The 57671-nt window shown below is 44.0% G+C and carries 49 protein-coding genes and 2 pseudogenes (2 of these 51 cut by a window edge); 10 read left to right on the top strand and 41 right to left on the bottom strand.

Features of this window, described 5'->3' with window-relative positions:
- Nucleotides 1-606 carry the 5' portion of an LLM class flavin-dependent oxidoreductase gene (locus tag M1D71_RS14475; protein ID WP_458127041.1) on the bottom strand. Its footprint begins 396 nt before the window's first position, so the window shows 606 of its 1002 coding nt (coding positions 1-606); the start codon lies at nucleotides 604-606; its stop codon lies beyond the left edge, outside the window.
- A gap of 337 nt (nucleotides 607-943) precedes the next feature.
- Here M1D71_RS14475 and M1D71_RS14470 point away from each other — a divergent pair, with 337 nt between their 5' ends.
- Entirely contained in the window at nucleotides 944-1702 is a 759-nt protein-coding gene (locus tag M1D71_RS14470) for an MBL fold metallo-hydrolase (protein ID WP_458127040.1), read from the top strand.
- A gap of 344 nt (nucleotides 1703-2046) precedes the next feature.
- On the opposite strand, the gene M1D71_RS14465 is transcribed toward M1D71_RS14470, so the two are convergent.
- Complete coding sequence (locus M1D71_RS14465; RefSeq protein WP_458127039.1) at nucleotides 2047-2241, bottom strand: CPBP family intramembrane glutamic endopeptidase; 195 nt, start codon at nucleotides 2239-2241, stop codon at nucleotides 2047-2049.
- Between the two features lie 300 nt (nucleotides 2242-2541).
- On the opposite strand from M1D71_RS14465, the gene M1D71_RS14460 reads away from it, so the two are divergent.
- Nucleotides 2542-2649: a MerR family DNA-binding transcriptional regulator gene (locus M1D71_RS14460; protein WP_458127252.1), complete on the top strand. Its 108-nt coding sequence runs from the start codon at nucleotides 2542-2544 to the stop codon at nucleotides 2647-2649.
- A gap of 356 nt (nucleotides 2650-3005) precedes the next feature.
- On the opposite strand, the gene M1D71_RS14455 is transcribed toward M1D71_RS14460, so the two are convergent.
- From M1D71_RS14455 to M1D71_RS14445, 3 genes are all read right to left on the bottom strand, one after another.
- The gene (locus tag M1D71_RS14455) at nucleotides 3006-4745 is read right to left on the bottom strand and encodes an ABC-F family ATP-binding cassette domain-containing protein (RefSeq protein WP_458127038.1); all 1740 of its coding nucleotides are present in this window, start codon (nucleotides 4743-4745) and stop codon (nucleotides 3006-3008) included.
- A gap of 218 nt (nucleotides 4746-4963) precedes the next feature.
- Nucleotides 4964-5995, bottom strand: coding sequence for an alpha/beta fold hydrolase (locus tag M1D71_RS14450; protein WP_458127037.1), 1032 nt, complete (start codon nucleotides 5993-5995; stop codon nucleotides 4964-4966).
- A gap of 181 nt (nucleotides 5996-6176) precedes the next feature.
- A complete protein-coding gene (locus M1D71_RS14445) occupies nucleotides 6177-6821 on the bottom strand; it encodes a response regulator transcription factor (protein ID WP_145325454.1) in 645 nt (214 codons plus the stop codon).
- A gap of 813 nt (nucleotides 6822-7634) precedes the next feature.
- Between M1D71_RS14445 and M1D71_RS14440 the strand changes: the two genes are divergently transcribed.
- Nucleotides 7635-9398, top strand: a complete 1764-nt coding sequence (locus M1D71_RS14440; RefSeq protein WP_458127036.1) for a methyl-accepting chemotaxis protein — start codon at nucleotides 7635-7637, stop codon at nucleotides 9396-9398.
- On the opposite strand, the gene M1D71_RS14435 is transcribed toward M1D71_RS14440, so the two are convergent.
- The 3 genes from M1D71_RS14435 to M1D71_RS14425 form a co-directional block, all read right to left on the bottom strand.
- A complete protein-coding gene (locus M1D71_RS14435; protein ID WP_458127035.1) occupies nucleotides 9387-9560 on the bottom strand; it encodes a hypothetical protein in 174 nt (57 codons plus the stop codon). The two genes, M1D71_RS14440 and M1D71_RS14435, sit on opposite strands and share 12 nt — an antisense overlap.
- A 47-nt stretch (nucleotides 9561-9607) precedes the next feature.
- Nucleotides 9608-9766: a hypothetical protein gene (locus M1D71_RS14430; RefSeq protein WP_458127251.1), complete on the bottom strand. Its 159-nt coding sequence runs from the start codon at nucleotides 9764-9766 to the stop codon at nucleotides 9608-9610.
- A gap of 66 nt (nucleotides 9767-9832) precedes the next feature.
- A complete protein-coding gene (locus M1D71_RS14425; protein ID WP_458127034.1) occupies nucleotides 9833-10234 on the bottom strand; it encodes a hypothetical protein in 402 nt (133 codons plus the stop codon).
- Nucleotides 10235-10572: 338 nt separating this feature from the next.
- Here M1D71_RS14425 and M1D71_RS14420 point away from each other — a divergent pair, with 338 nt between their 5' ends.
- On the top strand, nucleotides 10573-12333 hold the full coding sequence (locus M1D71_RS14420) for a methyl-accepting chemotaxis protein (RefSeq protein ID WP_458127033.1): 1761 nt from the start codon (nucleotides 10573-10575) through the stop codon (nucleotides 12331-12333).
- 113 nt (nucleotides 12334-12446) lie between these two features.
- On the opposite strand, the gene M1D71_RS14415 is transcribed toward M1D71_RS14420, so the two are convergent.
- The 9 genes from M1D71_RS14415 to M1D71_RS14375 form a co-directional block, all read right to left on the bottom strand.
- Nucleotides 12447-13334: an aldo/keto reductase gene (locus M1D71_RS14415; protein WP_458127032.1), complete on the bottom strand. Its 888-nt coding sequence runs from the start codon at nucleotides 13332-13334 to the stop codon at nucleotides 12447-12449.
- 373 nt (nucleotides 13335-13707) lie between these two features.
- Entirely contained in the window at nucleotides 13708-15375 is a 1668-nt protein-coding gene (locus M1D71_RS14410; RefSeq protein ID WP_458127031.1) for a glycoside hydrolase family 13 protein, read from the bottom strand.
- A 98-nt stretch (nucleotides 15376-15473) separates the two neighbouring features.
- The gene (locus M1D71_RS14405) at nucleotides 15474-17102 is read right to left on the bottom strand and encodes a glycoside hydrolase family 13 protein (RefSeq protein WP_458127030.1); all 1629 of its coding nucleotides are present in this window, start codon (nucleotides 17100-17102) and stop codon (nucleotides 15474-15476) included.
- A gap of 63 nt (nucleotides 17103-17165) precedes the next feature.
- A complete protein-coding gene (locus M1D71_RS14400) occupies nucleotides 17166-18059 on the bottom strand; it encodes a carbohydrate ABC transporter permease (protein ID WP_458127029.1) in 894 nt (297 codons plus the stop codon).
- Between the two features lie 13 nt (nucleotides 18060-18072).
- The gene (locus tag M1D71_RS14395; protein WP_458127028.1) at nucleotides 18073-18987 is read right to left on the bottom strand and encodes an ABC transporter permease; all 915 of its coding nucleotides are present in this window, start codon (nucleotides 18985-18987) and stop codon (nucleotides 18073-18075) included.
- A 60-nt stretch (nucleotides 18988-19047) separates the two neighbouring features.
- Complete coding sequence (locus tag M1D71_RS14390; RefSeq protein ID WP_458127027.1) at nucleotides 19048-20784, bottom strand: sugar ABC transporter substrate-binding protein; 1737 nt, start codon at nucleotides 20782-20784, stop codon at nucleotides 19048-19050.
- A 260-nt stretch (nucleotides 20785-21044) separates the two neighbouring features.
- Complete coding sequence (locus M1D71_RS14385; RefSeq protein WP_458127026.1) at nucleotides 21045-22451, bottom strand: response regulator transcription factor; 1407 nt, start codon at nucleotides 22449-22451, stop codon at nucleotides 21045-21047.
- A complete protein-coding gene (locus M1D71_RS14380; RefSeq protein ID WP_458127025.1) occupies nucleotides 22448-24160 on the bottom strand; it encodes a histidine kinase in 1713 nt (570 codons plus the stop codon). The genes M1D71_RS14385 and M1D71_RS14380 overlap by 4 nt, the downstream gene beginning before the upstream one ends.
- Before the next feature lie 276 nt (nucleotides 24161-24436).
- Nucleotides 24437-30820 (bottom strand): rhamnogalacturonan lyase family protein, encoded by a 6384-nt coding sequence (locus tag M1D71_RS14375; RefSeq protein WP_458127024.1) that lies wholly within the window; start codon nucleotides 30818-30820, stop codon nucleotides 24437-24439.
- Nucleotides 30821-31024: 204 nt separating this feature from the next.
- On the opposite strand from M1D71_RS14375, the gene M1D71_RS14370 reads away from it, so the two are divergent.
- The gene (locus M1D71_RS14370) at nucleotides 31025-31897 is read left to right on the top strand and encodes an AraC family transcriptional regulator (protein ID WP_458127023.1); all 873 of its coding nucleotides are present in this window, start codon (nucleotides 31025-31027) and stop codon (nucleotides 31895-31897) included.
- Nucleotides 31898-32153: 256 nt separating this feature from the next.
- On the opposite strand, the gene M1D71_RS14365 is transcribed toward M1D71_RS14370, so the two are convergent.
- From M1D71_RS14365 to M1D71_RS14310, 12 genes are all read right to left on the bottom strand, one after another.
- Nucleotides 32154-33560 (bottom strand): extracellular solute-binding protein, encoded by a 1407-nt coding sequence (locus tag M1D71_RS14365; protein WP_458127022.1) that lies wholly within the window; start codon nucleotides 33558-33560, stop codon nucleotides 32154-32156.
- Nucleotides 33561-33668: 108 nt separating this feature from the next.
- Nucleotides 33669-34514 carry a carbohydrate ABC transporter permease gene (locus M1D71_RS14360; RefSeq protein WP_458127021.1) on the bottom strand — a complete coding sequence of 282 codons (846 nt, stop codon included), beginning with the start codon at nucleotides 34512-34514 and terminating at the stop codon, nucleotides 33669-33671.
- Between the two features lie 16 nt (nucleotides 34515-34530).
- Nucleotides 34531-35460, bottom strand: a complete 930-nt coding sequence (locus M1D71_RS14355) for a carbohydrate ABC transporter permease (RefSeq protein ID WP_458127020.1) — start codon at nucleotides 35458-35460, stop codon at nucleotides 34531-34533.
- On the bottom strand, nucleotides 35399-35644 hold the full coding sequence (locus M1D71_RS14350; RefSeq protein WP_458127019.1) for an MATE family efflux transporter: 246 nt from the start codon (nucleotides 35642-35644) through the stop codon (nucleotides 35399-35401). Before M1D71_RS14350 ends, M1D71_RS14355 begins: the two co-directional genes overlap by 62 nt.
- Nucleotides 35641-35808 (bottom strand): hypothetical protein, encoded by a 168-nt coding sequence (locus M1D71_RS14345; protein ID WP_458127018.1) that lies wholly within the window; start codon nucleotides 35806-35808, stop codon nucleotides 35641-35643. The genes M1D71_RS14350 and M1D71_RS14345 overlap by 4 nt, the downstream gene beginning before the upstream one ends.
- Entirely contained in the window at nucleotides 35771-36526 is a 756-nt protein-coding gene (locus tag M1D71_RS14340) for a glycerophosphodiester phosphodiesterase (protein ID WP_458127017.1), read from the bottom strand. The genes M1D71_RS14345 and M1D71_RS14340 overlap by 38 nt, the downstream gene beginning before the upstream one ends.
- A 20-nt stretch (nucleotides 36527-36546) precedes the next feature.
- The gene (locus tag M1D71_RS14335; protein ID WP_458127016.1) at nucleotides 36547-37560 is read right to left on the bottom strand and encodes a CehA/McbA family metallohydrolase; all 1014 of its coding nucleotides are present in this window, start codon (nucleotides 37558-37560) and stop codon (nucleotides 36547-36549) included.
- Nucleotides 37557-38027, bottom strand: a complete 471-nt coding sequence (locus tag M1D71_RS14330; protein WP_458127015.1) for a hypothetical protein — start codon at nucleotides 38025-38027, stop codon at nucleotides 37557-37559. The genes M1D71_RS14335 and M1D71_RS14330 overlap by 4 nt, the downstream gene beginning before the upstream one ends.
- Nucleotides 38028-38236: 209 nt before the next feature.
- Nucleotides 38237-39244 carry a LacI family DNA-binding transcriptional regulator gene (locus tag M1D71_RS14325; protein WP_458127014.1) on the bottom strand — a complete coding sequence of 336 codons (1008 nt, stop codon included), beginning with the start codon at nucleotides 39242-39244 and terminating at the stop codon, nucleotides 38237-38239.
- A 303-nt stretch (nucleotides 39245-39547) separates the two neighbouring features.
- Nucleotides 39548-40168, bottom strand: a complete 621-nt coding sequence (locus M1D71_RS14320; RefSeq protein ID WP_458127013.1) for a TetR/AcrR family transcriptional regulator — start codon at nucleotides 40166-40168, stop codon at nucleotides 39548-39550.
- 102 nt (nucleotides 40169-40270) lie between these two features.
- Entirely contained in the window at nucleotides 40271-40849 is a 579-nt protein-coding gene (locus M1D71_RS14315) for a permease (protein ID WP_458127012.1), read from the bottom strand.
- Nucleotides 40850-41316: 467 nt separating this feature from the next.
- Nucleotides 41317-42408 (bottom strand): stalk domain-containing protein, encoded by a 1092-nt coding sequence (locus M1D71_RS14310; RefSeq protein WP_458127011.1) that lies wholly within the window; start codon nucleotides 42406-42408, stop codon nucleotides 41317-41319.
- Between the two features lie 198 nt (nucleotides 42409-42606).
- Between M1D71_RS14310 and M1D71_RS14305 the strand changes: the two genes are divergently transcribed.
- Nucleotides 42607-43083: a hypothetical protein gene (locus M1D71_RS14305; RefSeq protein WP_458127010.1), complete on the top strand. Its 477-nt coding sequence runs from the start codon at nucleotides 42607-42609 to the stop codon at nucleotides 43081-43083.
- 30 nt (nucleotides 43084-43113) lie between these two features.
- Here M1D71_RS14305 and M1D71_RS14300 read toward each other — a convergent pair whose 3' ends face one another.
- On the bottom strand, nucleotides 43114-43974 hold the full coding sequence (locus M1D71_RS14300; protein ID WP_458127009.1) for an aldo/keto reductase: 861 nt from the start codon (nucleotides 43972-43974) through the stop codon (nucleotides 43114-43116).
- A 31-nt stretch (nucleotides 43975-44005) separates the two neighbouring features.
- Nucleotides 44006-44359, bottom strand: coding sequence for an ArsR/SmtB family transcription factor (locus M1D71_RS14295; protein ID WP_458127250.1), 354 nt, complete (start codon nucleotides 44357-44359; stop codon nucleotides 44006-44008).
- 310 nt (nucleotides 44360-44669) lie between these two features.
- Between M1D71_RS14295 and M1D71_RS14290 the strand changes: the two genes are divergently transcribed.
- On the top strand, nucleotides 44670-45554 hold the full coding sequence (locus M1D71_RS14290; protein WP_458127008.1) for an SDR family oxidoreductase: 885 nt from the start codon (nucleotides 44670-44672) through the stop codon (nucleotides 45552-45554).
- A 125-nt stretch (nucleotides 45555-45679) separates the two neighbouring features.
- On the opposite strand, the gene M1D71_RS14285 is transcribed toward M1D71_RS14290, so the two are convergent.
- From M1D71_RS14285 to M1D71_RS14255, 7 genes are all read right to left on the bottom strand, one after another.
- Nucleotides 45680-46855 (bottom strand): MFS transporter, encoded by a 1176-nt coding sequence (locus tag M1D71_RS14285; protein WP_458127007.1) that lies wholly within the window; start codon nucleotides 46853-46855, stop codon nucleotides 45680-45682.
- A 24-nt stretch (nucleotides 46856-46879) separates the two neighbouring features.
- Complete coding sequence (locus M1D71_RS14280) at nucleotides 46880-47287, bottom strand: MerR family transcriptional regulator (RefSeq protein WP_458127249.1); 408 nt, start codon at nucleotides 47285-47287, stop codon at nucleotides 46880-46882.
- 502 nt (nucleotides 47288-47789) lie between these two features.
- On the bottom strand, nucleotides 47790-48257 hold the full coding sequence (locus tag M1D71_RS14275; RefSeq protein WP_458127006.1) for a family 43 glycosylhydrolase: 468 nt from the start codon (nucleotides 48255-48257) through the stop codon (nucleotides 47790-47792).
- On the bottom strand, nucleotides 48170-49369 hold the full coding sequence (locus M1D71_RS14270; RefSeq protein WP_458127005.1) for a glycoside hydrolase family 43 protein: 1200 nt from the start codon (nucleotides 49367-49369) through the stop codon (nucleotides 48170-48172). The genes M1D71_RS14275 and M1D71_RS14270 overlap by 88 nt, the downstream gene beginning before the upstream one ends.
- A gap of 231 nt (nucleotides 49370-49600) precedes the next feature.
- The gene (locus M1D71_RS14265; protein ID WP_458127004.1) at nucleotides 49601-50437 is read right to left on the bottom strand and encodes an alpha/beta fold hydrolase; all 837 of its coding nucleotides are present in this window, start codon (nucleotides 50435-50437) and stop codon (nucleotides 49601-49603) included.
- A 261-nt stretch (nucleotides 50438-50698) separates the two neighbouring features.
- Nucleotides 50699-52936, bottom strand: coding sequence for a stalk domain-containing protein (locus M1D71_RS14260; protein ID WP_458127003.1), 2238 nt, complete (start codon nucleotides 52934-52936; stop codon nucleotides 50699-50701).
- A gap of 326 nt (nucleotides 52937-53262) precedes the next feature.
- Nucleotides 53263-53685 carry a hypothetical protein gene (locus M1D71_RS14255; RefSeq protein ID WP_458127002.1) on the bottom strand — a complete coding sequence of 141 codons (423 nt, stop codon included), beginning with the start codon at nucleotides 53683-53685 and terminating at the stop codon, nucleotides 53263-53265.
- Nucleotides 53686-54022: 337 nt separating this feature from the next.
- On the opposite strand from M1D71_RS14255, the gene M1D71_RS14250 reads away from it, so the two are divergent.
- The 3 genes from M1D71_RS14250 to M1D71_RS14240 all read left to right on the top strand — a co-directional run bounded on the left by M1D71_RS14250 (nucleotide 54023) and on the right by M1D71_RS14240 (nucleotide 55473).
- A complete protein-coding gene (locus M1D71_RS14250; protein ID WP_458127001.1) occupies nucleotides 54023-54406 on the top strand; it encodes a hypothetical protein in 384 nt (127 codons plus the stop codon).
- A gap of 102 nt (nucleotides 54407-54508) precedes the next feature.
- Nucleotides 54509-54820 (top strand): helix-turn-helix domain-containing protein, encoded by a 312-nt coding sequence (locus M1D71_RS14245; protein ID WP_458127000.1) that lies wholly within the window; start codon nucleotides 54509-54511, stop codon nucleotides 54818-54820.
- A complete protein-coding gene (locus tag M1D71_RS14240; RefSeq protein WP_458126999.1) occupies nucleotides 54817-55473 on the top strand; it encodes an IS3 family transposase in 657 nt (218 codons plus the stop codon). Before M1D71_RS14245 ends, M1D71_RS14240 begins: the two co-directional genes overlap by 4 nt.
- 90 nt (nucleotides 55474-55563) lie before the next feature.
- Here M1D71_RS14240 and M1D71_RS14235 read toward each other — a convergent pair.
- The 3 genes and pseudogenes from M1D71_RS14235 to M1D71_RS14225 form a co-directional block, all read right to left on the bottom strand.
- Nucleotides 55564-55907: pseudogene (locus M1D71_RS14235) on the bottom strand (Ger(x)C family spore germination protein).
- Nucleotides 55908-55985: 78 nt separating this feature from the next.
- Nucleotides 55986-56668, bottom strand: a pseudogene (locus M1D71_RS14230) (spore germination protein).
- Between the two features lie 478 nt (nucleotides 56669-57146).
- On the bottom strand, nucleotides 57147-57671 hold the final stretch of the coding sequence (locus M1D71_RS14225; protein ID WP_458126998.1) for a DUF4084 domain-containing protein. The gene runs 2109 nt beyond the window's last position; the window shows 525 of its 2634 coding nt (coding positions 2110-2634); the start codon falls outside the window, past its right edge; its stop codon occupies nucleotides 57147-57149.

Here is a 57671-nt window from a genome sequence, read left to right as displayed (position 1 = left end):
AATATCCAGAGCTTCCCTCATATCGTGAGGTGAGAATTGTGCACCAAATACATAAGGTAAACCAAGATTTGCTGCGATTTTAGCTGAACCTATTGAGGAACCTAATACAAAAATTGGCACATTCGTTCCAATACCTGGATAAGCACGAATCTCCCCTTGAACGCTCTCGTCTCCTACATATTGCAAGATTTCTTTTACTTCTCGTTCGAAGAAAAATACACCATTATGATTGGACCGTCGAATCACTTCAGCAGTTTTTTGATCCGTGCCAGGTGCACGCCCTAATGCTAAATCTACTCGACCCGGGTACAACGTTTCAAGTGTTCCGAACTGCTCAGCTACAACTAGAGGTGAGTGATTAGGTAACATAACACCACCTGAACCCACACGAATTTCCTCTGTGTTTGATAGTATATGCTGTACAATTGAGACGACAGCTGCACTTGCATATGCATCGTGATTATGGTGTTCTGCAAACCAAATACGTTTATAACCCATTCGATCTGCAGCCTTAGCTAAAGATACTGCGGAATCTATTCCTTCTTTCATTGTTTCGCCTTGTCTTAATGGAGCAACTGACAAGACAGATATATCAAATTTTTTCATGATTTCACCTCAAAAATACTATTTTTATGCAAAATTGAGAGAGAACATAATCTTTTATGTTGAATGTAGATCGCTCTCGATCGCATATCAAATAAATGTATACTTTCTCAATCCATTGTTACATAGAGAGAATAAAGTAATTTCGTGCTTTTGTTTTACAGTTGAAAGTTTTATATAAAATAGAATTTACATAGTCACCGAAATAGAATTTCTAACGATCAAACATACTTTCAAAAATAAACTAAAACATCAAAAACACTTGAATTAATTTATGTATTCGTCTGAATTAAGTGTGTAGACTATAAAAGAAATATCTAGAAAAGGGAGCTACAAAAAAATGAAGATACAACAAATTCGAAACGCAACAATTGTGGTTGAATATGCAGGATATAAATTTTTAGTTGATCCATTCTTAGCTGAAAAAGGAGCATATCCTCCATTTCCTAATTCTATAAGAGAAGACCGCAATCCATTGGTCGATCTTCCGGTACCTACTGAAAGCCTGTTAAATAATCTAGACGCGGTTATTCTTACTCACCTTCATTTGGACCACTATGATGATGTAGCCAAGAAAGTCATACCTAAAGAAATTAAAATGTTCGTTCAAAATCAAGAAGATGCTGATCTTGTGCAAAAAGATGGTTTCACTAATGTTGAGGTACTTCAGGAAGACACTGAATTCAATGGTATCCAGCTGATTAAGACTCCAGGCGAACACGGAAGAGGAGAAATCTTGAAAATGGCTGGATTAGTTTGCGGAGTTGTTTTTAAGCATTCCGGTGAGAAAACCTTGTACGTAGCCGGCGATACAGTATGGTATGAAGCTATTCATGAAGTACTAACTACGTACAAACCGGATGTCATTGTTGTTAATGGCGGGGACAATCAATTCATTCAAATGGGCTCACTTGTTATGGGGAAAGATGATATTTATGAAGTCTGCAAAGCGGCCCCTGACGCTAAAATTATTTCTGTGCACATGGAAGCTGTAAATCACTGGGGACTGTCCAGAGGCGAATTGAAAAATTTTGTGAATGAAAAAGGTATTTCAGATAACGTGTTTGTACCTGAAGACGGAGACTCGTACACGATTTAAAAGGTTACGTAAGCTATGAAAGCGTTGCGGAACATTTAAACTCATGAAATCCCCAATAAACCCCAGCTATCGAAGCTCGGAGTTTATTGGGGATTTACTACTTCTTTTTTCTGAAGAAATCGAACTTGATTGCATAATCAAAAAGAGACGTAATTACAATAGCTCCAAGTGGAATCAATAAATAAACCCATCGCGGATTATTTGGAGCTTCTCCAGGGGCGGAATCAGTTAAAAAAACATAAAGAACAATACAATAAATTATGGCCACTACAATACCTGTTATGTTTCTATTTTCCATAGCTGTTGCTCACCTCTTATCGTGTATGCAGATTATAATAATCATTCTAACTCATCGCTGTTAACAACACAGCAATTGTATTAAAGACACCGTGAACGATCATAGCTGGCACGACCGATCCCGTACGTTCATAGGTCCATGCAAGCACTATTCCACTAATAAAATTCATGGGCATGGCATTTATAGTGGGAAAATGTGCAAAAGTAAAGATTAGCGAACTAATCACAATCGCCCATCTCATATGAACACGAGACCGTAGCCAACGATATATAAATCCACGTGAGATAGACAGTCGCCACACTGAATCCGATGAGAATGAGTGTCCACAGCCCAATCCTCCACCAATCTTTCGCAGGAAATCTCCTTACTCCTACCTCTGTCCAGGACATTTTCTTCGGTCGTAAAGCAATAAAGTATAATCCTAACAAAAGTACAATGGCGATGCTCATACATGGACTGTACTGCATATTTGATAAAGAATATTACGAATACAAACTCAAGCGCAAGTAAAGCAATAAACTCACGCCATGTCCACTGATTCATCTTCTTCCACATTTCCGTACCAGTCATCCTTAATCCCTCGGTATCCAAACAGCGGAACATTTCTGTTCGAACCCTACGTTATTATGATCAGATCGGTCTTCTTTAGATGAAACTTTTAATGGAGACGAGAAATTGATGGAGAAGTTTTGGGAAGTGAGGAAACTCCCTACATTAGAGTCAGGATTGTACCCCATATCGGACGAAGTGCTGAAATTTGTAGAGATTAGCATAGCTCACGCTCTAGAAAAAGGAGAGGAACAGAAATAAGAAATGAGGAATTATTATTGAAATCATGCGTATAACCGGGAAGCATCTCCATTGAAACGGCCACAACGAAAACTAAAAAAAACTGACGCCGGTAGAATACCGACGCCAGTTTGCTGCCTAGGGCCTTTTTATTGAAACTTTTCCTCCGACATCATGTTTCGTCGTTGAACTCCGACTAATTCACTTTGCCCTATTTTAAAGCAACTTAATTAGCTCTTCTAGCTCATCAACCAATGATTTTGCAAGTTCAAAATTAGTATCTTTCAGAGCCAATTCTATTTTCATTTCAACTGCTTTTTTCTTTTGTTCAGTTTCCAAATAGTCTTTATCAAAATGAATCGCATAAATCATCTCACTAAATTCTTGCATACTCATTTTTCTAATCGTCTTATCGTCAATGATTAAGACATAATCCATACCATTTACAACAGAATAAAAATCATGAGAAATCATGAGAATTGCACCTTTATAGTCCTCAATGGCTTTCTCCAATGCAATTTGTGTATAGGTATCTAAATGGCTTGTCGGTTCATCCAGAAGCAATACGTTTGCTTTACTGGCAGAAACTTTAGCCAATTGAAGCATGTTCTTTTCTCCACCAGATAAAGATTCGATCTTTTGATCAAGGATCTCTCCTTCAAATCCATAATTTGAAAGATACGATCTAATCTCATCATAAGTTTGAAACCCGGCATCGATGAAATCATTTAGTATTGTATTGGAATCCTTTAGCATTTCGCCTTGAACCTGAGATAAATAAGCCACGTTGACATCCTCATTTATTTCAATTGAAGCATGGTTATTTTTAAAGATCTCTCGGAGCAAAGTTGTTTTCCCGGTACCGTTTGGACCGATCAGGGCTACTTTATCTGTAGATTTGATCTCAAAGTTCACATTTTCCAAAAGCAACTCGTCAAAGGAAACGCTATAATTATTGACGTTAACCACAACGGTGTCTTCCAATTCCTTATCAATACCAAAACTGATATTCGGCTGCTTGATATCTACAAATGGCTCTTTTATTCGACGTGCTTCTAATCTCTCTTGAAACTTGACTCTGGCTTTTAACGCTCTGCCTCTGGAGGCTTCCGAATTATACGTGGCGATCTCTCTAAGATTGTCGATGATGTGATCGTATCTCTCAATTTCTTCAGCTTCAGCAACCGCGATTTCTTGTAACTCAATTTTGGTCTGAAGTAGTGAGAAGTTATAATCAATATATCGTCCGTCAAACTCTTGGATCTCCGTATTTTCAAGGTGTATAATTTTGTTGAAACAATGATTCAATAAATATCGGTTGTGCGTAACCACCAGCAGCATGCCCTTGTGGGTATTTATAAGTTTTTTGAGCGCATTTAAGTTTTCAAAGTCTAAAAATACATCTGGTTCGTCCATGATCATGAAGTCTGGGCGATTGAGCATTTCCTTCATCACTTGAATAAGTTTGAACTCCCCACCACTCACTTCGGATATACTGAGATTTTTGAGCTTCATGAGGTTGGCTAGATTTAGCTGCTTATTAATGGTCTTTTCGTAATTATCCCCATCCATCGAATCGAATGCGTCTAAAGCAAATTGAACCTTTTCCAGCAACGAATCCATATCGGATGTCGTTTCCATTTCAGCATAAATCGCTGTGATTTCATCTTGTATCTTGATAAATTCTTCTCCGATATATTCAAAGACGGTCATTTCTTTCGTTTTGTCGACTTGCGAGAATTGACTGACATATCCGATTCTGCAATCCGGGTCCATCTCTAACTTGCCCTCAAACAGATATCTTTCCGGATCCATCAGTATATCGATTAACGTACTTTTCCCACTGCCACTCGTTCCGATAAAAGCGCAATGTTGGCCTTCTTCAAATGTAAATGAAATGTTGTTATATAGTTCCTTTTGTGGAAATGAGAAGGATAAGTTATCAACTTTTATCATAGTGTTACCTTTCTTTATAACTAAAATGGTGACTATTATTAAATGTCTTGTTGGACACAGACTTTTAGAGTAACACTGTTTACCCCCAAGTACAATCCATTTTTAGCCCTTACCCTTACTTTGAAATTTGAATACGTTGCTTTCCTAGTGATTAGAGGGATGGATTTTATGAATAAGTAATATTCCATCCCGCTTCACTTTTTAATTTCTAACAAATGTTACTGAGTAAAGGTATCTATCATCCAATTGAAGAATCTTTCCTTTTCTTCATAGTGTGGGTAGTGAGCCGATTCTTTATAAGAAATAAATTCTTTCTTGTTAGCTTTAATTCCGTCAAAAAACTGCTTGGCAGCATGGGACGAAGTCATAAAGTCATAATCTCCCATAACAAAATAAAATGGCAGATCCAGCTTCTTAATTAAGGAAGGCAATGGACGACTCATCACTTCACCAATTAGAATTCCTTGTGAATAAGTCATTCCTTTATAATAACGTATGACATCGAGCATGTTGTATTCACTACTGAACGTCATTCCAAGGAAACTGTCATCAGGGTTATCCATCAATCTCGCAGCACCATTGTATCGTGTAACAATGTCTCTCGGTGTGAATGTCTGCCCTTGATTAATGGCTTCAGAAACCTGATTCAAACTTGCTATGTCATCATTATTACCTGCAAGCTGAGCTTGTTTCATTACATAATTCCAACCGTCCATCTCACTCTGCTTAGTATCTCCTACCTGACCAATTCCGATGTAGGCTTCATATTTCTCCGGTGCTTTATGAGCAGCCAAAGAACCAATGTAAGTACCGAAGGAATGGCCGATCAGGATCACCTTTTCCTTGCCAAGGCGTTCAGAGATATAATCCGTGATAGCCAGTATATCATCAACCAGCAAGTCCGATGATAAATTGGAGTAATCCTCAAAAAAATCATAAGACTTTCCGCTTGCTCTTTGATCATAGTTCACAATGGTAAATCTGGATTCCAGTGCATCCTGATATTGCTTGGCGTGCGGAATTTCAGATGCGCTCGGCCCACCGTGTACATACAGAATGACCGGATTCTCTACATTCTGACCGCGGATCATGATTTCATGACCTGTTCCATTGATCTCTACTTGTTCCAGTACACTAATACTATTTTCCCCTTTTATTTTCGGAGTCCATGTTGGAAAGTAAAGAACCACCATTGAAAGTATTAAAACAGCAATGCCGATCCCCAAAAATAATTTCTTCATTTTTTTCATCCGAATTACCCCTCTCTGCGCTTCAATCTTTCGAATTGATTGTTCCGCTTGTTATAAATTTAGACTTTAAAAGTCATATTGACATAGTGCGATTTAGTCATGAATTGAACCTATGACATAAAAAAACGGCAACTCCAATGAGTTGCCGTTTTTTTATGAACATCAGAAACGTTCTACCTGTTTATTCTTCCATCATTCCTGAATCTCTGGCTTTGCGAGTTGCCTCCCTTCTTCCTTTCACATCCAATTTGGAATAGATGGAAGAAATATAGTTTTTAACGGTCCCTTCACTAAGAAACAAAGCTTCAGCAATATCTTGATTGCGCAAGCCAGATGCCAACTTGTGAAGCACTTCAATTTCACGTGCGCTCAATCCGTACTCATTGCTCTTTGGAGCAGCAGACGGGGGTATATTTTTTATCATTTTGGCCGCCATTTCCTGAGAAATTAATGTACCTCCTGTATGAACCACACGTATTCCTGCAGCCAGCTCCTTGGGACGGATCGCTTTGAGTAGATACCCCTCTGCTCCATGGCTTAATGCCGTCAAAACATAATCCACTTCCTTATATGAGGTCAGCATGATGATCTTAATCGCCGGAAGCTGTTGCTTAATTCGTGACGTTGCAGCAACGCCATCCATGACGGGCATATTAATATCCATTAGCACGATATCCGGCTGAAATTGTTTACTGCCTTCAATGGCTTCTTCCCCATTTTTGGCTAATCCGACAATTTCAAAATCTTCTTCAAGAGACAGGACAATATGCAGACTCTCCAGAATAAGCTCTTGATCGTCGACAATTAATATTCTAATCTTCTGCATGTAACTTCACTCCATTTAACGGAATTTCGCATCTCACCTCGGTGAACGACGTGGCTCCAGATGAGGATGAGAGGGTAAGATTACCCCAATTTCCTGAATCACGCGAAGAATAGCTTGTCGCGCTTTAAGAAGCATTGCATGTTCTGTCATAGGCAGATTCAATGTAACATTCGTTCCATTGTGCTCGGCAAAGCTATCAGCAAGTACTATAATCTGCTTAAAGAGGCTATCTAGCTCCTAGATAACGAGAATCATTGAAAGATGACTGCTCTGACTCCACAAAAATATTTTTCCACTCCCTAATCACCAAGTGTTATCACTACCTAAAAATAAATCTTAGATTATTTCGTAAGAAAAATACAGTTCTTTTATGAGTGGTCAAAAAAATGAGCGGTGCCGAACCTTTCGCTTAGGCTTTTCCATGATCCATTATCATTATTTAAATTCCTCCAATCATAGAGCAATATGTTTTGAACGAATGCATTCCACCGCTGTATTTTCCCTCATTTTAATTTTTGTTTTTGATGGCATACTATAGGGCGACGATTTTAATCCACAACTCTTGCCACAATTGACCTATTCCGCAATCGTTAGCTCCATCTTGCTGAGAACAATCCGTGTAAGCCCTGAGAACTTTGATGGACTTGTTGTTTCAGACTAATTTTCACTTTTACACGTTAGTTTATAATCTGCGTATATATAAATATAAATCAAATCTAGAATCAGTCTTCATTTCCCTCTTCAATTTTACGATAAATAGTATGGGTTATTAGAATAACCATATTGTTTAACACTTCTAAGGGGGAACAGGATTTGAGACAGACTTACAAAAAAAAGATGGATTTAAGGTTCAAACTGTATTTGATTATTCTGGTTCCGCTGCTGGCCATGGGCGGTCTAATCATGTGGACCACCATCGACTCCAGTGAAAACGCATCATTAATGACCATGCAGCATAACAATCAGCAGCTGGCTGTGAATACCGCCTCTCAACTAGGTCAGGAATCGGAATTAATTAAGACATTATCTTCTACTGCTTCAGAGGAGAGCAACGAATATAAAAGTCTTAGGGATGAACTCGTTAAAGTTAGGCTTCAATCGGGAGCCTTGTATGTTTATATGTATAACAAAACCTCGGACGGGTGGATCTACACCGTGGATGGAGCGGATTGGGATGATACAGAGTATAGCCCTTACGGCACTGCAATGGAATTCAACCCTCAGATTCAGGAAACCTTGTTAAGAGGTGAAGTTGTCACAACAGGCATTGTAGACGATCCAACCTGGGGACAGCTTTTGTCCTCCTTTACACCAATCAAGGATTCGCAAGGCGTTGTTATTGGCTATCTGGGCATTGATATTTCTGCTGGAGCAGTGAATCAAGTCTCCGCGACATCCGTGAATAATGCGTATCAGACCATTATCCCGATTTTTGTGGTTGTACTGATTCTTTCTTTGGTCATGATGCTATTCGTAGTACGAGGTATTCTTAGACAAGTACGCGATATTAAGTCAAGCCTCGAGCAGGTTGCTGATGGGAATCTTAAAGTCGTATCCACACATATGACCAATGATCAACTCGGTGATATCAGTGATTTGATTAACATCATGGTTGCCCAGTTGACGAACATTCTAATGGGAATACAGCAAGGATCAAATACGTTGCAGCGGTCATCAAAAGATATTTCGGAAACCGCTCAGACGAACCAGCGTCAGAGCGAAGAACTTTCCAGAGCGATTGAGGAAATTGCCATAGGTTCAATGAAACAGGCTGAAGAGACAGAACACTCCGTCCAGCATTCAGAGAATCTCGGCAAAATAATGGATGAAGTAGGTTCATATGTGAAACAGTTTACACATACTTCAGAGCAGCTATCTTCTGTTCAAGTACAAGTTACACGTGAACATGAAGTTCTGCTTGAGAAGGGTCGAGAGAATGCCAAACGTGTTGAGCATCAACAGGATATTTCCAGGTCTCTGACGACTCAATCCGAACTCGCTTCCTCTATTAGCGGTCAAATTCACAACATTTTAAAACAAACTCAAATTCTATCCCTGAATGCTTCAATTGAAGCAGCCCGAGCTGGAGAAGCGGGTAAAGGCTTTGCGGTCGTTGCTGGTGAAATGGGACAGCTCGCTCAACAATCCGAACGTTCGATCCAGGAGATTGATGAGATCCTGAGTTCATTTGTTCAAGAGATACATCGTATGGGCAGTCATTTTGATGCGAATATGGTAGCAGTTAAGGAACAGGAGAAACAGATCGCTGATTGCCTCCAGGCATTTAGACAGGTTAGCCGCTTATCGACCGAAGTGCATGAGTTGGCTCAGAGTTTAGACAGCCGGACGATGGATATGCACTCTATTCGTCAGGAGTTGGAACAGAACCTCAGTTATATTGCTTCCGCAACCGAGGAAACTTCAGCCATGGCCGAAGAAGTCACGGCTAGTGCTGTGGAACAGCAACGGTCGGCGAGCGAACTGTCGAACATCTCCGGGGAACTCTCTGGTCTTGCAGGGGACCTCAAATCATATTCCGATCAATTTCAAGTCGAAGTCCGTAAATCAGGTCCATAATAATAAAGCCTTCGTTACCTGTCGAATCAGACGGCCGGCACGAACCATGAAGTAAGGCGCATAGCTTCCTTTCTCCTTAGTCATGTGAGTCCGCTGGGTCTCGTCATCGATGATATCGAAATGTCCCTGGGATTCGATCAAGATGGTCATAACGACGATCATAAAATAGAAAGCCTGCCTCTGAGAGCAGGCTTTTGTTCGTTCTGGGATTAAAATGTCCGATACCAATTTCGGTAGTCCAGAGCTAGGAGACAATTGTCGGACACCTTGGCCTCCTCTGCTTCTAACAATCTGCGGAACAGGAAAACCAAATTTAGCAACATCAGGTTTTCGGGTTCTTTTAGTGAAATGCCTAAGAGCCGTTCCAGCTTCTCCAGTCGGTAAGCCGCTGTATTAACCCCTTTTCAATCTATAAAAGTACAATATGCCTATAATCATTTTTGAGTGTTGCTTACACCTTTTAATTCCATGCCTCTTGTAAAGAACACAATTCCAATAGCAGCAAACGTTACGTAATTACTTATCTTGGCTATTACTTCTTCATCATCCTCATAATTGATCCAGAACAGTAGAACGAATGGTGATATTATCATTAATACTTTCATAGCTAACATAAATACATAATGAACTCTTTGCTTACGCAAATTCCCTTGTTCTGAGTTAATTCTAAAGCTAACTTTAGAAGAGTCATAGATTGTTATTAATAGTGCGATGATGCTTGAGTATGCCGTTATTTTCAAACCAATCTCAATCCATGGAACAAATGCTGCAACGGCGATACCCAGATAAATTCCAGCAGCTAAGTAAAAAAGGTTAATCTTAATCTTTCTGTGCAAAATCCCTCGCTCCTATCATATCACCTGTATATTTTACCATCATTATACAACAATAAATGTTTGTTTACCTTTGTTTTATGAAACATCGCAGACAGCATATATTCATCTTCTCTACTTTGTGAAGAATGCATTTTTATGCGATTGCCACTATTGGTTTTACCAATTCTATTTGCCCTGTGTTGAGCACAACGGACGAGTTCGTTTACAGAGATTTTCATTGCTCAAAGACTTCATTTTACCTCCTTTTTTTTCGATATATTAGATACAGATTTAATTCGAATTTTAACTATCAGGTTCTGAGTTAGATCTCTACATTGACATACTTAGGGGGAACTGAAGTGAAAACAAAGATTGGATCCATTCTAAAAATGAGAACGTTAAGGGCTAAGTTAGTCTCTTTGTGCTTGGTTATACTTATTGTGCCCACAATCGTAATAGGGTTCAGTTCTTATACCGTTTCTAAAAATGAAATGAATGAATCCGGCAAGGCTGCACTTGAAAATAGTGTGCGAATGGTCATTGGTATGATTAATCTCCTCAACGAACAGGTAGAGAACGGAAGTTTAACATTGGAGCAAGCGCAGGAGAAGCTCCGCGTAGGACTGCTCGGTGAAAAGAATGCAGATAATAAGCGGCCTGTTAAAAGTGAATATACTGTAGGGGAAACAGGATATCCATGGGCTGTTGGCAAAGATGCGCATTCCGTAATGAATCCTTCAAATGAAGGACAGGATTTGACAGATGTCGTTACAGAAGATGGCGTATATTTGGGAAAAGAGCTCGTTAATGTTGGAACAGCCGGAGGCGGATTCGTCACCTACAAGTGGGCTCTACCTGATACAGGTGAGGTTGAAACGAAAGTTTCATATGTTGAAATGGACCCGCATTGGGGATGGATCATCGGTTCGGGTGCCTACTTAAGTGAGTTTAACAGTGGTGCCACACAAGTATTGTATCTTGTTCTTATAGTTATGGCTGTGGCGGTTGTTCTTGGATCCATTATCGTTAGCATCATCTCAGGACGCCTAACGAAGCCGATCCTTATGGTCGCTAAGCGATTGAAATCCGTTGCGGACGGTGACTTAACCGTTGAAGAAGTTAAGATGAAGTCCAAAGATGAGATCGGTGAGCTTTCTCAGGACTTTAATCATATGATTAAAAACATGAGAACACTTATAAGTCAAGTCGATCTCTCTACCAAGCAGGTAGCCTCATCTTCCAAAGAGTTGACTCTTGGTGCGGAGCACACCAGTCAGGCAACGGAGAATATCACCATTTCCATCCAGGAATCTGCAGCCGGTGCACAAGAGCAGCAAATGATGCTTCAACGGACAACCAACTCACTCGAGGAAATATCGATCGGGATCCAGCGAATAGCGGAAAGCTCATCAACCATTGCCGATTCTTCTGTTGATGCGATGGAACTCGCGAACATAGGTGGTACAGCCGTAGAACATACGGCGAAGCAAATGAATCTAATCAACAAGTCGGTTAATGAAACGGATGTAGTCATGAGAATGCTGGATGAACGTAGCCTGCAGATCGGTACCATGCTGCATGCCATTACGGATATTGCGAAGCAGACGAATCTTCTTGCTCTGAACGCCTCGATTGAGGCAGCCCGCGCAGGCGAAGAAGGCAGAGGTTTCTCGGTAGTTGCTGCTGAGGTGAGAAAACTTGCTGAACAATCGAACCAATCATCTGGCCAGATTTCGACGTTGATTCAAGATATGCGCACAGATATCGAACAATCGCTCAAAACGTTGAATCGAGTTAAACAGGACGTCGACTCCGGCATACAGATTGCTAATGAGACGGAACAACAGTTTAACAAAATCGTAGGGTCTACCAACTTTATCGCCCAACAAACGGAGGAACTTGCCAGCGTTACACAGCAGATCACGGCAAGTGTCCAGGAAATCACAGCGGGCCAAGAGCAAGTCTCCAATCTTGCACTTCAAGCTGCAGACAACTCCCAAAATATAGCTGCTTCTTCAGAAGAACAACTGGCTTCAATGGAACAAATCACGAGCTTAGCCACAACCTTGTCCGATATGTCTCAAAAGTTAGAGCGTTTGACGATTCAATTTAAATATTAATTTTGATTCTTCTAGGTAAAAAAAGCAGCCGACCCCTTCTACTTTGGTCGGCTGCTTTCTCCGTTTTAATCCACAACGATATTGTCCTCAGCAAGGTACAACGATCAGCTCGCTTACAACTCCAGATCTGCTGCCCGGGCATTCGCTTCAACCTGCTCCGGGCTTTTGCATCCTGGAATGACGCAGCTAACGGCTGGATGCTTCAGACACCAGGCAAGAGCCCACGAGGCCATGTCGACACCTTCAGGAACTTCGTTCTTCTGGATTTCACTTACCAGCTGTAGTTTCTCATCGATCTCTTGACGCTCGCGTCCCTTTCTGACATTGTCATTGAACACTGCGCCCGGCTTGTACTTGCCGCTCAGATAGCCGCTGGCCAGTGGGACTCTTGCAAGCACACCAAGGTCCTGCTCCTGACATGACGGGAATACCCTCTCCTCGGGCTTCTGGTCCAGACGGTTATATACGACCTGTATAGCCTTCGCGTTTAACTCACTAGCCTTGCTCGTCTGATGCAGATTATCGTTGCTGCCAATGGAGATACCAAGATTTCGAATTTTACCGGCCTGTACCTGCTTGTCCAGCATGGTCCACAGCTCGTCGTTATCGAAAGCCTCATCTGATCCGGAATGGAACTGATACAAATCGATATAATCTGTTCTTAGGGCTTTCAGGGATTCATCCAGCTGAACACGGATCTGATCTACGCTCCAGGCATTGGTCCAGTGATCATGCCACTGATGACCAAACTTCGATGCGATCACCCAATCCTCACGCCGGTCACGGGATATAAAATCGCCGATAAAGTTTTCCGACATATGGTGAGGTCCGTAACATTCCGCTGTATCAATCAAATTAATACCAAGCTCTTTGGCACGGTAAAGAATATCATCGACTTCCTTCTGGGTATAGTCTTTACCCCAGTCCCCGCCAAACTGCCAGGTGCCCACACCTACGACGGATACATCCAGCTCGGTCTTGCCCAATCTTCTGTACTTCACGCTACTCACCTCGAGGTTTAATATGTTGGTCAAGTGACCGAATGGTACAATAAGTTTTCAATTAACGATAACGCTTTCATAATAAAGGATAATCAACAAATTATCAATCTGAAGTATGCTCGTCTGTATACGCAGGAAGAACCCTCTTAAATTTAAAATTATTTAATATATCCCCTTTTAAAATAAATGACTTTGCTTCACTCGTTTCACGCCCTCTACTGGCTGAAGGCATAATAAATAAAGCCCCTTAGAGATTCATTGGATAAACGGCGCTTATTCCAATAACTTATCTAAGGGGTTCACTTACTTGAAGTCAAAAATTAGAGAGTGAATTCTCTGTTTGCTTCATTGGATACCTGTAGGAAAATCAGACTTATTTTTTATCACTTAAACCAACGATCGTTTCATACGGTCGCAGCATCTTAGGCAGCTTGCTATCTTCGTAGTTGGTAAGCCAGATCTCGGAGAAGTTAAGGCTATGCTCTTCTTCCTTAAGCTCTACGGCTTGATCAGAGAGATTGACTACTACAAGCACCTGTTGGTCTGCCAGAGTACGTGTATAAGCAAATACACTTGGATGTTCCGGCATAAGAAGCTCATAGATACCATACGTCAGCGTGTCGTGTCCTTTTCGCAGCTGAATCATTCGTTTATAAAAGTGAAGGATGGAACGCGGATCCTGCAGCTGTTTCTCTACATTAATATGAACGTAATTATCATTCACCTTAAGCCACGGCGTACCATTGGTAAACCCGGCTTGTTCTGCAGAAGACCACTGCATCGGCGTTCTGGAGTTATCGCGACTTGATGCCCAGATGATGTTCATGATTTCCTCATGCGACATCCCCTCTTCGCGTTTGATCTGATATAAATTCCGATCGGCTATGTCGTTATAATCCTCTATGGAAGGATAAGCTACGTTCGTCATGCCTATCTCTTGCCCCTGATAAATGAACGGAGTGCCTTGCATGAAAAAGTACATGGCTCCAAGTGCTGTGGCACTTTCATACCAATACTCCGTATCATTTCCCCAAGATGAAACTTTGCGAGGCTGATCGTGATTTTCAATAAACAAAGCATTCCAGCCGACGCCTTCCAGTGATTTTTGCCACTTGGTCAAGACGTTTTTCAATTTGGGAACATCCAGTTGCCTGTCTGTGCTGTTTTTCCAAAGGTCAAGGTGTTCGAATTGGAAGACCATATTAAATTTCCCTCTGACTTCACATATCCAATCTAGCAGATCTTCTTGGTCCTCTACCTTAACTCCATTCGCTTCCCCAACAGTCACGACGTCATATTTGGATAATGTATTCTCTTTCATTTCTTGCAGATAATTCTGGATCCCTTTGACATTCATATGCTTTTCAAAAGAAGAGATGTATTTGACGCCTTCTCGGATTGGCATGTCCAAGAGGCCCTCTTCTTTGTGAATATGGCTGATGGCATCGACACGGAAACCATCAATACCTTTATCCAGCCACCAATTCATCATTTCATAAATGGATTTCCGAACTTCCTGATTTGCCCAATTCAAATCCGGTTGTTTTTTGGAGAACAGATGGAGATAGTACTGTCCGGAGACTTCATCATATGCCCAAGCAGAACCGCCAAAGATGCTCTCCCAGTTGTTGGGTTCTTCTTCGTTCTTCCCATCTCTCCAGATGTACCAATCTCGTTTGGGGTTATCCAATGAAGCTCTGGATTCAATAAACCAAGGGTGTTCGTCACTGGTATGATTGATCACCAAATCCATGATGAGTTTCATGCCCCGGTGATGCACTTCATGCAGTAATTGATCGAAGTCCGCCATCGTACCGAATTCATCCATAATGGAACAGTAATCGCTGATATCATAACCATTATCGTCATTGGGTGACTTATACATCGGGCAGATCCATATCAGATCAATGCCGAGATCTTGAATATAATCCAGTTTTGAAATGATCCCATTAATGTCGCCAATGCCATCCCCGTTGGAATCCATAAAACTTCTCGGATAGATTTGATAAGCTACTGTTTCTTTCCACCATACTCTTTTCATTGAAAACAATCCTTCTTTCTCCACCACTTTATAAACCGCACGAATCAATCACACAAGTCCTTTGCGGATTATATAGACTTTATTTATAGTAGTATGTTTTAAGCCTGAATAAGGTACATTCTGGCTTCGTATGGACGCAATTCGCTTTCTGACATTTCGCCCAGATAATTGGATATCAAGAGCTGGTTCGACTCTGTCAATTGCTCCTGAAGCGGAAGTTCAGTCGTATATCCCTGGAAATTGCATACGACAAGGATTGCCGTACCATTCAACGTTCGGGTATAAGCAAACACGTCTTGATTCTCTGGAAATATCAACTCATAATCGCCATATACGATGACTTCATGTTCTTTTCGTAATTGAATTAACTTCCGGTAATAATGGAATATGGATTCAGGGTCATTCAAACATTGCTCGGCATGGATAAACGTATAATTTGGATTCACCTTAAGCCAAGGTTCCCCTAGTGTAAAACCCGCGTTATCGGAAGCGTTCCATTGCATCGGTGTTCTGGCGTTATCGCGTCCCTTGGCGTAGATCGACTCCATAATGCTGCTCTCAGGGTATCCTTCCCCCATTCTTTCCTTGTAAAAATTGAGCAATTCAATATCACGATAATCTTCAATCGCATATTGAACATTCGTCATGCCCAATTCTTCACCCTGATATATGTAAGGCGTACCTTGCATGCCATGAAGAAGGGTCGCCAACATTTTAGCGGATTCAACTCTGAATTGTCCGTCATTTCCCCAACGTGATACGATTCGAGGCAAGTCATGGTTGTTCCAGAACAGACTGTTCCAGGCGTCTCCCTTGAGCTCTGTCTGCCATTTGGACAGCACCTTTTTTAATGCCATCACATCCAAAGGCTTAAGATCCCACTTTCCTTTGCCTTCTTGTTCATCCAAGCCGATGTGTTCAAATTGAAATACCATTGAAAACTCGCTACCGTCCGGGTTGCTGTATAGTTTGGCGATTTCCGGAGTGGCGCCCCATGTTTCTCCAACCGTTAGCAGGTCTTCCGCTTTTTGAAACGTCTCCTTGCTCAGTTCCCTGATATATTGATGCAGATTCGGCCCGTTTCCCGTAATCTTCAAATCCGGTTCTTTGCCTATTAAGTCGATCACGTCAAGTCGAAAACCACCAACACCCTTATCAATCCACCAATTGATCATGTTGGATATCTCCTGCCGGACTTTTGGGTTTTCCCAGTTGAGATCTGGCTGTTTTACGGAAAATAGATGCAAATAATATTGCCCGATCTCAGGCATCCATTCCCAGGCTGAACCACCGAAGGTGGACCCCAAGTCGTTCGGAGGCGTTCCTTCCACGCCATCTCTCCAGACATAATAGTCATGGTACGGATTATCTTTGCCTTTCTTGGCTTCCTGAAACCAAGGGTGTTCATCCGACGTATGGTTCAACACCAAATCCATAATGATTCGAATGCCTCGTTTCCCGGCTTCATGAATTAACGTTTCCATATCTTCCAAAGATCCAAACATGGGATCGATGTCCTGATAATCTGAAATATCATACCCAAAATCATCTTGAGGGGACTTGCAAACGGGTGATAACCAGATCGCACCAATGCCGAGTTCCTGCAAATAATCCAATCGGGACACAATGCCCTTCAAATCGCCTATTCCATCTCCGTTTCGATCTTGAAAGCTGCGTGGATATATTTGATACACAACGGTTTCTTTCCACCATTTTTTATTTTCCATGTTCCATTCAACCTCTCTATCACAAGAAAAGTGGTTTTATTTTCATCATCTCATAGCATCTCGCTATTCTTTGACCGATCCTACGACAATGCCAGTTACAAAGTATTTTTGCAGCAGCGGATAAATCAGCAATAGCGGGATAACAGCGACTACGATTTTGGCTGCGTTCAGGTTTTTGTTCGAAATTTCAGTCAGGTTGCTGAGTTCGCTGGAATTCGTTCCGGCTTGAAGCAAATCGGCAATAATTACGTTAAGGGACTGGATATAGGTCATTAGTGGATAATTGCTGACTTTGGTCATGTAGATCAAACCGCTGAAGAAGTCATTCCATGTACCCACGATACTGAACAAGGCGACTGTCGCCAGCGCAGGAATGGACACGGGAACATACACTTTGAACAAGACCTGAAGCGGATTCGCTCCATCGATGAATGCTGCCTCTTCAAGCGCTTTAGGTACAGCGGAGAAGAAATTCATCACGAGGATGACACTGAATATCGGGACAGCGCCTGGCAGAACCAGTGCCCAAATCGTATTCAGCATGTCCAGGTTTTTGATCAGCAGGTAACTCGGAATCATCCCTCCACTAAACAACATGGCAAAAATCATAATATTCATATAAATGTTTCTGCCTTTAAATTCCCTTTTCGATTTGGATAGCGGATAAGCCATCAAAATAATCAGAATCATGTTAAGCACAAGGGTAAGCGCGACACGTAGAACAGATATGCCAAAGGAACGCCAGAACTGTGCATCATCAATAATTTTGGTATACGCTGCTGTTGTGAAATTGACCGGAACGAGGCCTACTGCATTCGCGGATACCGCCTCGCTGCTGCTGAATGAAATGGCAACGATATTCCATAACGGAAGAAGGCAGACCAGTGCCAGCATGATGACGATGGCATAGATGACAAACCGGCCAATTCGATCTTTAAAGTTTGCAGAATAGGACACAGGTTTGTCCTCCTTAGAATATTTTTCGGTCCGTATATTTTTTGGCCAACTGGTTGGCAGACAAGAGCAAGACAATACCGATTACGGACTTGAACAAACCAACAGCTGTACCGAAGCTATACTGTCGCCCAACGAGACCGATCCGATAAACATAGGTATCCAGAATGTCGCCCGACTCATAGACAACCGGGTTATACAGATTATAGACTTGATCGAAACCGGCGCTCAAAATGTTGGTCAGGCTCATTACGCCCATGAGCAGAATAATAGGCAGCATGCCTGGCAATGTAATATGCCACACTTTTCTCCACCAACTGGCTCCATCCATTCCTGCGGCTTCATACAGACCGGGATCTATCGATGTAATTGCAGCCAAATAGACGATGGAACTATAACCAAACTCCTTCCAGACGTCTGTTCCTATAATCAGTGGCTGGAACCAGGTGTTGCTGCCAAGGAAATTAATATTTTCCAAGCCAAAGAACGCCAACATTTGATTCACAATACCGTCCAGACTGAACATGTTGACCACAACGGATGCCAGTACAACCCAGGATAGAAAATGTGGCAGATAAACAATCGTCTGCACGGATTTTTTAACGTATTTGATACGAATTTCATTTAATAAAACGGAAAAAATGATCGCCATCATCGTTCCGAGCAGAATCTTGCCAAGCGCGATCACCAACGTATTGCTGACGACCTGCGCGATATCCGGCAGCTTGAACATATACATAAAATGCTTCAGGCCAACAAATTCGGAGCCGAACATGCCCTTGGCCGGTATATAGTCCTGAAACGCCGTAATGATGCCGACCATTGGAACATAGCTGAATACAAGCAAAAACAAAATGCCCGGCAGCATCATCATATGGTACATGGCACCTGGGCTGAGCCGCCCTCTTGCTTTCAAATTCCCCTGTTTCATGGATGAACCCCTTTCCTGAAGAAAGGCTGCGTATCGCAGCCCTGCCACTGTTCATGGATATTATTGTTTCGACGCGATCTCGTTTTCAATTTCCTGAATGACTTGATCACCGCCTTGTTTCTTCCAGTTATTGACGAATGTATCGAAGTAATCGAGCGGTTCTGAACCCGTCACGATTTTGATAAACGACTCCTGTTCCAACTTCGTCAGATTGGCCCATGTCTGTTTCATGCTTGGTGTAGTGCCAGAGAAAGCAGGTGTCATCCATACAAATTTGTTTTCTTGTGTCAGTTTGTCGATCAGTCCAACTCCGTTGATCCGCGAATGATATTTTGACCACGCAGTCACGTCATCCGTATCCATGTCACTCAAATAGGTTTTGATGCTTCCGATATTGTTCTTCGATTCGGTTGTTCGAACCTCATCCAGGGTAATTTCTCCTTTAATTCCGCGAACCACGTCAGAGTAATCATCCAGCAGCGATGTAGCCGAATTGACTTCGATATTAAACGGTCTCGTGGAACCGTCTACCCCGGTCTCCTGATACTTGGCAGCTTCCGGCATGGTTGTTGCAACATCTTTATCATTGGCCAGTTTATCGTAGAACAGGTTTACAATCTTAACAGCCAGTTCAGGGTGTTCATATCCTTTTCTCACCACAATAAACTGATTGGATGGATTGGCATGCGCCACGTTGACCTTGCCGTTTGCATCCTCCAACGTATAAGCTGAGAATTTCGCATTTTTATCCATCTGTCTCGCACTGATCAGTCCCCAGTCAGGGATATGCCACGGTCCAAAGGCGATACCACTTTGGCCATTGGCGTAAAGTGCAGTAATATCATCAAACGTGCGTGTTCCAAATTGCGGGTCAATGATACCATCCTTGAACCAATCCGCCATGGTGCCCAGCATTTTCTTCGTTTCTTCTGTCGTGGAACCATACACGATTTTGCCGTCTTCACCATTCATCCAATATTGCGGGAAGGCTCCCTCGGTTGAGGCCACACCCAGCATCGTATAAGCAGAGCCATTATAATCTGTTGTATTCATCGTGTTCACAAATGGAATACCTACCGGATTTCCGGATTGGCCAGGATCTCTTTTCAGGAATTCCAGTGCTGTTTGCTCCACTTCATCCAGTGAAATGGCGCCGTCTCCGTCTGCATCCAGTTGAATCCCCAGCAGATCCAGCCAATCTTGACGGACCCAAACCATCGTTGGTGCGGAATCCAGAGAAGTCGCCGGGAGGCCCATCAAACGTCCGTCGATCGTCGCATTGTCTAATGCACGTCCATCATAGGAATCGTACATCTGCTTGATGTTATCCGTAGCATATTGATCGTAAATGGCTGTCAGATCCTCAATCAGGTCATTATCAACCAGTTCTTTCAGTTCATCTTTGGAATCGACGCGCATCATGTCAGGCAATTCCCCGGATGCGATGGCGAGTGAAACTTGACGACTATAATCTTCGCCATTGGCTTCAAATTGATCTGTAATCTTGGCGTTAAACGTGTCTTTGACCAGCCGGGTATACGCGTTATTCTCATAGGTATCTCCAGCCGGCAGTTTCGGGTTGGCTGTGGTTACCCGTCCCATGGTTACGGTGATTTCGTCTTTATAGGCACTGAACGGATCTCCCGGCGTTACCTCATATTTGCCTGCTTCCTCTGCAGTAGGAGGATTGGAAGAGTCTCCACATGCCGCGAGGGTTGCAACCATCAAGGCAGACATGGACAGCACGGCCAGACGCTTCGTCAACCGTTTGCTTTTCATGGACCAATTTGTTCTCATCTAATTCGATTCCCCTTTTTCTGATATTTAATATTTGTTTGCGCTTTCATTATAAAATGAAGTGAAGACTGATCGAGATAGGGATTGTACGGTCGTTTGGATAGAGAAATGTATCCGGTTTTCAACCGGTGTCATGAAGCATTGGTTAGCTTGTGATCATATACCCTACCTACTGACTTACATTCATCTATCTGCCCTTATGTTTAATCAAAAACAAAAGCCGTCAACTCCTAAACCAGGAAGCTGGCGGCAGATGCTCGCTATTTATTTCCTCTGCCTAGCTGCCGATACTCACTTGGCAGATGACCTGTCAGTTCACGAAAAATCCGGCTGAAATATTTTTCATCTGTATAACCTACTCGCTCCGCAATCCAGAAAATCGTGTTATTCGTATTGAGCAAATACTCTTTGGACTTCTCTACCCGGATGAACCGGGAGTACTCATTAAAGGTTTTCCCCATCAGATCCTTGAAACATTGACTGAAATAGCTTCGGCTGATGTTGAGTTGTTGGGAGAGAGCTGAAGCTGTATAGGCCTGTTCCAAATCCTGCTGCACGATCATTACGGCTTTTTTCACGGCATCGATAATCTCCTGTGAATACGAAATCTGTTCATCGGCCTTTCGAATGCCTGCAGCAGTCTGCTTGATCCATTCTTCAACCTCGTACCAGGACTCGAAAGAATGGATCATCGAGATTCTTCCAAGGGTAGTTTGGGCAAAAAGGTGGTTCCACTCCATCACGATTGAGTACAGCAATCCCATCAACTGACCTTTATGTAATCGTAATGAGTTGAACTGGTCCATAAGCTGGTTGTAGTAGCTGTCGTGGTGGGTCCATGGGGTTTGGAACCAACTTTGTTTAATCCGGTCAAGGTCTTCATCCTGCGGTTCTTTTGAAAATGACTCTTCCTCATTCATCGAAACGGCAATGACTTGGTTATTGGGATTGTATGCATAGAACAAAGACGTCTCTGTATAATTCATAATCCAGTTTTTGATTTGCGACCATGTTCGCTCTTGTACATCAGACAAAATCAACAACGTACTTTGGGGGACTTGATTCAGGGATTCCTTTAATTGAAGGAATAGTTGGTCCTCTTCGTTTTGGGGGGCTACCCACATCCAGCTATTTCGCTCAACTTCCCATTGAATCTGATTACCATGCGCAGTTAACTCCATTGGCCACCTGTGTTCTGATTTGCGATCCTGCGAAACTAGTGCATACACACTTGAATACTGGACGTTGATTTCATTGTGTGAAGGCACCTTTGTTTTCGTGCTCGTCAACCCGCTAATTCGGGTATGTATCCGATGCAGAACATGTTCGAATTGCTCTTTCTCCAGCTGCACTTTGGCTATATAGTCGATGGCTCCGAGCCTCAGCGCTTCCTGGATATAATCGAAATCCTGATGCAGTGTCAACACGACGATATGAAGTTCCGGATAGAGCTCCCTCGCAGCTCGCATCAATTCGATCCCTGACATGACCGGCATCGCAAGATCCGTCAGCATCAGATCGACCGGTTGGGAATTTAAGAAATCCAGCGCTTTCGCCCCGTTGCTTGCTTCGCCTACGACTTCCATGTTGAACTCGTTCCATGGCATCGCAGAGCTAATGCCTTTACGTACCAGCTTATCATCATCTACAATCAATACCTTAATCATGCCGGGATATCTTCTCCTTTAATAGGCAATACGAGCAGTATGCTTGTCCCTGTTCCCAATTCACTCTCGATTACCAGTTGTGCTTCATCTCCGTACTGTGCCTTCAACATGCGGTGAACGTAATTGAGTCCGATGCCCATCCCTACTTTTTGTTGTTCAGCTTCACGATTGTTCAGCAGATTATGAATGGTTTCCTCGGTCATGCCTGCACCATTATCTTGTATCATAATGTTCAATGTTGCTGTGCATGTCACTTCAATTTGAATAAAACCTTCGTCACTCAATCCATGATATAACGAATTTTCAACCAGCGGTTGCAGAATAAAGCGGGGCACAGGAATTTGAAGCACTTGTTCATCTGCAGTAATGCGGACGTCAAATTCAAAGTCATATCGAATTTGCTGCAAAATCAGATACTGCCTTAACGCATCAATCTCCTCTTCCATTGTGGACACTTGCCCTAATTTGCCCAGATTGTAATAGAGCAGCTTGTTCAACGACTGTACCAGCTTGTCGATTTCCCCTTGTCCGTTCATGACCGCCAGCCAGTGCACCGTATCCAGCGTATTCATCAGAAAGTGTGGATTGATCTGATAGAGCAGTTTTTCCACTTCCAGGTCTGCACGAATCTTCTCTTTCTGCTGCACTTCCCTGAAGAGGTCACCGATTTGATGCTGCATATTCGAAAATTCACCCAACAGAAAATCAAATTCAGGAATCTGAGTGCGAGTTCGGCTCCCTGTTGTTTGTGGATTCTTGGACATCCCATTAATTTCCGAGTGGAACAAGCCGAGTGGTTTGTAGACCATTTTCCACAGGAGCCATGCAAGAAACACCGTAAAGCCGAGGAAAAATAAAGCAACCAGCAATATTTGAAGCAACCACTGGTTTTTCTCCTGTTGATATTGAGCCTGCGAAATGACCGATACGACACTCCATTTCTGTGAGGAATCTTCCTTGAACCAGTGATACCCGCGGGATATTCCGTCCCTGGCAGGATCAGCCGTTAAGCTGGTGAAATTCTCTCCTATCTTCATGGCTTCCGGAATTTCACTGTACACAATGTTTCCTTTACCATCCAGGATGAGATGAGATAATGCCCCGTTGTATTGATTGTAGCCCAAGATATCCTGTGTAAGGCGAAAGCCCGATTCTACGTAAATGTACACGTCGTTCCTTTCAGACAGTTGTACTTTTCGCATAGCAGACAGAACGAGTTGATCATCAAATCGGTTCATACTGATATGGGGGCCATAGTACTTAATGCCATAGGTTTGGAAGAGCACAGGCAGAGACTCGGGAAATAAACGTTCCTTGGTTGGAAAGTTGCCGAACTGCGTAGTACCTTCTTTTTGAAAGTAATATAGGGTCAATCCGATATTAGGATTGGTGAAGGTGACAACGCTTAACTCGTTCTTTATTTCGTCCCTGGCCTCAATCAGTTCGAAGATATCGGAGGACGGGTTCAAGAATTCATCCATTCTTTTGCCTAAAGTACCTCTGTAAGATAATTGCTGCGTAACGTGATTCAGATTGGTGATGGAATTCTCCAGTGAGGATGTCACCTGCTGTAAATTGCTACGGATGCCATCATCGATCTTATTTGCGAAAATGGAGTCAATCGTATAATAAGAAATCGCAAAGATACTGATAAAGGGGATAAACGCACTGAGAAAGAACAGTAAAAAGATTCTTTTTTTAAGTGTCATATGGACCTATTCTCCTTCTGAAAATGAAACAGCAAGCCTCCTGCGTATGGAAGCTTGCTCTGAATATACATTCAAGCGGACACGCTGTCTGTATCCTGTTCAAGTCCAATTTCCTTTCATCATTATAGTTTGATATTCAAATAAGTCAAACGCTTTCATACGGAGCGCATATAAAAAGTGCTACTCCTCAAAATGATGAGGAATAGCACTTTTTATATGCGTACCTTACTTCAGTTGTAAACACTTCTTGTTAATGGAATGCTCGAACATTTCAGTCTACTCTCGTACCGTCACATTTAATTTGTATGATCTGGTTTCCCCTGAAGAATTGCGAAGTACAGCTTCATATTCGTAGATTCCAGGTGCCCTTCCAGAGATTGCGGTAACTGCAGACTGTGCACTAGGCGTATTAGATTGCAGCGATTGTGTGTCGATCAATACACCATTTTCGTAAAGTTCATATTCGGTTGCGTTCGTTCCCCACCACAGATTCATGGTGACATTAAAGTTGCCGTCACCGTCCCAGTTGTCATTCGACAGAACCGCTTGCCCTGGGGAAGCATCTGTGACGATGACAGTCAGCGGAGCACTCATGGTCGTACCGAGTGCATTGATCAATTCCCCGGTATAGATATAGGTACCATTTTTCTGTCCAGTAATATCCACTTTAACAGACTGTGCGGTTGGGGATTGATCGACCAGAGAAATATCCTTAATCAATTCACCATTCTCATACAGTTTGAACTGATTGCCATTATTGCCCCACCACAGATTCATCGTGACCGTGTAGTCGCCGTCTTTGAGCCCTGTGTCATAACCGTTATTGTCAGATAGCACTGGAGTCCCAGGGGCCCCTTTTGCTAGCGGAGTTGCTTTGTTAAGCCATTCCTCCCACTTAAGCAGCACATTTGTCTGCTCATCCGTGAATACAGTTCCTCTAGCTGCCTGAACATCATTACCGTAGGATGTGAGCAGTTGACGCGCCTTTGCTCCTTCAAGATTGTTTGCTGCCAGTTGTGCCTGCTGTAACGTGTTCGCGAGCTGATCAGCTAGAACACCGGCATTAGGATCGATCGATTCATCCGCAAAGGCGTTGGTCAGATTGATCAGGCTGTCGAATGTAGCAATGACCCCAAAACTATATTCTACCGTCTGTTCCCAGCCAGCCAAGTCGGATACGGTTGCCGTAACCTTGTTCAGGCCGGGCTCCAGTGTATATGCCGGAGTGTCCAGGAGCACACCCTCTGGTGCTTCCACACCGGATACCGAATCGGAGGCTGTATAGCCAATTTCCACGTGTTGATCAATGGTATATTCAGTTTGACCATGAATTTCAATGGTTGGAGGTACGAGATCAATGGATATGGACAATGACTGTTCGCTCTCTTTGTTACCGTCGACATCGACGCTCCAGTAGGTGATGGTATGTGTACCTTCTTCAGTTAGGGTCAACTGTGTGCCACTCACCGTTTCGCCACCATTGATTTGATAATAGGTCCCTTCAATTTCGGAATCTTCATCGTTTGCTGTAAAGGTTACTTGTACCGGAGAAGTATACCAGTCGTTCTGCGATTCTCCTTCCACAGTTGCCGTAGTATGTGGGGCCTCCTGCTCCGGAGATTCCCCTTCCAACGTAACCAAATCAGATAGAGGTATATTCAATTCCTTCACAAGGCGTGCCACGAGTTCAGACACCTTGATTGCACCATTCATCTGCAAATGTGTATTGTCTTCCGTTGTGCCTACCCACATGAATATCGATTTGGTTCCTTCTGTGCCAAGCTCCTGGAAATGCTCCCAACTGGCTTGGTTCAGATCGATGATCAGCGTTTCCGTTTCCTGCGCTGTTTCTTTCATCGCCTGTACGTATTCCGGGAAGCTCTTGTTCAGCACCTCTCCGGTAAAGTCACGGCGGTTCACTGGCGTGACCAGAACCGGAATCGCACCTCTCTGCAGAGCACCGTCAATGTATTCTTTCAGATATACCTTAAACTGTTCGGGCGTAAGATAACGCTCAGGACGGGACGGTGTGGAATCGTTATGAGACCACTGCATGAACAGATAATCGCCTTCATGAATGTCGAGTAAAATATCGTTGAGATGTCCACCGACCAGGAAGGTCTTGCTGCTCAAACCTCCAACTGCCCGGTTATCAATACTGACTTCATTCAGATCAAAATATCCATCCAACGTTTCGCCCCAGCCTGCTTGTGGACGATAGTTCTCCGCGTAATTGGCCACCGTGGAATCACTGGCCAAATAAATAACCGGTTTATCGCTTGCACTGTGATCTGGCAGGCGCTCCAGCTTCAGCGCATTGATCTTCGGTGCATTTCCAGTGAAGTTGAAGTTAAAGACCCCATCAATCAGGGCAATGTCATATGTTATTTCTTTGAATTCGCCTTTCGCAATGGTTGTGAGCGGCAGTTTTGTCATCTGCTCCACAACGACATTTACACTGGTCGATTCTGCAGCATCTCCCACGGTCATCGTTACCCGGTAATTAGCGGGTTCCATCTCCACCAGGAAGGAAGTCCCGTTTACCCGTGTGAAATCCTCTTTGAGCAAATCCCCGGTTTCCCGGTTCTCATCTTTGGTCAGCGCAGTATCGACAAAGCCGTACCCGTTGCCTTCGATGTATGCTCTTTTGGCATCTATTTTGATGTATCCGTCGGCTGCGCTGCCGGAACCAAAGTCAAATTTGTATTCACTTATCTCTTCGCTCGGTTCACTTGTCAATGAATCCTTCGCAACCGTTAACATGTTAAACGCATGGTCAACTTGAGCCTGAGTGGCTTCTGTATTGAATATGGCTTCGGCTGCTGACAAAGCCCGATTCACCACTGCCTTTGATGCATCTGTATAATCCGACAGATCCAGTACTTTGATCTCATCGTACAGAGCGATTAAGGCAGTCTGATCTCCGCCCTCCGAAGGAAGCTGAGTGCCTTCAATCCGCACGTTGTCGATCTGGGTAGTCCAGTTCAGCGTGCCTCCACCGCCTTTTCTCGTCCCCAGGAACCGCATGGCTCTGACGTTGTCTGCATATACGCCGGAACTCAGCGATAGATCTGCAATCGTTTGTGTAACTGTCGGATCCGCCAGATTCGTTAATGTCAGATCCAATGTTTTCTTGGCAAAATTAACAGTTGCATCCACATTGACCCACTGGTTCTTGGAAATCTCTGTAGCGGTTCCTCCTTCGGGTATGGCCGTATCTCCTGTGCCGTAGTCCGGATTATATGCACCGACATAATAATGAATTTTGGTGCTTCCGGTTTTGGTATACAGTGTGAAAAGGGCATTTTCGTTGGAATCCTGAATCGTGAGATGGCCTTCTGACGGATAGGCACTCACATTACCGGATTGCCAGTCAAAGTTCACGTTCACCTGATCGCCGTTTACGGCATCAAACAGACGGAATACTTTGGCCCGATTGCCTGATCCTGACCCCGCGACGGACAGCACCTTATTTCCTGACTGTTCAACAACGGTCCCCGTCATGGTTCCTCCAATACCAGTGGCATTGACCATCGCATACTGGTAACCGGCAGCGTCGCCTTCAAAATCCTCCTCATATAGCTGGACTTCCGGCTCTGGCTCGGGTTCGGAAATATCCGGGTCGATGACCAGCGATGAGATGCTCAGCTCCATGTCTTTGACCGCACCAGCAACGAGTCCGGCAATCTTCTGCGCACCATAGCTGCTGAAATGGGTATTATCGTTGATTCCATTCGGGTATTTTGGATATTCACCTGGATTAGCATATAGGAACACTTTTTCCGTAGCTGTATTACCAATTTTGTCGTAGTACGCAATACTCAACTTGCTGAGATCAATCAGCGGCACGTCCTGCTCTTCCGCCACTTCTTTGGCGGCCTGAACGTATGCAGGGAAACTGACGTTAAATTCCTGAGTCACTGTATTGAAATCTCTGCGTCCAACCGGAGTGAGCAATACCGGTGTAGCACCGCGCTGTTTGGCACCGTTTACATAACGAGCTAAGTAAGTCTTGTAGTCCTCCGGTGATGCGTAACGATCCGGTATCCCTGCACTGGCGTCGTTATGACCAAAGGAAATGAAGAAGAAGTCCCCCGGCTTAATTCGTTGCAGGATCGTATCCAGACGACCGTCTACCATAAAGGATTTGCTGCTTCGGCCGCCGATCGCATCGTTCACGATGACTGCCCCATTGGAGAAATAACGTCCGAACTGCTGGCCCCATCCTTCTTGAGGAGCCTGCACTTCACTGTAAGATTGCATGGTTGAATCACCAGCCATATAGATCGTCGTTGCCGCACCGGCCGCTTTCTCCGGATATTTCTCGATGATGACGTCTTGGATGTCTATGGCTGTACCAGAGAAGAGAAGATCAAGTTGTCCATCCACTACAGCAATATCATAGGAATACTCCAGCGGTGCTCCTGCTTTCACATTGGTTACGGCGAGCTTCTGGACGAATTCGGATTTGACTCCAACGTTCGAGTCATTCGCATCATTGCCCAATCGTAGCGTCACCTTATAGTTCGCATTGGGCAGATCAACGGCAAATGTCGTGCCTGCCGCGGCCGAAACCTGGTTTGACCCTACCGTAATACCGTTCGTATCCGTGAACCCGTATCCCGGATCTTGTGCGTAGAGCGTATCCCGTATGTTCGTACTTCCCGACGCAGCCTCTGTACCGAAATTAAAGCGGTAGACCGGCTCCAGCATTTCTGCTTCACGGGTCAGCGCCAGATCGGCTTTAGGGAATGCTGTAGCTTCCGCTCCAAGATAAAAGCCGGTATGAGGCGGCTGGTTGTAGGATACATTTTGCCAGGCTACGCCAAGTCTATACACAGGGTCCTGCATCAGCGTAGGGATGCGATAGTCTGAAGGAATGGTCGTCGTGTAGAGACGATACTCCGAACTATCTTCGCTCCGCAGCAGAAGCTCCTCACGCCAATCGCCCAGAATGTCCGCCTGAAGTGCCGGATTACCTTTGGTGTGGTTGTTCGTTAACGTACCGGTCGCCCGGAAGATTTCATCGAGCTTTTTGTTTTCGTAATCCCATTTATAAATAAGCGGGGTTCCTTTGGCTGTACTGTTGTCCCATTCATGATCCAACAGCTCACGCTGAAGATCTCCATCCCACCAGATGGCGAAATTGGCGGTTTTTGGTCCTTCGTCCACAGTGTAGATAGCCTCTCCGGCCGCCGAATAGGTATGGGTTACAGGTACACTTTGCCCGTTGGTAACGCTCGTAGCCCATGATTCATAGCCCGGATAGTTCGGATCAATGTCCGCCGACATCCCGCGGCCGGTATCAAAACCTGTTTTCTCACCCCAGAGGATTTCACCTGTTGCCGCATCGCGCATCTCCAATCCGTATGCCGCATTCGAATGCTCATGGACGCTTACGACCTGGTAGCCCTCCCGGTTCGGATCGAGCTGGCCGGCATGCATGGCGTCGCCGTGGCCAAGTCCGGTGCTGTACATTAAGCTGCCGTCGTCGTCTATAGCCAAGGCGCCAAACATGATCTCGTCCTTGCCGTCATTATCGGCATCCAGCACACTTAGATTATGGTTGCCCTGTGATTGATATTGTGATCCTGCTTCGTTCGTATCGAACGTCCAGCGCTTGACGAGTTCCCCGCCAACATAATCATAAGCAACAAGCACTGTGCGGGTATAATAACCCCGGCTCATCACGACACTTGGCTTCGTGCCGTCCAGATAAGCAATCGCGCCAAGGAACCGGTCTACACGGTTGCCGTAGCCGTCACCCCAATCGCTGACGTTGCCTCTTGGTGGATCATAGTCCACGGTGGATACGGCCGCTCCGGTCTCACCATCAAACAACGTGAGATATTCCGGCCCTGACAATATGTATCCGCCTTCGTTGCGATAATCCTTCGTGCCGTCACCAATGACCGTGCCTTGGCCGTCCTTCGTGCCATCCGCTGTCTTGACAACAACTTCGGCCTTTCCGTTGCCATCCAGGTCATACACCATTAACTGCGTATAATGTGCTCCGGCGCGGATGTTGACTCCCAGGTCAATCCTCCACAGCTTTGTGCCATCCAGTTTGATGGCATCGATATAGACATTGCCTGTATAACCGGCCTGTGAATTGTCCTTGGAATTGCTCGGACTCCACAGGAAGACAATTTCATATTCGCCATCCCCGTCCAAGTCCGCAACGGAAGCATCACCAGCATAATAGGAGTAGGTTCCACCGTCCTTGGTTCGGCCGTCAGCCGGTTTATCAAGCGGAATAGGCAAATAATCATTATGCCAGACCGATACAACCTCCGGCTGCATTTGCTCTTTGCCCGCAATAACGGTGGAGATCTGATATTGCGAGCTGTCGAAACCAGTAGTATCTACATAGTTCGTCACATCGCTTATGGGCGATGCGTTCACTTTGGTTCCATTTTTATATATATTGAAAGCGACATCATCTGAATCGTTGTTTAAATACCTCCAGCTTAAAAAAACGCCGTTGTCTACGAGAACCGCAACCAGACCCCGGTTAAGATATTCTGCTTGGCGACCCGGGAGACTGCTTGATGACTCTGCGCGCATCGGCGCCGGGGGGATGGCTAGTGAAATAACCATAAGGAACGCTAAGAAAGATACAAACATCGATTTCTGGATGGAACCTTTTCTTCGGACCATTGGATTAAGTCCTCCTTATCTAAAATTATTTTTTATAATCATAAGTTCGATCTGCCCTGCTTGTTGTCAAATAAGCACAACTACAGTCACCCCCTTTTTATGTTACCGCTTACATTTATCTTACAGGTCTAAAAAAAGACAGACAATCTAAAAAATGTGACGTATTATATAATATAATTGACTTTTTTAGGAAGGAGATGAAAGATGGTTCATACGGTCTCTTATGCTTTTCGTAATGACGATACATCAATCATGACACTAGACTCTATTGGATGGCAGATCGTCTCAAGCGAGGAATACCGCTGTCCCAGTGATAATAGACCGGACCCGGGGCATGTTGTTTTTCAATACACGCTTAACGGTCGGGGTTATCTGGATATTGAAAATCAAACGATTCCTTTACCAAAGGGACATGCACTACTCGTCAAAATCTCCGGAGAACATTGCTATTACTATAAGCAAGACAATAACGAACCTTGGGAATTTATTTGGATCAACATACGCGGGGATGAAGCCAACCGAATTTGGGATATGATCCATGATAATGAGGGGCATGTCATTCTGCGAAACGCGGACTCACCCTTGATTCAAGAGTTATGGCAAATTATCCATTTGATTCATCAAGAGAAAGTTACGGACAAGTATCGCTTGTCCATGCAAGTCTATCGCTGGTTGCTTATCTTAGTGCAGACGAGTCGGGACGCGGAGAGGGATATCGGTGCCCTATCCATAACAACGATCGAGAAATGTAAAAAGTTCATCCGAGAGAATTATGCTTCCCCGTTGACGCTGGATCTGCTGGCCAGCCATTGCGATATCAATAAACACTATTTGTGCAGGTTATTTCAGAAATCAGAGAAAACATCACCGTTAGCCTATCTCAAAGACAGACGGATTGAAGTTGCAGTCCGACTACTCCGCACGACGGAACTTCCGATTTCCCAAATTGGACAACAATGCGGCTTTGAGAGTCCCAGCTATTTCGGCAAAGTTTTTCGGCAATATATGTCCATGTCACCCAAAGAATATCGCATGAATAAGTTAGAGTTTCCTTACGAGGCCATTTATTATGAATAGCCAAACTCGCTGTTTGCTAGTAATCTGTCTTAGTCTAAAATTAACGTGGAATAATTGTTAAAGTTTCAACTGCATGTGCTTATTATTTAGGTATGTGCCTAATCGAATTGGTTTGGACATGCACTTGTACCGATAAAATAAAAAAGCCGCTATAATAGCGACTTTCAGTGGGACTTTGTTCTTGTCCCTCGACATACTTGTTCAAGTCTCGGGGTCTGTCAGATCTCAATTCTGTACACTGCTTGCAAACGTCGCATTACTGCTGATTAGCCAACCATTTAGTGCTTTCTTCCTGAGCCCTCTTCAATCCATCTGCAGCACTCAGTTTCCCTAGCAGAACACGTTCTACATTTTCTGACAGAATATAGCGAGGTTGCCCGGAACGGTATGGATAGCGTGGTGTCCACAACTGTCCCATCGCTTTCAGAATAACATCCATCTGTTCGATTTCCTTCACAGAGGACCATTCTGCAGCAGTCTTGATGACAGGCATACTCTGTGAACGCTGTTCATCCCACATGTATTGCTGGAAGAAATCGCTGCCGCTGAATTTCAACCATGCCCAAGCCAGCTCTTTATTGCTGCTATTCTTACCAATTGCGAACGGGCTGCCGGCGAACATTCCACCCATACCCTTTTCCTGATTCTTGAACAGCAATGCCGCTTGGTAGCGGTCTTCCAGCCCAAAGGTAGCCAGAGTGTTAACAAAGCCCGGAGCTTCTCGAAGATTAATCGCAATGTTGTTATTCTCCATCAGGAAGTTCTCGGAACCTTGTCCCGCCATTACACCTTCTGGCGCATATTTAACTGCTTCCTGTAACCAGCCGAGCGATCGAACCATGGTGTCAGTGTCGAAGTTCAGCTTCATGTCTTTCCACAAAAATCCTGTACCCCACTCTCCGCCCAACGATTCGTTAAAATTCATTACTGTGTCAGCTGCGTCTTGCCCTTTGAAGGTCAAACCATAGTTCTGTTCGCCTGTCTTAGGATTCTTACCTGTCATCTTGGCGGCTTTCTCCATCACTTCCTCAATCGTCGGAGACTCGGACAGGTATTCCACACCCCAATCGTCGAATAACTGACGGTCATATACAATAATTCGTGTATCCCCTATAAAAGGCATTCCATAAATCTCTGGTTCCTTATCGTCCGGCCCCATGGCCTTCCATCCATCTACCTGTCCATTTAGATAATTCCCCAGATCATAATTGTCTTTCTCGATATAGGACTGAAGCGGTTCCAGCAATCCTTGTTCAGCAAAAGTAGCAATTCCGGGGACCTGATAGACATCGGCTGCTCCCGACTGAAGCATCGTCTGTGTCTTCTCGTTATAATTATCCCAACCCATGAGTACAAATTCAATGGATGCATTGGGAAATTGTTTCTCGAACTCCTCTTTCAGCACATTCACACCCTTGGCGGTTTTACCTGAGATTGGATCAGTCTTGTCGTCCAACGAGAAATCGCCTACGAGTTGCACTTTAAGCGTTCCGGACAATGCTTCATTCACTGCTGACACCACCGTATCGGTTCCAGTAGATGCAGGTTTGTTATTCGCGTCAGTTGCATTGCTTGAATTACTGTTGGCTCCGCAGGCACTTAGAATCATAGTAGACGCCAGCAGCAGTGGTCCTGTCAACTTCATGATTGATTTTTTCAACATGGTTAGCTCCCCAACTCCAATTCTAATTTTCTCGAAATTTCCTCTTCCTTACTTTCCAATAAAGGGCTGTTCTCTTTAAGTGCTCTGTTGATTGTCACTCTCTGGCTATCACTCTCCCTTCAAACCGCTCAGGGCAATACTGCGAATAATATATTTTTGGAAAAACAGAAACACAAGTACGATCGGTAGAATGCTCATTGCTGCAGTAGCCATCGTAACCCCTATCAATCGGCTACCGTTCTCTGATGAGAAACTGGACAGAAACAGAGGCACCGTTTTCAAATCCTGATCATTGATCACAACGAGCGGCCACAAGAAGGAGTTCCAGCTATCCTGAAAGGACAGGATCGCCAGTGTCGCTGTAATGGGTCCAGCCAGAGGAGCGAAAATACGGATAAAAATCGTGAACTCACTGGCCCCGTCGATCTTGGCAGATTCTCGCAACCCTTCAGGGAGACGATCAAAATACTGCTTGACCAGTACAATGCCAAGCGCATTGATGATTGCCGGGAATATCAGAGGGTATTTGGTGTTAATCATACCGAGATCATTAAACATGCTGAACATCGGGATCAGTCTTGTCTCAAACGGAATCATCATCGTAGCCAGAACGGTAAAGAACAGCAATTTCTTACCCCTGAATTCCCCTCTGGAGAAGGCATAGCCAGCCAGCAAGGCAGAAGACACACTGAGTATGACACTGAACAATGAAATAATTGCTGAATTGGCATAGGCCTTGAACAGTACCCCATTCTCGAACACCAGCTTATAGTTAAATGTAGAGAATTGTTCAGGAATGATTCGCGGGGGAAACGGAATAGCTACATTACTGCTTCTTTCGAAACTGACACTTATCATCCAGAGAAAGGGATACAGCATAAGCACTCCCAACCCAAGTAGGAGCAGAAATAATACTCCATTGGACAGTCTCCCTTTTCCTGTTGCGCTTAACATAGTACAAGTCTCCTCCTTATATTTTCATCTTCGTAACTTTGATATTGATATAGGTGAAGACCAGGATAAATAGGAACAGGATGTAAGAAGCCGCAGAGGCCAAGCCATACTCATGGCCACCAAAACCTCGCTCAAATATGAATCCGACAACGGTATGCAAAGATCGCGCAGGACTTCCCTGCAAGCCACCGAGCATGTAAGCATCGGAAAACCGTTGTAGACCACCGATCCAACCGATGATAAACAGAACCGTCAAACTGCCAAGCATATTCGGCAAAGTAATGTGCAACCATTGCTTAAAGGGTGATGCACCATCGATAGAGGCCGCTTCGTAATAGTCGTTGGAGATTGCTTGAAGATTGGCAAGATTAATAATAATAACGAAGCCTAGCCAGTGCCATACAGAGAGAATGATCGCACTCCACTTGGCAGAGAGGGGCTGTGACAGCCAGATGATCTTCTCGAGGCCCATCAATTGTAAAGCATAGTTGAGTGGACCGTCAGGATGAAGAACAGCCAGGAAGACGGTAGCAGCTGCAACAATGGAGGTGACATTTGGCAGATAGAACAGCACCTTGAAGAAATTGGAGCCTCGCCGCAAATTATTAATCAGACAAGCAATGATGAAGCCTAGCGGAATAGCAAGCAAAAGCTGGAAGACGGTAATATAGAGCGTATTGTACACGGAATACCAGAAGGTCCCTGACTCCAGTACGCTTACGTAATTCTCCAGACCAACAAATCGCTCATCGATCCCTTTGGTGAAGCTGAGCCGCAATGACTCGGCCAGCGGATAGATCATGAACAGCACAATGCCAAGTATGGTGGGAAGAAGAAACAGATACCAAGCAAGTGAGGATTGCCGGCGAATTGCCTTTTTGCGTTTACGCAGCATGCGTTGGTCGAATACGCCTGTCGGTGTAGCCGTTGACATATGGTCGGACAAAGAACTGTCCCTCCCTTCCTTTACATTTCAGAGTTATGAAAACTTCCGGCAAAGAGATCACGCGTAGAATAGGCTCAGGAAACAAAAACAACACGATACTGACTATAACACCGAGTAGCAGATTCGCTACTAATGCAGTCCGGGCAACGTAATCAGCCTCAACCCGTTTCCCCGAGCCACTCAACTGGCTGATAATAATCCGGTTCCAATGGTGGCAAAGCCGAACAACAGATTAGTTGTAGACAGCAATTGCGAGACTGTACCTACGGCAGCAACGGCAAGATCGGAATAATTGCTAAGCATTAACGTATCAATGGTGAAGATTACCGTCTGCACCATTTGGCTCAAAAAGATGGCCAGGCCAATCCCAGCCGGGTGAAGGATGCAGGAGTGCTCTCAGCGCTGTAAAACTCTTCACCTCGTAGACAGACACGGCATCTACACCCATGTGCATATACTTGATAAACAAATTTCTGTCCTCCGGCAAGGTATAGATCCATACATGCAGCCCGTGATAGTGAGCCTGCTCAATCAGATATGGCCGACAGCATTCATAGTGGAGGTTCACACCTCTGAATCCCGAATCAGACGCTCGCTGGCATAGCTCCGTCACTTGCCCCCGGTAGCTTGTTTCGTCAAGCTCATGAAGATTCTCCGGCAGATTCCACATGACATATCTGGAATATTCAGAACCCTCCATCAGCCGTGTGGCCCCTGTGAACCACACCTGGGTCCATGAATCTGTCTCCTTTACAACAGCTATCGCAGCCGCTGTTGCCTGCTCTGTTTTGAGGTCTAGATTAAAGGTAATGGGCAGTTGATTGAATCGGGTTAATACCCGTTTCAACGTCTCTGGCTGCTGTCCCGTTTTCGTTAGTTGCACATAATTCATCTGATTAAGAGGTGGCTCATCATCATGTTGGAGAACAGCCACATGATCTTGTGTTACTCTGACATCTACTTCTATAATATGAGCGCCTGCCTTCATACCGACTTCGCAGGATTCAAGTGTATTCCAGCTTGTCCCTTCGCAACCTGTATGGGCGATCAGCTTCGGATATAGCATCGTTATCCCTCTTCTGCATGTTATTCTTCTATCTGATGCCTGTTAGCGAAATATATCGCGTTGGTGCAGGCGAGAGTTGTCAGGATTCCCTCGATCGTGCCGAATAGCCGCACACGAAGCCATACCAATCCCTCGATTGTCAACATAATAGGCAGGCCGTTATATTCGGAGGCTGGTACTTTGGCCAACTCTCCCAAGTTGGAATCAACGATAATCAGATTCCCCTCATCGGCCCCCCAGGGACGCTCGGGCTGGGATGAGTGTGTAATTCGGACAGTGAGTCCGACAGTAGGATTAGCCTTCCTGATGGTTAAGGGGACCTCTTCTCCGAGTCCGTATTGTTCAGTGCCAAGAGCAAGACTGGCTTCCAGTAAAGGGCCCATGCTTAAGCAGATCTGTCCCTTCTTGATGGCAGAAATAATGGATGCGATGGAATGAGGCTCTGGTGTATCATGCACACCGATATACGTATAAGCGGACAGACTGTCCCCCGGATCAGATCTGTGCCAATCACGTCCGGCTGTAGCGGATATCCGATACCCTTTGTTTAGCAGTTCGGTCCATTGTCTGAAAGCAGGTATATTATGATTCTTCATTGGAGGCATCGTCTCATGCCATACTTCTATATAATCAATTTGATTCCAATCCTTTACGGGGTAGTCCCAGTGACAGCCTGTACAGATTGGACTGCCGAAGCTATAGGGATGAGCGATCCCAACAATGCCTCCCTGCTCATGAACACGAGCAATGCCCTTATGAATGTCGTGCGGCCCTAGATCTCTCCATTCGCAATAGGGTGCCCCGAGGGTCAGCATATGACCGTAGAACGTTGTCCACTCCATACCCGGAATGATAGTAATGCCTGTCTGATTGCTGACAGCTTCGGCATCCGCAAGTCCCGATATGGTGTTGTGGTCTGTAAGCGCGATACCTTTGAGTCCAAGCTTTGCAGCACTCTGGCACATCTCCAGAAGAGAATGTGTTCCATCACTATGAGGCGTATGGGTATGAAGTTCGTATGGAGTCCATTTCATCTTTCTTTCCCCCTCACTAGTAATTCATAGCAGCAATCTGGCGTTACAACACAATGCACGCTGATTGTCACCTTCCATACGCCGGAAGGAATCTCCCCGGCGATGAACCCGGGAGACGTCTTGCTCTCATCCTGACAGATGACATGCTGCTGTTCCGGATCATGCCGATGCGCAGAGCCGCGAAAACCCTCGGGACTATCCAGAGATAATGTCAATAAGTTCTGTAAAGGATAAAATTTCTCCCATTCTTGCTTGTGTAATTCAATCCATGCCGGATCGGAGTATGTCTCAATAGCTTCCAAAATAAGTGGCTGTGAGGCTTCCTTGTCTAACCATGATTTGGGGGCATACCTAAATTCAATCTCCAATAAAGATAAGTGGGGATCCAAGTGAAACTGGTACGTAATATGTGTTTTAGAGCTGAGCGGATTGAGCTTCCCTTCAACGGCGATAATATCCCTTTGCATTGCCAGCGTCTCCTTTGTATGTATTATAATTTTCTTGTATGGTATCGTTACCAGAACAACTCCATTTACTACTTTAATTAATCCTTGTTAATTCTAGTACTGCTTTTTTGTCGACTTGTATAAAAAGTGTTTGGTTGGATACCCCATCTGTCGGGATACAAAAATACAGACCCGTCAGCTTGGACGGATCTGTATTTTTGTATCCCATGTTATAGTCTTCTGCAACTTGCCCTTTCCATGATTCGGTGCGGTAGGTAGATGTCTCCACAATTCTTTTGATTAGGATTTTCAATTAAGGCGTGCAGATATTCCAGTGAAGTCCTACCGATTTCCCAGGCTGGTTGCTGTATTGAAGTAAGAAGTGGCCTGACCGCTTCGGCAATCTGGCTGTCATCAAATCCCATGATCGAAATATCATCAGGAACCCTCAGTCCATAATCAAGCACACAGTTCATAGCACCTACAGCCATATCGTCACTGGCGGCAAATACAACGGTAGGGAGCTCTCCCTGCTCCAGAATTTCCTGCATCATGATTCGTCCACTTTCCAGCTTATAGTTACCGAATTTGATGTGATCAGGATTCAGTGGAATGTCGAATTTGCTTAAAGCATCTACATAACCTTGATAGCGGTCGTGGCCTGACGATATATCTCGTAGATCGCCGCCCAGGAAGGCAATTCGGCGATGACCGAGACCGATTAAATACTCGGTGGCATCCAGTGCCGCCCGATAATCATTGATTAACACAGAGAATCTACCTGGTAGTGGGGAGCGAACACAGGAGAATAGGATCGGTATTGAAGCGCTCTCAATAAAAGACAAAATACGATCATCCACTTTCTGGTGCATGATAATGATTCCGTCGACCCGCATCTCCTGGACAGCCTGTAAATACTTGAACTCCTTCTCTAGATTCTCCGCGATGTTACAGACAATCAGATTATAACCATACTCGCTGGCGCTTTCCTCGATACTGCTTAATATTGTGGAGCAGAAATAATTCCTGAGGTCTGGAACGATAATCCCAATTATATTGGTCTTCTGTTTTTTTAGACTGCGTGCAATATGGCTTGGGGAGTAATTTAATTCCTCGATAGCATCGTTTACCTTGTCAAGGATACGTTGGCTTATATACTTCTCTCTATTCAAGACCCGGGAAACACTTGTAACAGAGACTCCAGCACGCTCGGCTACATCTTTTATGCTTGCACCCAAACTATCACTCCTTAACCAAATCAATACGGATTTGCAGAAGCATAATGAAGCCACCTCTGCTGTACAAATCAGTTAGTGCATAGAGATTACACATCCTCTATTATACAGTCTTACGTAACAAAGTGGAGTGATGTGTTATTTTCCAAAAAAATACTTCTTTATATGCAGTAGCAAGAAGTGCGCCTTGGCTTTTACAGCTAATTGATATCCTTCCCTTTGACATAGCGGGCTAAAGAGAAGTCAGCTTTGTCCCAATTCAGTTTTTGAATAAACAATAAGCAGCAACTGGAATGCTGGTGAGGATCAAATATTTGATGCGGCTATGCCTTTAAGTAAGACCTCAAACGTATGCTCAAAAGTGGGCCTGAGCCGCTCCATCAGCTGCTCTACCGGCTCCTCAGAGCCGGCATAAGCAGATATCATCCCGTTAAGCGTAAAAAAGTAAATCCGTGAATACAACAATGAACGTTCAGGTCCGGGATCATTGCCCAGACAATCCGCAATAACTCCGGTAAGTTTGGCGAACATGCTGTTTCGCAGTTGATTAAGTTCCATCTCCGGCGAAGGCTCATCTACTCTTACCGACTTCACATTGAAAAATAAACTATACATATTACGGTTAGCCAGACAAAATTCAAGCATTGCCAGACTCAGGGCCTTCAGTTGGACTTCAGGATGCGGCTCTTTGGCGATCAGCTGATCAATACACTCAAGCAGAGACAACAGTGGAGGCATGGATAGTTGATGAAGCAACACTTCCTTATCTTTAAAATATATGTATATCGTTGTATGTGAGCAACCTGCCGCCTTGGCGATCTCCCGCATGGTAACTGTATCATACCCCCGGTTAGCGAATAGCTTGCCTGCTGCTTGCAGAATATTTTTTTTGGTTTCGGCTGATCTTATTTCCTGCTTGGAAGCCATCTATCCAGCCACCTCGTCAGCTTTGGAGATTCGACTGTCCAGCCAACCGCAGAGGACTGTGAAAACTAACATGAAAACAATGAAACTCATGGCGGTACCCCCTTAGAATAAACCTGTTACATCTGAAATCAACGTTACCATAAGAGCAGTCCCCAGCACAACCGACGAGAGCAGGGCAGCCCTTCTACCTCGCCCTGCAGCGGCGGTCTTAAGGGCAGAACGGGAATACATTATAATCCCTACAAGAATCAATAGAAGCTCCAGTAGAATAGCCAACCAGGTGAACTTCCAGACTCCTAAACCAAGAAGAGGCAGACCTCCCCAATTGCCAGGCAGCAGAACCATGTCTGCACGGTGGACCACAACGTCAAGAATCCAGTGACTGAACACCACTCCGCTCAGGATCTTCCCTGCTCTTGCCCCCCACAACCTACGCCCGGCCAATCCGGCCAATAACGACAGCAAAAGAGCTGCAACCAGAGAATGTGAATAATCTGCATGAATAATCAAATTCCCGTAACCACCACCATGTACAGCCTCATCCATAGTCTCCATACCACTTAGCAGCAGAGGTACGAAAGCCAAATCAAGTAGCTGTGTCCCAACCATCAAAGCCCACAAAGGAACCTCAGGCACCTTCGATCTTACAGCGGCGGCTAATCCAAAATGTCCGGCTAACATTCTTCACTCTCCTATGCATATATTATAACCAATGGTTATTAACCACTGGTTATAATATATGCGCCAAAGTTATAGTTGTCAATATAAAGCCAGCATGCAGAAGAAGGTTATATCGGACGGTCGTGCTTCCAAATTCGAATTGGCAGAGCAGAATGCCATCTACGACCGGTCGATTAATTCGATAATCAATGCAAACATAGCAGTCATTCCTCCCTGCTTTCGCAATATCATGCAATGCTTCCATCGTTCTTCAATCGGAGTGTTTTTCAGATTGTCCTCTGTCATTAAAAACTATCCTGCCCATACAAGAACAAGAACTTGATCCCTTAAAATAAAAAAAGCCGCTAAAATAGCGACTTCCTCGGGGACCATGTTCTTATCTTCAACAATGACACCAGCTTATTCAGTATGAAATTTAGGTATACCAATAATCAGGCTGCGTACTTAAATAAGTCAAACTCTTTCCCTCATTTGAACTCGGAATAAGGAATAATAAACTCTGGCATTCCTTCAGCGAAGGAAGTATATTCATATTCCGTGAAATAGATAACGATACCGTCATGGGTTAGGTAATAATCTCGATCAGCTTCGATCGTCTTAAATGGAGTAGCCAACTCCAATCCGCGATGATTGATGTGATCTGTGATTTGGCTGTTAATGATAGAGACATAATCGGCATTACCTGCCGCATCCTTCAACGAAATTGGATCACCTGTTACAAGATCGAACGTGTAAGGAACCCTCGTCGTAATTCCATGCGCTCCCCCCATATAAAGATCATAATCCACATACAGGCTCAATTTCCCATTCTCGTTATACATAACTGTAAATCTGCCATCGAGGCTCGGTTGCCGAATTTCAGCCTTTGGATTCTTGATTAGTAATTGATTATTCGCTTTTACGACTGTATCCATTTCCTTCGATCCCGCTGCAATGTGCCTGTCGGTCTCCTGCTTCAAAAAGGCGTTGATCTTATCCTGTACTTTCTCTTTTGCATAGCCCTTAATTACCGGATAGTAGACGAGCAATGATTTGCCATCTCCGTCGGCACCGATCTCCTCCGCTTGAACCTGCAAGTCGTTTTCCTTAATCGATTGAATACCGACCTGCTTTGTACTATTCTGATATGAAATTACATAGCCCATCCGCTCCAGTAGGAAGCGAAGTGGCAAATAAGTTGTATTGTCCTGGAGAATGACTTGAGGTCCAAAGACCGGTTGTCCATTCAAATGAATGGTATTATTAGAGAGGTTAATTTGAAGCGATCGTCCATTTCCCGACACTTCAACGAGTTGATTAGTCTTATTGAAATTGGTGGTTAACCCTAGAGCTGTATTTAGGTTCCTAAGAGCGATATAGGTCGATCCATTTTTATTAATCGTACCAATGCTTGATTTCTTTCCTTCAATGCTGAACGGCTGTGCGGTAACTTTATATTTGGAAACGGCAGCAGCGGCTACCAGATGGCCCTCGGACATGAAGTATGCCATGGGCGATGCCAGTAATGCTGTCATAATTGCACTTACAATTAACTTATTTCTCTTCTTGTTTCTATTCATTTTTTTCTTACATCCTTTCGGGATTCAAGTTCATTTTCTTTCTAGCTTCTTAAACGCAAGTTTATAGCAAAAGGTTTCAAAGGTACCGAGCTGCGTATGTAAAATAAGCTATTCATCAACATGGGACTTGATCGTCAGTACTGTGCTATTCTTAATGATACAAGGAAGTACAACGAAACTGGAGGAGGCAAGACATCCATGAAATCCAAACGAGCAATAATCGATCGAAGAAACGCCGAGCGTCGGATTCGCCGGGAACAGAAAAAGAATCCACCCGGTCCTTTCTTCAAGCTGTTCGACTGGGTGTGGAAGATCATATTTATCTTATTCCTGTCATCTCTTTCTGTCGTTGCCTTCTGCCATTGGTTTTTGCGCACGGGTTCTGGTCCGGGAGGATCAAATCTCATCGCTTTCACTGCTGAACGAATGGCTACTTTAATGCTTTTTATAATCCTGGCTACTGCCTGCATAGTCGGTATACGAGTTATGATTAAGTCTAAAGATACCTCTTCCAGCAGAGCTTCCAAACATCCGGACGGAAAACGTTTGATCATAATGAAAATTATTGTTTTTCTGTTCTTTGTAATCGTTATGGTCATTTCAATGATTATCTGCTGGGCGCAACTGAAAGCTTTATTGAAGATTGGAAAACTAGTGTTATTGTCTTTAGGTTGATCGGGATGGCCCTTTATTTTAACAGGGTTATCAGCGAATAAACAGTTTCATCAAATTTATATAAATTGGGTTGATCATGTAGCCATTCGGGCTTAAGGAATACCTCTTACCTGTGTCCAACCGCCGTATTTGTTCCATGTTCTTCTCATTCAGTTCAAAGTCGAATATTTCGTTATTCTCTTTTATCCGTCGAGGGTTCGTCGATTTGGGAATGACCAGAATTCCGCGTTGCAGATGCCAGCGTAAAATGACTTGCGCAACCGATTTCTGATGGCGACGGGCAATTGTAGCCAGCTCTGGATGCTCCAGCAGCGCCTTGTTTCCCTGCCCCAACGGGCCCCACGCTTCATGCAGAATCCGATGCCGAAGCATATAATCATGTAATTCGTGTTGTGGGAATTCCGGATGGGTCTCGATCTGATTAACCATCGGCGAAATTCGGGAATTCTTCTTGAGATGCTCCAGATGATGGATCTCGAAATTGGCTACACCTATAACTTTAATTCTACCTTCGTCGTATAACTCTTCCATCGCCTTCCAGGCGTTCACGTAATGAGGACCGGCGAAATGAATCATGTACATATCGAGATACGTTACGTTCAGCTTCTGGCAAGTCTGTTCGAACGCCCTTTTCGTCGCATGGTACCCGAGATCTGTCGTCCACGCTTTGGAGGTAATGAAGAACTCCTCCCGGGGAATGCCGCTTTTTTGAATGACTCGGCCTAGCGCTGCTTCATTTCCGTAAATTTTGGCTGTGTCGAAATGGCGATAACCAATTCGAATAGCCTCTTCGACAGTCCTCTCGAAAATTTTCCCGTCTTTGATCTTATACAGGCCGAACCCGAGTTGAGGAATGCCGACTCCGTTTGCCGCTTCGACTGTCCGATTCAATCGCAACGCCCCCTCACTGTTATTCTAATCGTTATTCCGATGCTTGTTCTTCACATTGCGCAAACACTTTTTCTATTTCATTTACCAGTTTTTTCAATAATTTCAACTTGCTTCCTGAGTCCAGACTGTAATAGTTGAGAGTCCCTTCTTTACGCACGCTTATAATCTGCGATTCTTTTAATATCTTCAGATGATGTGATACGGTCGGTCGGGATAGGTGTGTCTTCATCCTGATCTCGCCTACGCGCATGCCGGTTTTTTGCGGTCCTTGAATTAAGGCGATGAGGATGGCTTGCCGGGTCTCGTCTCCAATCGCGTTTAACACCTTCTGATTGTTCTTGAATTCGATAGCAATCGTAGCCGTGAGTTTCTGATCCAGACAAATCGTCCCCTTCTGTAATATTCGTTTAATTCTTGTAGGTACAGCCTATCATAATCTCGAATTCGGTTGCACATTGGGAAAGAAAATCAAGAACCTGTTTTTCCCATTTCCTTCCTCAAGCTCACTCAGTTGACGTGTCAATGTACGATGCGTCACCATGGAGAGCCATTTTGGCAATTCATTAAAGTATCACGAAAGATACCTGGTATCTCGAATGTGCGTACTTACATAAAGTTTGTGAGTTAGTTAATATAAAAATAACATTTAGTTCAATACTGAACAAATGAAATTAACTATAAGGAGTTTTGTACATATGGAAACGATATTAGTATATGGAGCGTCAGGGGTACAAGGCGGAGCGGTAGCAAGATTGCTAACTTCCAAAGGGGTAGCGGTTCGCACCATTACACGTCACGAGAAAAACGTAACGTTCTTGAAGGAACAAGGTATAGAGGCATTTGTTGGTGATCTGTCTGTACTAGAAACGTTGAATGAAGTTAACAGCGGTGTTGATAAAGTCTTCTTGAACATGCCAATCGAGTATGACACAGTATTATTGAAGCAACAGATTACAAATGCTGTGGAAGCTGCCCGACAAGCGAACGTGAAATTGATCGTTGTGAATTCGAATGGCTTTTTACCAGAACAGCCAACCGACACCCAAACGTTGGATGTTAAACGCGAAATGATCGAGTATGTACGACATAGCGGTATTCCAACTACACTGGTGAAACCCACACTCTATATGGAGAACTTCTTGATTCCGGGTCTCATTCGTAATGGGATACTTTTCTACCCAGTACCAGTGGATAAACCGATCCCATGGATCAGCTCCGAGGATGCAGCACAATATCATGTTTATGCGTTAAACCATCCTGAACTGGCAGGACAAGTGATACTGGCTCCGGGGCCTGAAGCACTCACCGGTGTAGAGCTGGGTGAACGTTTTACACAAGCATCGGCACAAAATGTGAACTTTCATTCCCTGAACTATGATGATTTTGAAGCAGCGCTTACGCCAGTAATGGGAGCAGAGCAAGCAGCTGGAATTGCGGGCTTCTATCGTTGGATCGGAGCCAATATTGATTCCTTGAACTATTATGATGTGAAAGATCGTGTCATTGTTCCAGATCTCCAGTTGACTTCGCTGAAAGAATGGTTGCAACAACCGCATATAAATACAATGTTTGGTTCTTAAGCAACATCACACTAGTGATAATAATGCTTTATTTTTCAGGGAATGTACGACTCGTACATTCCCTGTTTCTAATTAGGACTTCAACGCCAGATAGATGTCCTGTGTAACTTAACCAGTCCACCTACCTATTCACCAGTAACCATAGGCTTTTCAGTCCTACTGCTCATCTTTCCGAATAGAAGTAGGGCAAGAAGCAAAATGCTTACAGCTCCAAAACCTAACCAATTTAAATACAAGACAGATGTACGAATGATGACAAGCCCGCCTAATCCAGAACCCAGTGCAAAACCAAATTGGATGAACGACGTGTTTACACTAAGGGCAATGTCCGGATTACGAGGTGCCAGAGTAACCAGATATAGTTGCTGGGCCGGGGATATGCTCCACGTTACTAACATAAAAATCATTAAAACCAGGATTAAAACCATGAGATTAACTCCAGCTAGAGCGAATAAAAGAAGAGTTGCCCCTTGTAACAGAAGTCCGAGACAAATAGTAAACTTGGATCCCTTAGCATCTGCCAATTGTCCGCCAACTTTTGATCCGACGAAGCTGCAAATTCCCGCGAGAAACAGAACACCGCTGATCTCAGTCATGGTAAGAGAGGATGTAGCTTGCAAGAAAGGCGTAATGTAAGTGAACAGTGTAGAATAGCCGCCGATATACAATAAAGTAATAAGCAAAGCAGTCAGAATAGTTGGATTTTTTAAAATGGAGAGCTGCATTCTGAGGGTGACCTTTTCTTCCTCTTTAATAGCCGGAACCTTTTTGTAGATGATAAGTAATGGAAGAACACTTAACAAACCGATGAATACAAATAGAACTCTCCATCCAAACATCTCACTTAAAAATGTGCCCAATGGGACACCGAGCACTAGCGAACTGCTTAGTCCCATCAAGATGATGCCGATGGCATTGCCCCTTTTCTCTTTTTCAACGAGTCGTGTTGATACGGTCATCGCTACTACGGTAGCCATGCCTCCGCTAGCCCCTTGCATAATTCGCACCCATAGTAATGTTTCGTATGAAAGGTTTAAAAGCATAAGTCCGTTGCTGGCAATAAACACACTGAGGGTAGACAACAGTATTTTTTTGCGATCCATGTTTATTGTAAATGCAATGAGAATTGGAGCGATAATGGCTGCTGCCAGAGCGAATACAGTCACCAGTAAACCAACATCTGAAGTAGATACGCTCAAGTCTGCGGCGATCATTTCAATGACTCCTGTAATAATGTATTCAATGGTTCCAATCAGAAAAACAGCCAATGCGAGGACATGGATGATCCATTTATTTTTCAACTTACTCCACTCCGTCTTCTTCAGTTATCTATTTAGTATTGGGATTTGTATTTCTATGAATTGTGCATCTTGTTCTTGAGATAAGGGTAAATATAATTCCCTACCAGCTTCGTTCTCCTTGATCTGATATGTTTCGACTTGCCCCTCTTCCTCTATAAGCTGTATGAGCTTCTCAATCCGGATAAGTTTGGCTTGTTCCATATCGATAATCTGCTGGATTTCGCTTCTTTTCAGCTTAAACATGCCTTGAATATTCTCTAATGTAATATCTTCCTGTAGAAGCTGTGTGATCTGTGGCAATGTAACCCCCAACTCTTTATAAATAAAAATTCGGTTGAGCTCCAGAAGCTGATCTGCTGAATAGTAACGGTAGCCCGTATCGGAATCCACCATTTTCGGCTTAAGTACGCCGATCTGGTCATAATAACGCAGTGTTTTTAATGAGACCCTACTTAGCCTGGAAAACGACTGATTTTGAACAAAAGCTCATCTCCAATCTATTAACATAATTCGAGTATACAGTTTCCCGTGCAGGGGAGAGTCAAGGGTGTGTATGCTTCTCATTTGTGTACCTAAAATCAACTACCTTCCTTGTGATCACTCTATGTTGATGTTATAGGTAAGTCAAAGAACCGTTTCTGAATGAAACGTTCATTTTTTTTGAACAAAAAAATGCCACTTATCGTGGCATCCTTGAATTTATAGAATTACCGGCTGCAACAGCCCATCCGTTCCGAAATATAGCGGATCTATACATATTTCGCGATGATAGCCCTTTCCAGAGGGAAATCTGGATAATGGTGTTACAAACCGGTGATAGGCAATCCGGTATTGACCGGTTTCATGTTCAAGAAAAATACAGTGATGACCTGTGCCCAGCATACGCTTCTCGACATTTTTACTCAGGATCGCATATTGATAGGTGATTGGACCGTTATAGCTGCTCTGACGTACCGTAATTTACATGATAATCCTCACTGCCCGTATCATCACAGGACCACGTAAAGTGATATCGTCCACCATGCTTTAGAACGGTTACGGCCTCGCGGAAGTCATGCAAGCCTGTCAGATTGCTCATCGTTTCCTCTACTACACTTGTCATATTTTCTTCAAGCTCAACAATTGCTGCATGTCCGTTTCCAAATAACAGGTATGTTCTCCCATCATCTTCGACATAGATGGAAGGATCAATAGCCTGTCCCATGGTGATGTCCAGATGTTTCAACTGCTCCATCGTGATTAATGGTTGCGGTTCGGCAAGGAATGGACCGACCGGTGTATTCGCTACAGCAACGCCGATTGCGCTCTCGCCATTCAGCATTTTGCCGCAGAAATAAAAATAGAACTGTTCGTTTCGGCTGGCAATCGCCGGTGCCCAGGCATTACCACTTGCCCATACCACATCGTCTGTTCCCAGATCGAGTATGACGCTTTCGTTTGCCAATGCTTCAGATCCACAGAAGAAAATACGTTGAACTGTGTTCCGGACCACCCCTCGAATCCATCTGTTGTCGGATACATGTAGTAACGATCTCCAAACTTTGCGACATCAGGATCGGCATATTGCCCAGGAAGTACCTGATGACTGTCTCCAAAAGCCGCCAACAAGCGGTTGCACTCCTCGGCCGTGATTGGCAGGACGCTACCATGCCGCTTTTGGGTCGTTCCCATATCAAACTCCCCATCGGGTACAATACGGAATTCACCGCTGTTCAGATCTGTAGTCACCAGAGGAAGGTAACCTTTACCCTCTGCAAAACGATCGACAATCAGACACCATTCCTCGCGATCATTGAATTTAAATATTTGAGGTCCCTCAACACCCGCCACAGCCTCGAGCGCTGGAGCGTGAAGTGGGGCGAACACATCTTTGTCGAGGGAAGCTCCCTTTTCGACCCGGATGTTTTTGGTCGTTTCATCCTTGGAGTATCGATAGTAACTGCTGTCAGATGAGAGAATCGGTGTGTCGATAATATGGTTATCCCGCTCAATATACTTTTGAGATGTGGAAAACGTACGAAAATCTTTTGTACGAGCGCTATATATTTTTTGCTTTCGTTCAGGTTCCTGAGGCTCCTGAGTCGCAGAAGCCCAGAATACGAGAAATTCGTCTGCTGCTTCGTCATACACTGCTTCGGGTGCCCAGACACAACCTGCACCCTCAACACCGAGTGTAACATTCCAAGGAGAAGACCAGTTTACAAGATCACTGGACTCCCACAAAATCACATCACGGCTCCCCGCTTCAACGGCATGAGTCCATCCTTTGCCGCTTGCAATGCGGAGATCCGTAGCGATCAGATAAAATTTATCTTCCTTGACCGAACGTATCAGAAATGGGTCCCTTACCCCCCTTTCCCCAAGGTTCGAAATCAGTACTGGCTCTCCGTCATTGAGGTCCTTCCAGTGAAGGCCATCCTCACTATAGGAGAAGTAAACTTGCTCACCGTCCGGCTGTTCGCCAATAAAATGTACAAAGAGATACCCATCATATGTTGTATTTGTTTTGAACAATTTTAAGAGCCTCCTGAGAATGAAATTGACTTTGTAACCATGATATCAATATGAAAGCGTTCTACTTATGTTGTATCATACTTCAAAAACGGCGGAATGAGTATATTTTTGTACAAACAATGAAGCTGTGGCACTAAGTAGTACTGTGGCTCAAGATCTGAGTATATAATAAAAAGGTCGCTTATCCTGGATAGGATAGCGACCTTTTCGATGTTCATTTTCATTCGAAGCTTAGTTCTTCAAAAATTCGATTAACGCTGCATTAAATGCTTCGGGGTGTGTGGCATTAAAGCCATGTGGTCCGCCTTCTACGACCACAAGTTGGCTGCCAGGGATGGATTCATGTGTACGTTGCCCACTGACTTCAAGCGGCACAATGGCGTCAGAATCGCCATGAATAACCAACGTTGGAATATTGAACTTCTCCAGATCCTGACGGAAATCGGTAAGAGCAAAGGCAGCAATGCAATCTAGGGTACCCTTAGGGGATGCCAGAGCAGCAATATCCCGGTTATATAGACGGAACGGCTCGCTTACCAGATCTGTACGATCTCCTGCGGCGAAAAAGTTATTCGTAAATCCATCCAGGAACGCTAGACGATCACCTTTAACCCCATTTTGGAATTCTTCAATCGTTGCATCATCCAATCCTCCCTGTGGATTATCTTCGGATATATAAAGGTATGGAGGCACAGCTCCGGCAAATACAGCTTTGGAGACTCTTTCCGTTCCATATGTTCCGATATAGCGGGCGACTTCACCGCCTCCCATGGAGAAACCGACAAGTGTAGCATCACGTAAATCGAGGTGTACAATCAATTTATGTAAATCTGAAGCAAATGTATCATAGTCGTAACCATCCCAAGGCTGGGAAGACTGACCAAAACCACGACGATCATACGTAATAACCCGGTATCCAGCTTCTATCAAAGCAGGTACCTGCTTCTCCCAGGATCGTCCACTCAAAGGCCAGCCATGAATAAGGATGATTGGTTGTCCCTCGCCATGATCTTCGTAATACAGTTGAATTGGTTGTGCATTCTCTTCGCCTACGTTTACTTTAGCCATGGAAAATCCCTCCGTTTAGTTATGTTTTGTTTACTAGTTACCCTTCAAATGCTACATATGCAATCTATTATTGTCAATCATATCCATGAAATAAATAGAAAGCTGCCATCTGAATGAAAACATCAATTATAATAATTAAAACACAATCTACAATGTATAAACAAAAAGGGAAAGGGACTCCATATGGAGTCCCTTTTTGTCAATGATTAACATGCATCCTAATCATTTATTCCCCGCTCCATCTGTTAAAAAGGAACTACATTACTTCTCCGATGGGAGCGGTGTAAAGAGCAGATTGACTGGCAGATTGCTACCTGGCGCGGCAGAGAAAAGAATCGTTACGCTCTCTCCAGTTGCCCCTGTGCGGTAAAGAACGCTTTGTTCACTTGAATTGGTAACCGCAACGTTGCCTTCGGCAATCGATACCAACTGATTGTTCACCAGAGCTACTCCGGAGTACTTCCCACGAGGGTTAAATGAGATAAGCGTACGCGGAGCGACATTGTTCAACGTGATTTTGTACAATACACCGAAATTACCCGCATTGGATGCGTCTATGTAAGCCATAGGATCCGTTCCAACCAGATTGGGATCGCTGGCATTATCACCAAGCGGCAGACGGGCTGGTTTCGTTCCCACGTGCTGATCATACGTTATGTTACGTGTTGCATTTGGATACGTACCACGGTTGTGCACTCCGTCACGATCAAGCACAGGTAGCAATGGTAAAGCCTCGAACGGATCTTTATTTTCTTCCACCAGGATAACGTTATAGTCAAGGGAATAATCACTATAAGCATCCGAATAGAGCGAGATGACTTGCCCTTCTTTCATCGGAGTTTTATTAAGTTCGGTCAAAATCAGTTTACTTTCTCCGGGTTGAAGATACTCTTTCTTTTGATCCGCTCCCGTCTGAATCGACTTGAACCATTTATCAATAGACAATTTCCCAGCTACGGTAGCATACGGTGTAGGTCCGGCAAATCCCATATTCTGTTGTTCGAATACTGCCGGATTGGGGTTATTATTCGTTGCAATTACATACATTTTTACTCTTTTGCCTGTATTGTTCACGTGGTGAATCATGAAACGGGTCTGCCCCGAAGATGATTCTTTATATACGATACCTTCCGTATTTACCGTTTCCGGACTGTTGCTGCGGATCAACAGACTTGGCTCATCCATGTACGTATACGGTACTTTTTCCATCGTAGTCACTTCGCCACCGTTAAAGGAGAATTTCTGTCCTACCGGCGTGAAGAGTAAATTGAAGTCGGTAAATGAATATAAGGTCTCATTGGTTATGGTGATGACTTTGGAGTACGTATTCGTAGCACCGTGATTGTCAGTAACCGTAAGAGTCACCGTTTTTGGACCCGGTTCAAAGAACGCAAGTGAATTGTTCTCCCACACCGCTTTAACAATATTATTTTCGTCATCTGTACTTTGGTCTGTGTATGTTATTTTTTCGCCCATTTTATACTGTTCTTTATCTGTGGCGAACATGGCTACAGGAGGAAGGTTAGGACTCATAACCTCAATCGTAGTTGAATAAGGATCGCTCCATTGACCATTGGAATCCTGGACCTGATATGAAATCGTATATGTACCTGCTTGATCAAAGGAATCCTGACGACCTGTCCAGCGTTCGTCAACGATATCCATTCCATTAGGTGAACTGGAAGAAGTCACGTAGTCCACTCGATCACCCGCAAAGATTTCCTTTTGGGAAATGGTGAAGCTTGCAACAGGTTTTGTATTAAGATTCAGCACAACCGTCTTAGCTGGCTGATTCACTTTATAGGTGATGTTCAGAGCTTGAGTAATGGAAGTTAACGGTACCATGAACGTACTTTTTTGCTGATATGCAGGGCCTTTCATCGTTCTGGTCTCTCCGTTTACCGTATAGTCCTTGCTGTTAGTCTTGAATCGGAGTTCATCCTCACCACTAATAATGATGGTTTCCTTGGTTTTGTTATCGTATTTAACTCCGTATCCCACACGGTCAACTAACGCACGGATTGCAACATAGGATACACCATTTTTTACAGCCATTGGCTGACCGGCAAGATATGTGTTCCCATCCTGCTCCATTTTGTTGCTATTCATGTACAACGTCAGATTTCCGCCTGATCCTACTGGAGACTTCCCATCAATGGACGGTTGCTCTACTTGAGCAGGCGTAGCTGGTGTTTCAACCTCCTCAGAGGCTCCCTCTTGGACCACAGGTTTTGTACTCGTTTCGTCTGCAGTGGTCTCTTTCCCATCCATCGCAGGTTTCTCGATATCTGTTTTAGGTGTTGCCTCAGTGCTCTCCTTTTTCACTTCACGTTCTGCAATCGGCTGCTCTTCTTTTAGCACCTCAACCGATTCTACGTTAGCCGTGTTTACAGACGCTGTGTCACTTTGCGGTGCTGACTGCGCACTCACGGAACCGACTGCAAATGCTTGAAAAACAGCTAAAGCGGTAAAAATGGATAATTTCTTCTTCATATTCATGCTTTGTCTTTGGCTCCTTCTTCTCTCTAGTCATTTTTATCCCCTCAAAAAGTCATATAAATAGACGCTAGATTCAGGAAAAAGTTTCTAGTTGAATTGTAAATTATGAATGTGTAGCAATTTTAGAGATGAATGCGATGAATGGCGAGCAGGTGCGACTCTGAATCATGTTGGTGTTCTCCACTTGTAATAATCCGAACGGAGTCCGCAGCACCTAATTGTTAATTCAAGGAGTACTGCGGGAAAACTTGTCCATTTCTAGCCATGAAAAGTCCCCTTAGCTAGCCAAGATTAATTCCATTCAGTAGATGTCATTTTTCTCTTGTCTATTTAAAGGGACTAATACTGCTCTCTACGAATATCCAAGAATTAACTTTTATTTTGACTGAGGTACATAACATAATTATTACGAAGAAAAATAAAGCGATACAAAATATGAGAATGGGTAACGGATGATGACTATGCATAACAATCATAGGAGACATAAGCCCCGCCATAATGCTACCCGATACACCCGTGACAATGGTCTGATAATCCACAAGCGCCCCAAAAATCATACCAATCAACATAGCTATGACAGTAACCACAATCGTTATCCAAGCCAATGCACTCACTGTGCTGACCGTCATGGAAATGTTCATCCCCAGATGATAGCCAATCAGGTTTTTCAACTTTTTCAAATACATATATCCGGCAATAACACCCACACATAACATCCAATTAATGACTATAAACAGAACGCTGTTCATTGTTTTCCCCTCCTGACTCTGAATAAGTGCTGACTCAGTTCATATGATGTGTATATCACACATGTGGAGGTGAACAACTGTTGCTGAATTCGGGTCCGACCAAGTTTAGCTCACCTGTGAGTCCTTTGCCATCTCATGAATTGAAAATGCTTCAGGAATTCATTCATCATCAAAATGTCCAAATTATCGGAGAAATCAATCCTTCTCGTCGAAAGGAAATTATGCTCTCGAATTTTTTAAAGCGCACAAAAACTAAACCGTGAAAGTCAGGATTCTGTGCCGCGAGCAGTGGAAAGAAATACTGGCCAAAACAGATGTCGTTGGCAGGGATTTTGTTATGTTGACTACATTATTCACGAAATATTGGGTCCCGTTTCGTGCAATTGGTACCGCAGAACAACCCTATGATCAAGTGAATATTCCTCATCAGCAGCATCAGCAAGTGGTCTATGATGAAGAACTGAAACAGAAAATATTACTTAAATTCGGCAAAACCGCAAGTCAGAAAGATTTCCTCAAACAACAATTCTTCGAGCAGACATTGGCTTGCTATATGAGATCTCTTTTGAAGAATAAGGTGACTGTCGAAACCCATACGTCACGAATTCGCAGCAAGTTGCTATATGTTAATACTCAGGAGATACGGTTGAATGAAAACGACAGCCTCTCCTCAGTACCGTGGAGCGATATTTTGTGGATTGAGAAACAACGATTCATGTAACAGAAGGGAAGACACCTCACACCATCTGAAGTGCCCCCCTTAGAATAGACATTGGAATAAACCCTTGGTTTATCCGATGAAATTCTAGGGGGTGCATTTTTTATGCCAGCAGTTAAAGGTCAAAAGTTTAAACAGTATTCTTTCGAGATAAAGATGGAGGCAATACATCTTCACTTGGTGGAAGGCTGGACTTACCGCAGAATCATGGAGAAGTTTGGGATGACAGACAGACATCTACTCAAAGCCTGGATGAAAAACAAAGAATCCGGTGAGTTTGGACTCATCGATCATCGCGGAAGACGCGAGACATACGTTGACCAAGACAGACAGATGAAGCGGTTGATACGTGAAAATGAAATGTTTAAAAAGTGCTTGGAAATCTGGATGCAGGAGATGAAAAACAAAGATATATGAGTGTCGAGAAAGCCGCAAAAGAGTATCCAGTGAGCGCACTTTGTCAGGTTTTTGGAGTCTCTAGAAGTGGCTACTATGCTTACCTCAAACGCAAAAGTCAAGATCGGGATCAAACAGACAAGGCACTTGTACAGAAAGTTTACGACCAATATAACGGAGTGTATGGCTACCGCCAGATTCAGTTGTTTTTGCTACAGGACCACGGGGTCTGGATGAATCATAAGAAAGTACTACGGCTGATGCAGACGCTTGGAATCCGCTCACGAATTCGGCGGAAGCATCGCTGTAATTACGCTTCTTCAACTGAAGGACGTGTTGCTAAAAACCTGCTGAAGCGTGACTTTAAAGCAGATAGAGCGAACCAAAAATGGGTCAAGGACGTCACTCAATTCCGTATGGGTGAGTCCTGGATCTATCTCTCTGCCGTGAAAGACCTATTTAATAATGAGATTCTAGCCTATCACATGAGTCAGAGAAACGACAATCAGCTGGTGCTGCAGACCTTTGAGAATGTCTTTAACAAGACAAAAGACGTGACGGGACTGATCGTTCACAGCGATCAGGGATTCCAGTACACGTCCTATGCTTACCACGACATGCTGCCAAAGGTTGGCGCCCGAAAACAGCATGTCACACCGAGGAAAATGTTATGACAATGCCTTCATCGATACGTAATTTGCTCACCGGGTGCAATGGTCTGATCCGGGTTGAATCCTATAGTAGCTCCATCTGAGCTAAGAACATCATATTCCAGCATTTGTGCATGAAGCGATATTCGCTCGAGGGTCTGTGTATAAAATTAAAATCGGCGGCACGGCTTCTGTATTACGCAAATAGAAATCGACTACTCGATCCATTCCCTTCTCAGCTGCGTTCTTCCCAATAAAAATTACACGGTTATGTGCCACGTAAATTCGTCTTGACGTTTCCAGATTGCTGTACGATAAAGCCTTGTTATAGGTTTTTGCCTTGACGTAAAATACGGCTGGGAAGAACCACCCACTCCTCCTCCGGTTCCACTTGTAATGGCGGAGGGAACAATGACTAGATAAGATACGATCCATTGGCCGTCATCCGCTGTGTCCACTCCGGTGGCAGTAGTTACCCACAACTCGTTAAGTTCGACCCTGTTCCAGCACCCTGTGCAAAAGCAACATGACCCCGATCACCCTTCAAGCAAACTGCCTGCAACAGCGTCCGGTCGCTTCGTATTCAATATTGTGGGGAATCTCAACCATACACCGTCTTGAATGTACTCCTCAATATATCCACTCTCGAGAATACTATCGGTTTTGATCGATCCAATCGTTTGGATATTTCCTGCACGACATCCGGATCAGCTATGCCCTTAATATATGCCACTGGTACTTTCGTCTGGGTGTATTCTCCTATACTTCTGGAGTCAATGCTGAGATCAGTTAATTTGATCCTTCGCCGAAGGAGTGCGATATTGGTCGAAATATCCTCAGTGAAACCCTCTTTTGGACCTCTAATTACCGTCTGTGACGTTGGCTCCTCAACCACCCTCTTCGCCCCACCGCTAATGGAGGCAGCATAAGCTTTTGAACCACCTTCAATAATTAGTGCAATCTGACCATTAAGAATCGCATCAATTAGCTCTTTTTCGTTCTTAAGACAGATCAAACTCCCTATAGGTGTATAATTCATCAACCAAGTTTCGGGATTCTGATCGGAGATGGATACATGTCGAAAGGCTTCCGTGAGATCCTCCAGAAGGCATGTTAGAATTTGCTGATCAATTAGGCCTCCAATATAACTTATAGCCAGTGTTGTATCTTCCTGTTTGGTTTTCCAACTGCGGAGAACGAAATCCGTACTATGGCCCATTCTCGATTTCAGAATATTCAAGTTATTTTGAGCGTATGACTCAGGACTTTAGATTCCGTTGGATTTTGGCTGTTAGCTTGTTTAGAATTGCCACCATCCTTATCGGACTGTGATGGCTGCTTAAACAGCCAATTTGTCAGTTTGTGAGCCAGAACACATTCCCTTCTGATTAGCGGTTAATTGGTAATATGCTTCCATTTGTTTGTGTTTACGCTGTATTGCGCTTAGTATATTCGCATCTACAATTACTGAAGTCTTGAAAAGGAACAGCTTGAACCACAGCATAGTCAGCTTTATTCGTTGCACGAATGCATAAAGATCAATCCGACAAGATATGAGCGCAAATATGATAAACATCCTCACAGATGAATAAAAATAGTGGCTTGGTCACTATGTTGTTTCATAGTAACCAAGCCACTTGGTGAGTTTTTTTAAAAGGGATCACCTATGACTAATGCCAGTATATCAATGACCTCCTCTAACCAAACAGTAGTTCAATTTCGTTAGCCGGCAGGGGTTTACTAAATAAATAACCTTGCCCCACATTGCAACGAAGGTTCACAAGCGAAATTAATTGTTGTTCATTCTCGATCCCTTCGGCAACAATTTCAATCTTCATATGGTGCCCCATATCGACGATGGTCTGGATAATCGCCTCATCCTTTGAATTCTCCGTTATATCCCTAACAAAAGACTTATCAATTTTTAAATAATCGATTGGCAAATATTTCAAATAACTCAGCGACGAATACCCTGTCCCAAAATCATCGATTGAAATCTGAACACCCAGTTTCTTCAGTTCATAAAGTAACATCGTGGTTTCATGAATATTTTGCATAACTGTTTCGGTAATTTCGATTTCAAGGCACCGGGGATCAAGACCGGTTTCTTGTAGGATCCGCTCCACGTTGCCAATTAAGTTTCGATCACTGAACTGGCGAGGTGAGATATTTACTGCAATACTTAGTTTCTCCATACCGGCGTCATGCCACCTTTTCATTTG

The sequence above is a fragment of the Paenibacillus sp. Z3-2 genome, from assembly GCF_054161325.1.
The sequence above is the reverse complement of the archived record's forward strand: the minus strand, read 5'-3'. Positions and strand labels throughout refer to the sequence as shown.

What these genes read in the sequence shown, in the direction of transcription:
- M1D71_RS14470 (WP_458127040.1), top strand. Translation starts at nt 944, where the DNA reads ATGAAGATACAACAAATTCGAAACGCAACAATTGTGGTTGAATATGCA.
- M1D71_RS14465 (WP_458127039.1), bottom strand. Translation starts at nt 2,241, where the DNA reads ATGAGATGGGCGATTGTGATTAGTTCGCTAATCTTTACTTTTGCACAT.
- M1D71_RS14455 (WP_458127038.1), bottom strand. Translation starts at nt 4,745, where the DNA reads ATGATAAAAGTTGATAACTTATCCTTCTCATTTCCACAAAAGGAACTA.
- M1D71_RS14450 (WP_458127037.1), bottom strand. Translation starts at nt 5,995, where the DNA reads ATGAAAAAAATGAAGAAATTATTTTTGGGGATCGGCATTGCTGTTTTA.
- M1D71_RS14445 (WP_145325454.1), bottom strand. Translation starts at nt 6,821, where the DNA reads ATGCAGAAGATTAGAATATTAATTGTCGACGATCAAGAGCTTATTCTG.
- M1D71_RS14435 (WP_458127035.1), bottom strand. Translation starts at nt 9,560, where the DNA reads ATGATCGTCGTTATGACCATCTTGATCGAATCCCAGGGACATTTCGAT.
- M1D71_RS14410 (WP_458127031.1), bottom strand. Translation starts at nt 15,375, where the DNA reads ATGAAAAGAGTATGGTGGAAAGAAACAGTAGCTTATCAAATCTATCCG.
- M1D71_RS14405 (WP_458127030.1), bottom strand. Translation starts at nt 17,102, where the DNA reads ATGGAAAATAAAAAATGGTGGAAAGAAACCGTTGTGTATCAAATATAT.
- M1D71_RS14395 (WP_458127028.1), bottom strand. Translation starts at nt 18,987, where the DNA reads ATGAAACAGGGGAATTTGAAAGCAAGAGGGCGGCTCAGCCCAGGTGCC.
- M1D71_RS14390 (WP_458127027.1), bottom strand. Translation starts at nt 20,784, where the DNA reads ATGAGAACAAATTGGTCCATGAAAAGCAAACGGTTGACGAAGCGTCTG.
- M1D71_RS14385 (WP_458127026.1), bottom strand. Translation starts at nt 22,451, where the DNA reads ATGATTAAGGTATTGATTGTAGATGATGATAAGCTGGTACGTAAAGGC.
- M1D71_RS14380 (WP_458127025.1), bottom strand. Translation starts at nt 24,160, where the DNA reads ATGACACTTAAAAAAAGAATCTTTTTACTGTTCTTTCTCAGTGCGTTT.
- M1D71_RS14375 (WP_458127024.1), bottom strand. Translation starts at nt 30,820, where the DNA reads ATGGTCCGAAGAAAAGGTTCCATCCAGAAATCGATGTTTGTATCTTTC.
- M1D71_RS14370 (WP_458127023.1), top strand. Translation starts at nt 31,025, where the DNA reads ATGGTTCATACGGTCTCTTATGCTTTTCGTAATGACGATACATCAATC.
- M1D71_RS14365 (WP_458127022.1), bottom strand. Translation starts at nt 33,560, where the DNA reads ATGTTGAAAAAATCAATCATGAAGTTGACAGGACCACTGCTGCTGGCG.
- M1D71_RS14360 (WP_458127021.1), bottom strand. Translation starts at nt 34,514, where the DNA reads ATGTTAAGCGCAACAGGAAAAGGGAGACTGTCCAATGGAGTATTATTT.
- M1D71_RS14340 (WP_458127017.1), bottom strand. Translation starts at nt 36,526, where the DNA reads ATGCTATATCCGAAGCTGATCGCCCATACAGGTTGCGAAGGGACAAGC.
- M1D71_RS14335 (WP_458127016.1), bottom strand. Translation starts at nt 37,560, where the DNA reads ATGAAATGGACTCCATACGAACTTCATACCCATACGCCTCATAGTGAT.
- M1D71_RS14330 (WP_458127015.1), bottom strand. Translation starts at nt 38,027, where the DNA reads ATGCAAAGGGATATTATCGCCGTTGAAGGGAAGCTCAATCCGCTCAGC.
- M1D71_RS14320 (WP_458127013.1), bottom strand. Translation starts at nt 40,168, where the DNA reads ATGGCTTCCAAGCAGGAAATAAGATCAGCCGAAACCAAAAAAAATATT.
- M1D71_RS14315 (WP_458127012.1), bottom strand. Translation starts at nt 40,849, where the DNA reads ATGTTAGCCGGACATTTTGGATTAGCCGCCGCTGTAAGATCGAAGGTG.
- M1D71_RS14310 (WP_458127011.1), bottom strand. Translation starts at nt 42,408, where the DNA reads ATGAATAGAAACAAGAAGAGAAATAAGTTAATTGTAAGTGCAATTATG.
- M1D71_RS14305 (WP_458127010.1), top strand. Translation starts at nt 42,607, where the DNA reads ATGAAATCCAAACGAGCAATAATCGATCGAAGAAACGCCGAGCGTCGG.
- M1D71_RS14290 (WP_458127008.1), top strand. Translation starts at nt 44,670, where the DNA reads ATGGAAACGATATTAGTATATGGAGCGTCAGGGGTACAAGGCGGAGCG.
- M1D71_RS14265 (WP_458127004.1), bottom strand. Translation starts at nt 50,437, where the DNA reads ATGGCTAAAGTAAACGTAGGCGAAGAGAATGCACAACCAATTCAACTG.
- M1D71_RS14260 (WP_458127003.1), bottom strand. Translation starts at nt 52,936, where the DNA reads ATGAATATGAAGAAGAAATTATCCATTTTTACCGCTTTAGCTGTTTTT.
- M1D71_RS14255 (WP_458127002.1), bottom strand. Translation starts at nt 53,685, where the DNA reads ATGAACAGCGTTCTGTTTATAGTCATTAATTGGATGTTATGTGTGGGT.
- M1D71_RS14250 (WP_458127001.1), top strand. Translation starts at nt 54,023, where the DNA reads ATGTTGACTACATTATTCACGAAATATTGGGTCCCGTTTCGTGCAATT.
- M1D71_RS14245 (WP_458127000.1), top strand. Translation starts at nt 54,509, where the DNA reads ATGCCAGCAGTTAAAGGTCAAAAGTTTAAACAGTATTCTTTCGAGATA.
- M1D71_RS14240 (WP_458126999.1), top strand. Translation starts at nt 54,817, where the DNA reads ATGAGTGTCGAGAAAGCCGCAAAAGAGTATCCAGTGAGCGCACTTTGT.